Origin of the sequence: Bacteroides sp. MSSM.1001136sp1_RTP21357st2_D2_RTP21359_211015, assembly GCF_040913205.1 — a bacterium.
GTDB lineage: Bacteria > Bacteroidota > Bacteroidia > Bacteroidales > Bacteroidaceae > Bacteroides > Bacteroides ovatus.
This window is the reverse complement of the sequence record NZ_JBDFVF010000044.1, coordinates 1-52,410: the sequence shown is the minus strand read 5'-3', so window position 1 is coordinate 52,410 and position 52,410 is coordinate 1. Positions and strand designations below refer to the sequence as shown.

General features: G+C 41.2%; 41 protein-coding genes. 15 read left to right on the top strand and 26 right to left on the bottom strand.

Annotated elements, in window-relative coordinates; all coding sequences use genetic code 11:
* The first annotated feature begins 78 nt into the window (after window positions 1-78).
* A complete protein-coding gene (gene bioC, locus AB5217_RS22190; RefSeq protein WP_008999987.1) occupies window positions 79-921 on the top strand; it encodes a malonyl-ACP O-methyltransferase BioC in 843 nt (280 codons plus the stop codon).
* The gene (gene bioD, locus AB5217_RS22185; protein ID WP_004297136.1) at window positions 918-1,571 is read left to right on the top strand and encodes a dethiobiotin synthase; all 654 of its coding nucleotides are present in this window, start codon (window positions 918-920) and stop codon (window positions 1,569-1,571) included. The genes bioC and bioD overlap by 4 nt, the downstream gene beginning before the upstream one ends.
* A 106-nt stretch (window positions 1,572-1,677) precedes the next feature.
* Here bioD and AB5217_RS22180 read toward each other — a convergent pair whose 3' ends face one another.
* The 4 genes from AB5217_RS22180 to AB5217_RS22165 all read right to left on the bottom strand — a co-directional run bounded on the left by AB5217_RS22180 (window position 1,678) and on the right by AB5217_RS22165 (window position 7,812).
* Window positions 1,678-4,035 (bottom strand): PAS domain-containing protein, encoded by a 2,358-nt coding sequence (locus AB5217_RS22180; RefSeq protein WP_008999986.1) that lies wholly within the window; start codon window positions 4,033-4,035, stop codon window positions 1,678-1,680.
* Window positions 4,036-4,123: 88 nt separating this feature from the next.
* A complete protein-coding gene (locus AB5217_RS22175) occupies window positions 4,124-4,648 on the bottom strand; it encodes a biotin/lipoyl-containing protein (RefSeq protein WP_004297139.1) in 525 nt (174 codons plus the stop codon).
* 29 nt (window positions 4,649-4,677) lie between these two features.
* Window positions 4,678-6,189, bottom strand: a complete 1,512-nt coding sequence (accC, locus tag AB5217_RS22170) for an acetyl-CoA carboxylase biotin carboxylase subunit (protein ID WP_004304129.1) — start codon at window positions 6,187-6,189, stop codon at window positions 4,678-4,680.
* Window positions 6,190-6,267: 78 nt separating this feature from the next.
* Window positions 6,268-7,812 carry an acyl-CoA carboxylase subunit beta gene (locus tag AB5217_RS22165; protein ID WP_004304130.1) on the bottom strand — a complete coding sequence of 515 codons (1,545 nt, stop codon included), beginning with the start codon at window positions 7,810-7,812 and terminating at the stop codon, window positions 6,268-6,270.
* A 248-nt stretch (window positions 7,813-8,060) separates the two neighbouring features.
* Here AB5217_RS22165 and AB5217_RS22160 point away from each other — a divergent pair, with 248 nt between their 5' ends.
* The 3 genes from AB5217_RS22160 to AB5217_RS22150 all read left to right on the top strand — a co-directional run bounded on the left by AB5217_RS22160 (window position 8,061) and on the right by AB5217_RS22150 (window position 11,716).
* A complete protein-coding gene (locus AB5217_RS22160) occupies window positions 8,061-8,648 on the top strand; it encodes a DUF3575 domain-containing protein (RefSeq protein WP_032847187.1) in 588 nt (195 codons plus the stop codon).
* Between the two features lie 24 nt (window positions 8,649-8,672).
* Window positions 8,673-10,124: a DUF3868 domain-containing protein gene (locus AB5217_RS22155; protein ID WP_032847193.1), complete on the top strand. Its 1,452-nt coding sequence runs from the start codon at window positions 8,673-8,675 to the stop codon at window positions 10,122-10,124.
* 92 nt (window positions 10,125-10,216) lie between these two features.
* On the top strand, window positions 10,217-11,716 hold the full coding sequence (locus AB5217_RS22150) for an L-lactate permease (RefSeq protein ID WP_004326634.1): 1,500 nt from the start codon (window positions 10,217-10,219) through the stop codon (window positions 11,714-11,716).
* Between the two features lie 970 nt (window positions 11,717-12,686).
* Here AB5217_RS22150 and AB5217_RS22145 read toward each other — a convergent pair.
* From AB5217_RS22145 to AB5217_RS22125, 5 genes are all read right to left on the bottom strand, one after another.
* The gene (locus AB5217_RS22145; RefSeq protein ID WP_004326633.1) at window positions 12,687-13,136 is read right to left on the bottom strand and encodes a WG repeat-containing protein; all 450 of its coding nucleotides are present in this window, start codon (window positions 13,134-13,136) and stop codon (window positions 12,687-12,689) included.
* A complete protein-coding gene (locus AB5217_RS22140) occupies window positions 13,136-13,381 on the bottom strand; it encodes a hypothetical protein (RefSeq protein ID WP_004300538.1) in 246 nt (81 codons plus the stop codon). Before AB5217_RS22140 ends, AB5217_RS22145 begins: the two co-directional genes overlap by 1 nt.
* A 145-nt stretch (window positions 13,382-13,526) precedes the next feature.
* Complete coding sequence (locus AB5217_RS22135) at window positions 13,527-14,636, bottom strand: AAA family ATPase (protein WP_032845319.1); 1,110 nt, start codon at window positions 14,634-14,636, stop codon at window positions 13,527-13,529.
* 2 nt (window positions 14,637-14,638) lie between these two features.
* On the bottom strand, window positions 14,639-15,346 hold the full coding sequence (locus AB5217_RS22130) for an RNA ligase family protein (protein ID WP_004304139.1): 708 nt from the start codon (window positions 15,344-15,346) through the stop codon (window positions 14,639-14,641).
* Between the two features lie 43 nt (window positions 15,347-15,389).
* The gene (locus AB5217_RS22125; RefSeq protein ID WP_032854264.1) at window positions 15,390-16,787 is read right to left on the bottom strand and encodes an RtcB family protein; all 1,398 of its coding nucleotides are present in this window, start codon (window positions 16,785-16,787) and stop codon (window positions 15,390-15,392) included.
* A gap of 512 nt (window positions 16,788-17,299) precedes the next feature.
* Here AB5217_RS22125 and trxA point away from each other — a divergent pair.
* The 3 genes from trxA to AB5217_RS22110 all read left to right on the top strand — a co-directional run bounded on the left by trxA (window position 17,300) and on the right by AB5217_RS22110 (window position 20,501).
* Entirely contained in the window at window positions 17,300-17,797 is a 498-nt protein-coding gene (trxA, locus tag AB5217_RS22120; RefSeq protein WP_004326629.1) for a thioredoxin, read from the top strand.
* A 216-nt stretch (window positions 17,798-18,013) separates the two neighbouring features.
* Window positions 18,014-19,231, top strand: a complete 1,218-nt coding sequence (locus AB5217_RS22115) for a radical SAM/SPASM domain-containing protein (protein WP_032845321.1) — start codon at window positions 18,014-18,016, stop codon at window positions 19,229-19,231.
* 19 nt (window positions 19,232-19,250) lie between these two features.
* A complete protein-coding gene (locus AB5217_RS22110) occupies window positions 19,251-20,501 on the top strand; it encodes a glycosyltransferase (protein ID WP_032845322.1) in 1,251 nt (416 codons plus the stop codon).
* A gap of 108 nt (window positions 20,502-20,609) precedes the next feature.
* Here AB5217_RS22110 and AB5217_RS22105 read toward each other — a convergent pair whose 3' ends face one another.
* From AB5217_RS22105 to AB5217_RS22030, 16 genes are all read right to left on the bottom strand, one after another.
* Window positions 20,610-21,749, bottom strand: coding sequence for a metallophosphoesterase (locus AB5217_RS22105; protein WP_032845323.1), 1,140 nt, complete (start codon window positions 21,747-21,749; stop codon window positions 20,610-20,612).
* Between the two features lie 20 nt (window positions 21,750-21,769).
* Window positions 21,770-22,936 carry a metallophosphoesterase gene (locus AB5217_RS22100; protein WP_032845324.1) on the bottom strand — a complete coding sequence of 389 codons (1,167 nt, stop codon included), beginning with the start codon at window positions 22,934-22,936 and terminating at the stop codon, window positions 21,770-21,772.
* Between the two features lie 24 nt (window positions 22,937-22,960).
* Window positions 22,961-24,418: a RagB/SusD family nutrient uptake outer membrane protein gene (locus AB5217_RS22095; RefSeq protein ID WP_032845325.1), complete on the bottom strand. Its 1,458-nt coding sequence runs from the start codon at window positions 24,416-24,418 to the stop codon at window positions 22,961-22,963.
* A 26-nt stretch (window positions 24,419-24,444) separates the two neighbouring features.
* The gene (locus tag AB5217_RS22090; RefSeq protein WP_032845326.1) at window positions 24,445-27,822 is read right to left on the bottom strand and encodes a TonB-dependent receptor; all 3,378 of its coding nucleotides are present in this window, start codon (window positions 27,820-27,822) and stop codon (window positions 24,445-24,447) included.
* A gap of 10 nt (window positions 27,823-27,832) precedes the next feature.
* Window positions 27,833-29,002, bottom strand: coding sequence for a FecR family protein (locus AB5217_RS22085; protein WP_032854266.1), 1,170 nt, complete (start codon window positions 29,000-29,002; stop codon window positions 27,833-27,835).
* Between the two features lie 84 nt (window positions 29,003-29,086).
* Complete coding sequence (locus tag AB5217_RS22080) at window positions 29,087-29,635, bottom strand: RNA polymerase sigma-70 factor (protein WP_004304159.1); 549 nt, start codon at window positions 29,633-29,635, stop codon at window positions 29,087-29,089.
* A 64-nt stretch (window positions 29,636-29,699) separates the two neighbouring features.
* Window positions 29,700-30,416, bottom strand: coding sequence for a LytR/AlgR family response regulator transcription factor (locus tag AB5217_RS22075; RefSeq protein WP_032845328.1), 717 nt, complete (start codon window positions 30,414-30,416; stop codon window positions 29,700-29,702).
* The gene (locus AB5217_RS22070; RefSeq protein WP_032845329.1) at window positions 30,413-31,492 is read right to left on the bottom strand and encodes a sensor histidine kinase; all 1,080 of its coding nucleotides are present in this window, start codon (window positions 31,490-31,492) and stop codon (window positions 30,413-30,415) included. Before AB5217_RS22070 ends, AB5217_RS22075 begins: the two co-directional genes overlap by 4 nt.
* On the bottom strand, window positions 31,489-32,565 hold the full coding sequence (locus AB5217_RS22065) for a sensor histidine kinase (RefSeq protein ID WP_004311232.1): 1,077 nt from the start codon (window positions 32,563-32,565) through the stop codon (window positions 31,489-31,491). Before AB5217_RS22065 ends, AB5217_RS22070 begins: the two co-directional genes overlap by 4 nt.
* Window positions 32,566-32,646: 81 nt before the next feature.
* Window positions 32,647-35,124, bottom strand: a complete 2,478-nt coding sequence (locus tag AB5217_RS22060) for a TonB-dependent receptor (RefSeq protein ID WP_042994176.1) — start codon at window positions 35,122-35,124, stop codon at window positions 32,647-32,649.
* A gap of 233 nt (window positions 35,125-35,357) precedes the next feature.
* Window positions 35,358-35,948: a sugar O-acetyltransferase gene (locus AB5217_RS22055; RefSeq protein WP_004300595.1), complete on the bottom strand. Its 591-nt coding sequence runs from the start codon at window positions 35,946-35,948 to the stop codon at window positions 35,358-35,360.
* Between the two features lie 20 nt (window positions 35,949-35,968).
* Entirely contained in the window at window positions 35,969-36,514 is a 546-nt protein-coding gene (locus tag AB5217_RS22050; RefSeq protein ID WP_004300596.1) for a DUF2500 family protein, read from the bottom strand.
* Between the two features lie 191 nt (window positions 36,515-36,705).
* A complete protein-coding gene (locus AB5217_RS22045; protein WP_032845399.1) occupies window positions 36,706-38,787 on the bottom strand; it encodes a beta-glucosidase in 2,082 nt (693 codons plus the stop codon).
* Window positions 38,788-38,849: 62 nt separating this feature from the next.
* Window positions 38,850-40,421 (bottom strand): PKD domain-containing protein, encoded by a 1,572-nt coding sequence (locus tag AB5217_RS22040; protein WP_004326615.1) that lies wholly within the window; start codon window positions 40,419-40,421, stop codon window positions 38,850-38,852.
* Window positions 40,422-40,719: 298 nt separating this feature from the next.
* Complete coding sequence (locus tag AB5217_RS22035; RefSeq protein WP_229115795.1) at window positions 40,720-41,844, bottom strand: sialidase family protein; 1,125 nt, start codon at window positions 41,842-41,844, stop codon at window positions 40,720-40,722.
* 22 nt (window positions 41,845-41,866) lie between these two features.
* On the bottom strand, window positions 41,867-43,006 hold the full coding sequence (locus AB5217_RS22030) for a RagB/SusD family nutrient uptake outer membrane protein (protein ID WP_368112639.1): 1,140 nt from the start codon (window positions 43,004-43,006) through the stop codon (window positions 41,867-41,869).
* A 408-nt stretch (window positions 43,007-43,414) separates the two neighbouring features.
* On the opposite strand from AB5217_RS22030, the gene tnpA reads away from it, so the two are divergent.
* From tnpA to AB5217_RS21995, 7 genes are all read left to right on the top strand, one after another.
* The gene (gene tnpA / locus AB5217_RS22025; protein ID WP_004292844.1) at window positions 43,415-44,350 is read left to right on the top strand and encodes a transposon Tn4555 protein TnpA; all 936 of its coding nucleotides are present in this window, start codon (window positions 43,415-43,417) and stop codon (window positions 44,348-44,350) included.
* Between the two features lie 141 nt (window positions 44,351-44,491).
* Window positions 44,492-45,610 (top strand): tyrosine-type recombinase/integrase, encoded by a 1,119-nt coding sequence (locus AB5217_RS22020; protein WP_004338318.1) that lies wholly within the window; start codon window positions 44,492-44,494, stop codon window positions 45,608-45,610.
* A gap of 247 nt (window positions 45,611-45,857) precedes the next feature.
* Entirely contained in the window at window positions 45,858-46,715 is an 858-nt protein-coding gene (gene tnpC, locus AB5217_RS22015; RefSeq protein ID WP_004339687.1) for a transposon Tn4555 protein TnpC, read from the top strand.
* 199 nt (window positions 46,716-46,914) lie between these two features.
* On the top strand, window positions 46,915-47,289 hold the full coding sequence (locus AB5217_RS22010; RefSeq protein WP_004338328.1) for an excisionase family DNA-binding protein: 375 nt from the start codon (window positions 46,915-46,917) through the stop codon (window positions 47,287-47,289).
* 5 nt (window positions 47,290-47,294) lie between these two features.
* On the top strand, window positions 47,295-48,392 hold the full coding sequence (locus tag AB5217_RS22005) for an AAA family ATPase (RefSeq protein ID WP_004348225.1): 1,098 nt from the start codon (window positions 47,295-47,297) through the stop codon (window positions 48,390-48,392).
* A gap of 3 nt (window positions 48,393-48,395) precedes the next feature.
* Window positions 48,396-49,511 (top strand): DUF6371 domain-containing protein, encoded by a 1,116-nt coding sequence (locus AB5217_RS22000; RefSeq protein WP_004292742.1) that lies wholly within the window; start codon window positions 48,396-48,398, stop codon window positions 49,509-49,511.
* A 282-nt stretch (window positions 49,512-49,793) separates the two neighbouring features.
* Complete coding sequence (locus AB5217_RS21995) at window positions 49,794-51,197, top strand: hypothetical protein (protein ID WP_004292734.1); 1,404 nt, start codon at window positions 49,794-49,796, stop codon at window positions 51,195-51,197.
* Window positions 51,198-51,289: 92 nt separating this feature from the next.
* Here AB5217_RS21995 and AB5217_RS21990 read toward each other — a convergent pair whose 3' ends face one another.
* A complete protein-coding gene (locus AB5217_RS21990; RefSeq protein ID WP_004348227.1) occupies window positions 51,290-52,255 on the bottom strand; it encodes an extended-spectrum class A beta-lactamase CfxA3 in 966 nt (321 codons plus the stop codon).
* Between the last annotated feature and the right edge of the window lie 155 nt (window positions 52,256-52,410).

Genomic DNA, 52,410 nt, shown 5'->3' with positions numbered 1-52,410 from the left:
AGCCGGAGAACTGATGCATCCATCATTTTAAAATAAAGTGATTATCAAGTATATCAGCCTATTAAACAAATATTGATTATGAATAAACGACTAATCGCAGAACGTTTTTCAAAAGCTATCACTACCTATCCAAAGGAAGCAAACGTGCAACGGCAAATAGCAGGTAAAATGATTCGTTTGCTTACAGAACACATACCTTCTCCCTGCTCGAAAGTAATTGAATTTGGCTGCGGAACCGGTATTTACTCCCGTATGCTACTCCAAGCCCTCCGTCCGGAAGAGTTATTACTTAATGACCTTTGCCCCGATATGAAATATTGCTGTGAGGACTTATTAATGAAGAAGCAGGTTTCTTTTCTTCCGGGAGATGCCGAAACAGTCTCTTTCCCCACCGAAAGTACATTGATAACTTCCTGCTCCGCCTTGCAATGGTTCGAATCACCGGAAAACTTTTTCGAAAGGTGTAATACCCTACTCAATAATCAGGGTTATTTTGCTTTTAGCACTTTTGGAAAAGAAAACATGAAAGAAATACGCGAACTTACCGGCAACGGACTTCCTTATCGTTCACGGGAAGAGCTCGAAGTAGCTTTGTCACCCCATTTTGACATACTGTATTCAGAAGAAGAGCTTATCCCGCTTTCGTTCGAAGACCCGATAAAAGTACTATATCACTTGAAGCAAACCGGAGTCAATGGCTTATCAACGCAATCCTCTCCTACCGGAAAACAAGAGAACGATTTGTGTTCATCAGACAACAATTCAAAAAATAATTTTAAGAACAATCTCCCCCAACAACAATGGACTCGTCGTGACTTGCAACTCTTCTGTGAACGTTACACGCAGGAATTTACTCAGGGCGCTTCTGTGTCCTTAACATATCATCCCATTTATATCATCGCAAAAAAGAAAAAAGTATGAAACAGAATGTATATTTCGTAAGCGGTATCGACACTGATGCCGGAAAAAGCTATGCCACCGGCTTTCTAGCTCGTGAATGGAACAAGAATGGCCATCGCACCATCACCCAGAAATTTATTCAAACGGGAAATGTAGGTCATTCCGAAGATATTGACCTACATCGGCAAATCATGGGAATCCCTTTCACCAAAGAAGACCAAGAGGGACTAACCATGCCGGAGATTTTCTCTTATCCCGCCTCTCCGCATCTTGCTTCCCAGCTAGATAACCGTCCCATCGACTTTGATAAAATAAAACGTGCGACCGAAGAATTGAGTGAACGGTATGACTCTGTTTTACTCGAAGGAGCAGGCGGCCTTATGGTTCCCCTCACTACTGAACTTTTAACCATTGACTACATCGTCCAAGAAAAATATCCGCTTATCTTTGTTACTTCGGGCAAACTGGGGAGTATCAATCATACCCTGCTTAGTCTCGAAGCAATACAAAAACGCGGCATTGTACTAGATACCGTATTATATAATTTATATCCTACCGTAGAAGACAAGACAATTCAGAATGATACAATGGAATTTATCCGAACCTGGCTGAAAAAGTATTTTCCGGAAACGAAGTTTATACTGGTTCCGGAAATAAAAAAGAATCTATAGAAAAACAATCACCGACTACTTTCACTCGACAACAATCGTACTCTTTTGTGGATTATGGCTATCATAAGTAACTTTCACCGGATACATATAGCCATAATCCCTTTTTTTAAACAGTAGTCGAATATTTATCTAAAGCCTTTCTCAATGTTCTTTCCGAAATCGGTTTGGTCACAAAGTCATTACAACCCATCTCCAATGCCAATTCTTTATCCGCCTCAAAAGCATAAGCCGTCAAAGCAATGATCGGAATTTCTTTAGAATAAGAGCGGATAATATGGGTTGCTTCCAGTCCATCCATACGCGGCATTTTTACATCCATCAGGATTAAGTCCGGTTGGTACTGCTTATACATTTCGATAGCTTCCACTCCGTCTTTAGCCCAAAGCAATGTATATTCCCTGCCAATCAGATTCTTCAGCAAGATAAAATTGCTCTCCACATCTTCTGCTACCAGAATCTTCTTAATCTGTTGTACACGATTGACTGTATTTCCTTTAGATACCACTTTCGACTCTTTAAAGAATTTACCATGCTCTCCGGTTTCTTCATAAGGGATCGTGAAATAGAATGTGGAGCCTTTACCCAGTTCGGAAGTCACCCCTATTTCTCCACCGATTTTTTCGATAATCATCCGACAGATAGACAGACCTAATCCTGTCCCTTGGGCAAAAGAGTTCAGTTTGACAAAACGCTCGAAGATATGATCTACCTTTTCCGGTTCTATCCCTATTCCTGTATCCTTTACATACACACGAATATCTTTATCCATTCGTCCAAAACCTAAACGGATCTCTCCTTCATAGGTAAACTTACTTGCATTAGTCAGGAAATTCGTTATCACCTGCATGATACGGTTCTGATCTCCCTCCATGAGCAAATCCTCCTCCTCATTATCAAAAACAAGAGTTACCCCTTCTTTCACACGTTCTTTATGAACAGTATAAATTGTTCGGCAAACCTCTCCCAGATTCATTGGACGTTTGATATATTCCAGTGTTCCGGCTTCTATCTTCGATAAATCCAGAATATCATTAATCAATTGCAACAAGATATCCGAATTCTGATTGATAATACCCGAATAGAGCTTTTTCTCTTCAGCAGTTTCGGCAGAAGGCAATAATTGGGAGAATCCTACAATGGCATTCAGCGGGGTCCGGATCTCATGACTCATGTTAGCAAGGAAAGCACTTTTCAATCTGTCGGATTGCTCCGCTTTAATCCTTGCCTTGATTAGTTCCTGCTCAATATTCTGAAGATTAGTAATATCCCACGAAATGCCAATCAGCAACGGTTTACGTCCCTCCATCGGTACGAGTGCTTTCAAAGTTTGCACGATACGTGCTTCTCCATTAGCGGACAGATAAGTTTCCTGCATATCAATACGCTTATGAGTCTGGAGTAATTCCAAATCATCCTTACGGAATTTCTCCGCGTCTCCGTGCACCGGAAATATCTCATAATCCGTATGCCCGATAGCTTTAGATGCCGGAATACCCGAATGATCGGCAAATGCCTTATTCCAATATAAATATCTAAGATCATCTTCTGGATCTTTCACAAACAAATAGACCGGAATATTATTTAAAATGCCATCTAATAACAGATTCAGTTCACGGAGTTCATCCCGTTTCTTGATAACATCGGTAATGTCCTGCGTAAAAAACCAGGTGAGTTCCTGATTATTTTCACGAATCAGGAAAGTAGATACCTGATGTACTCTCTCCTTCGTATGCCCGTAAGGTATATAAGCCGCCCGATAAGCCAGACTTCCTTCATGATCGCGTATCACCTGGAGCTTTTGTTCCCATGCCTCCTTGTTGGTCATAGAGACACGCAAATCATATATTTTTTGTGTACCCAACTCCTGCGTTACACCGTATTCTTCTATAAATTGCTTATTTGCATAAACCAGCGTTCCATCTTCCGCCACAGCAAGAATACTGTCACTCACCTTATCAAGCACACTTTTAAAAACTTCCAATTGTCTTTGGGTAGCCACTCGTTCCGTTATATCACGACACATGATCAGCACATATTCCTCATCCAACGGAAAGATACGGTTCTCGTAATAATGGCGTTCACCATTAAAATCCAGTTCATGGTGTGCAGTTGAAACAGTTCCGGTGGTGATAGCATGACGCATATTGGAGTGAATATTCTGATATGCTTCCGGTGGAACCATATCCTGCATACGCATCCCTCTAAAATCCTTGTTTGATATTCCTACATGGTTGGTTTCCTCATTGGAAACAACTTCAATACCTACCTCACTCTGATTGAAGACAGTCAGCATATCAGGAAGAGAGTCTAGTATTCTAACAGCATATTTTTCTTTAAAACTAACAGGACGATCGTTATATTTCTCATCCCTAAGGGTAGAAAGTTCTTTTCTAAGCTGCTCGTTTTCTTTTTTAAGTGCTTCTAACTGTTCTAATAATGCTTCTTTGCTTTGTTCGATGCTCATAATGTAACGGTGTAAATACGTACTTATCTGCCAAAAGTAAATATTTTTTTGAATAAAAGCACGTATTTACCCCGTTTTTTTCAAAGAATTACTCAATTACCATAATCCGGTCGTTCAATCCCACCTTCATGCCATCTTCCACGAATACTTCTTTCACAACTCCATCCGTCACCGAACGTATCTCATTCTCCATTTTCATCGCCACCAATACACAAAGCGGATCACCCCGCTTCACGAGATCTCCTTTCTTTACATACGTCTTCAGAATAACTCCCGGCATCGGTGCCTGTACCACCTGACGCCCTACGGATTCAGCAGCAGTGCGGGCATTATGTATCTTCTCCATTTCTCCCTGCAATTCAATCTGATAAAGCTCCCCTTTATTCATAATCGTATATGAATTATTGGAAGAAGGAGAAATCTGCACTCCATGCGAGTGGTGATCGATGATGATCGAATGGATAGAGTCGCCACCCATGTTATAATCGACCTCATATATCTTACCATTGACTGCAATCTTCTTGATTGGCCCGTCCTCCAGAATTTCTACCTTATATTCACTGTCCGGCATATCCTGGAGCTTGGCGTAATATGTAGCTAATGTTGTACCCATAATCTGTTCCGTTATTTATTAGTCTCAAATCAATAATTATTAGCAGTCATCTGCAATTTACCATAATACTTCCAGAGTGATTCTCCTACTACCGGGAGTGTTGTTGCACGGGAAGCCGCTTCTTTCTCGCGCTCGTAATGTCGCACTGCGGCAGCAATGACAGCCACTGTCGGATCTGTATTCTGACGACGTTTCAGGTCTTCCTTATCGAAGCGTGTATCAATAAACGTCGTGTCATATTCACCTTTCAGGAAAGCCGCATTCTTCAATACACGTTGATGGAAAGGAATCGTCGTTTTGATTCCCAGAATCTTATACTCGCGCAGAGCACGTGCCATATTAGAAATGGCCGAAGCACGGGTACGTCCCCAACAACAAAGCTTTGCAATCATCGGGTCATAATGCAAAGAGACTTCAAATCCCGCATAAGCGGCACTGTCAAGACGCAGGTTACGTCCCTCGGGAGCTTCACGGACAGTAATCACACCGGGAGAAGGCATGAAGTTATTCTCCGGATCTTCGGCGTAAATACGACATTCGATCGCTGCTCCGCTAAACTCAATATCATCCTGTTTGTAAGGTAATGGATTTCCGGCAGCAACAGTTATCATATCCCGTACCAAGTCAACGCCTGTGCACTCCTCCGTCACAGGATGCTCTACCTGCAAACGGGTATTCATCTCGAGAAAATAGAAGTTCTGGTCCTTATCCATCATAAACTCCAATGTCCCGGCACTGTAATAACCTATTTTTTTACAGGCTTCCACAGCTACCTTCAACATCTTCTTTCTCGTCTCCTCTTTCACAAAAGGAGAAGGACTTTCTTCTATCACCTTTTGGTTACGACGCTGAATGGAACATTCACGTTCATACAGATGAACGACATTTCCATACTTATCTCCCATGATCTGAACTTCGATATGATGCGGATTCTCAATATATTTTTCAATATAAACCGCATCATTGCCAAAGGATGTCCCTGCTTCGGATTGCGACAAACGGAGAGCAGTTTCCACCTCTTCTTCCGTACGTACCAGACGCATACCTTTTCCTCCACCTCCCGCAAGTGCTTTCAGCATAATGGGATAGCCAACTTCATTAGCTACCTTCTTCACTTCATCAATGCCCTGTACGGGTGTTTCGGTTCCGGGCACAATAGGCAATCCTGCTTCCCGCATAATCTTACGGGCCTCCGTCTTGATTCCCATTTTGGAAATAATATCCGCACTCGGTCCGATAAAAATCACTCCCTCTTCTTCGCAACGGCGGGCAAAATCCGCATTCTCCGACAGGAAACCATATCCCGGATGAATAGCGGCTCCGGTCTTTTTGGCAATGGACAATATCAATTCCGGCTTTAGGTAGGAGGTATCTTCGGGCGATTCGGAGATGCAATAGGCTTCTTCCGCATAACGCACGTGCAAAGCTCCGCGGTCTACATGGGTATAAACAGCCACTGTCGAGATATTCATCACCCGACAAGTCCGAAAGATGCGCATCGCTATCTCACCCCGGTTGGCTACTAATATTTTTTTTATCATAATCTTTTTCTTTTTAGAAGTCAAAACTTAAAAGAGCAATTTAATAATTTTAGGCACGGATTTAATCCATAAACAGGCTTACAGCGGTAGATTAGAATGTTTCTTTGGAGGATTCGACTGCCGTTTGTTGGCAAGCATCTCGAAACTTCGAATCAACCGCAAACGGGTTACTGCCGGATCGATCACTTCATCCACATATCCCAGTTCCGCCGCCCGGTAAGGATTGGCAAACTTTCCGCGATAATCATCCTGAAGTTCTTTCCGTTTCTCTTCGGGTTTCTCGGCTTTATCTATTTCCTTACGGAAAAGGATATTCACAGCTCCATCCGGTCCCATCACCGCGATTTCGGCGGTAGGGAAAGCAAGATTTACATCTCCACGGATATGCTTGGAACTCATCACATCGTAAGCACCACCGTATGCTTTGCGGGTAATAACCGTCACTTTCGGCACCGTAGCCTCACAATAAGCATAAAGTAATTTTGCCCCGTTACGGATAATTCCGCCATATTCCTGATCGATTCCCGGAAGGAATCCCGGAACATCTACCAGTGTCAGTAAAGGGATATTGAAAGCATCACAGAAGCGGACAAAACGAGCGGCTTTGATAGACGCATTGATATCCAGTGTACCAGCAAGCACCAATGGCTGATTAGCCACCACTCCCACCGTTTTTCCATTCAGGCGGATATATCCCGTCACAATATTCGCAGCATATTCTGCCTGAAGCTCGAAGAAACTATTATCATCAGCCACCGCTTCTATCATCTCTTTTATATTATACGGCTGATTCGGATTGGACGGAATCAAATCTGCCAGTTCCGGAGTCAGGCGAGTCGGCGAATCGCTGGTCGCTACAAACGGAGGCTCTTCCATATTATTCCCCGGCAGATAGGAGATCAATTCACGAATATAATTGATGCACTCAATATCGTTTTCCGCAGAAAGATGGGCTACACCGGACTTTGTCATGTGCACGCCTACTCCACCGAGTTCTTCTTTTGTCACTTCTTCCTGTGTCACGCTTCTCACCACATCCGGTCCTGTAATAAACATATAACCGGAGTTTTTCACCATCAAAATAAAATCGGTCAATGCAGGAGAATAAACAGCACCACCGGCACAAGGTCCCATGATTGCGCTAATCTGTGGAATCACTCCGGATGCCATAGAATTGCGCAGGAATATCTCGGCATATCCGGCCAAAGAACGTACTCCTTCCTGAATTCGTGCACCTCCCGAGTCATTCAATCCGATGATGGGTGCTCCCATCTGCATGGCCATGTCCATCACTTTACAAATTTTCTTAGCGTGCGTTTCCGAAAGAGCTCCTCCAAATACGGTGAAATCCTGTGCGAATACATAAACCAGGCGCTTGCCAATCATACCATATCCCGTCACCACCCCGTCTCCAGCGAATTTCTGCTTTTCCATACCGAAATCGGTACACCGATGGGTTACCAACTTATCCAGTTCGATAAACGAACCTTTCTCCAATAATAAATCGATGCGTTCACGGGCGGTCAGCTTGCCCACAGAATGTTGTTTTTCAATGCGAGCGTCTCCGCCGCCTTTTTCTGCTTTCCTGTTCAGTTCTTCCAGGTTGCTAATAAGCTCTTTCATAGGCTGTAATTATTAAAGTTGTATGTGTGTGTAAAAATAAACAGTAATAAATGAAATCATTGTCATATTGATTACACAAAGGTACTTTTATATAATGAACGCATCATGCGTGGAAATTGTTAGCATTTATGCCTTAAAACATCTTTATCCATTTATTTAGGGAGCTTTTTTTGCAGGTTGCGACAACAAACTTCCCCGCTTTTCTGTTTATCGCTTATCATTTTTAATAAAACCTATACCCTAACAAAATGAGAACAATTAAAATCTTATTAGCAGCCGGTTTCCTGCTCGTGTTCGGTACAAGTATTCATGCACAGGTACAACGGAATGAAACCTATCTACCCAAATTTGCCATCAAGACCAATGCTCTCTATTGGGCCACTTCTACGCCCAATTTAGGAATCGAAGTGGGATTGGCAAAGAAACTGACTCTCGACATATCCGGTAACTACAATCCGTGGAAGTTTGGTGACGACCGTCAAATCAAACATTGGCTCGTTCAGCCGGAATTACGCTATTGGCTCTGCGAACGTTTCAACGGAAGTTTCTTCGGTTTGCACGGACATTACGGAGAAATGAATGTCAGCAATCTGAATATATTCGGAATGGGACATGACCGTTACGACGGCAATCTGTACGGAGCCGGTATTTCCTACGGATATCAATGGATCATAAGCAAACGATGGAGTATGGAAGCTACCATCGGAGTGGGATACACCCGTCTGGAATATGATAAGTATGCTCGTGGTGACGGAGGTGAAAAGTTGGGACATAACACCCGCAATTATTTTGGTCCGACCAAAATCGGTCTTAGTTTCATTTATGTCATCAAATAATCGAACTCTCTAAAACTTACAATGATGAAAAGAAAACTTATTTATCTATTTATAGCTTTTGCAGCCGCCATCCTACCGGCTCATGCACAAAAATTCCTGAACGATGCGCTCACTCTCTCGAACGTATCTTTATGGCAACAAGGTAACTCTCTTTATGTCGGCATGACCTTCGACATGAAGAATCTGACAATAGGTTCCGCCCGAAGTTTAAGCCTTATTCCCCTGCTGACGGACGGACAGCATAATGTACCCTTGCAAGAAATCATCGTCAATGGTAAAAGACGCGAAAAAGCATATATCCGTAGTCTGGCAATCACTAAGCAAGAACCTACCGCCATTATCGTTCCTTATAATAAAAGGGAAACTTTTAATTATACGCAGGTGATTCCTTACAAACCCTGGATGGCTAATGCCAGTTTACAACTTGTAGAGAATCTATGCGGATGCGGCAATTATCAGGAAATGAATGCACAGGAACTGATTACCAATGATGTATCTACCGAAGCCAAACGTTTAAGTGCCATGTCTCCTATCATTGCCTATATTCAGCCAACCGTAGAAGTGGTCAAAAACCGTAGCGAACAATATGAAGCTCATCTGGATTTTCCGGTCAACAAATCGGTGATCCTTACCGACTTCATGAACAATCATGCTGAATTGGTGAATATCCATGCCATGTTTGACAAAATACAGAATGACCGGAACCTGACTGTAAAAGGTATCAGTATCGAAGGTTTCGCCTCTCCGGAAGGACCTCTTGCCTTCAATGAACAGCTTTCCAAAAAACGTGCGGAAGCTTTGAAGGATTATCTGGTTAAGAACGAAAAAGTGTCTTCCAAACTATATAAAGTGACTTTTGGTGGTGAGAACTGGGATGGATTGGTAAAAGCACTCCAATCTTCTTCGATGAAGGAGAAGGAAACATTCCTGAACATCATCAAAAATACGACTGATGATGCCAAACGTAAACAGGAAATCATGCGCGTAGGTGGTGGAGCCCCTTACCGTACCATGTTGAAAGAGATTTATCCGGGACTGCGTAAAGTGAATTGCAAAATTGACTACACCGTTGTTAACTTTGATGTTGAACAAGGACGCATCATTATACGTGAAAATCCGAAGTATCTTAGTCTGAACGAAATGTATCAGGTAGCTAACAGTTATCCGAAAGGCAGCAAAGATTTTGTTAATGTATTTGATATCGCTGTACGCATGTATCCTACTGACGCCGTAGCCAACCTGAACGCAGGAGCCGTCGCATTATCACAAAAAGATTTGAATGCAGCAGTGAAGTTTATGGAGAAAGCCGATCACAATACCGCCGAATTCATAAACAATACCGGAGTCTACAATTTCCTTAACGGAGACATTAAGCGTGCCATGGCCGCATTCGAGCAGGCAGCAAAGCTAGGTAACGAAGCTGCCCTTGCCAACTTAAAACAATTACAACAAATTTTAAGTGTGAAGATGAAATAAACAGAAAAATCTATTTATTCAACCGACCAAAGTGGGGCGTTCGTTTGTTATATCAATAATAAACGACGTTCCACTTTTTAAATCTGATAATTATGACCTTGATCCTTGCTGTTATTCCAGTGTTACTGTTGATTATACTGATGGCATTTTTTAAAATGTCAGGTGATAAAAGTAGTATCATTTCTCTGATTGTGACGATGCTGATTGCTCTTTTCGGCTTCGCTTTCTCGGTAGACAATCTGTTTTACTCCTTTTTATATGGAGCATTAAAAGCTGTCTCTCCTATCTTAATCATTATTTTGATGGCTATTTTCAGTTATAATGTATTGCTGAAAACTGAAAAGATGGAGATTATCAAACAGCAATTCGCTTCTATTTCTACCGATAAAAGTATTCAGGTGTTATTACTGACTTGGGGATTCGGAGGTCTATTGGAAGCTATGGCCGGCTTCGGAACAGCAGTAGCTATTCCAGCGGCAATTCTTATCAGTCTGGGATTCAAGCCTATCTTTTCGGCAACGGTGAGTCTGATTGCCAATAGTGTAGCCACTGCTTTCGGAGCAATCGGAACTCCGGTATTAGTATTGGCCAAAGAAACGAATTTGGACGTATTGCATCTTAGTACGAATGTCGTATTGCAATTATCCGTTTTAATGTTCCTGATTCCGCTGGTTCTACTTTTCCTTACTGACTCCAAACTTAAATCGCTCCCGAAAAATATATTCCTGGCTTTATTGGTAGGCGGAGTCTCTTTAGCCAGCCAATATGTGGCAGCAAAATATATGGGTGCTGAATCTCCGGCCATAATCGGCAGTATTCTTTCTATTATCGTAATCGTTATTTATGGAAAACTTACTGCATCCAAAGAAGAGAAAACACGAAAAAGTCATCTGAAAACGAAAGATATATTAAATGCATGGAGCATTTATTTACTGATTCTGTTTCTGATTATTCTGACCAGTCCGCTCTTTCCGGGATTGCGTCATACTTTAGAGAACAATTGGATTACGAGAATCAGTCTGCCTATCAATGCGTCCACCGTCAATTATACTATTTCCTGGCTGACTCATGCCGGAGTATTGCTTTTCATCGGTACTTTTATCGGTGGATTGATTCAGGGGGCTAAAGTAAAAGATCTGTTCATCGTTCTTTGGAATACCGTGAAGCAGTTGAAGAAAACATTCATTACGGTTATCTGCCTCGTGGGGTTATCTACTATTATGGATAGTTCCGGAATGATCGCTGTGATTGCCACAGCACTGGCTACGGCTACCGGAAGTTTGTATCCGTTATTTGCTCCGGTTATCGGTTGTTTGGGAACATTTATCACCGGAAGCGATACATCTTCCAACATCCTTTTCGGAAAGTTGCAAGCAAGTGTGGCAGGACAGATTCATGTTAGTCCGGATTGGCTGTCTGCTGCAAATACAGTAGGTGCTACAGGGGGTAAGATTATCTCTCCACAAAGTATTGCCATTGCTACTTCTGCCGGAAACCAACAGGGAAAAGAAGGTGAAATACTGAAAGCAGCTATTCCTTATGCTTTAATATATGTGGCGATTACAGGAATTATTGTTTATATTTTCAGTTAATTACCCTAAAATTGAAGAAGATAATAATACTGTTAACAAAGCGTGATAATACTTCCGCTTAACCATTAGATATTAAAACATTTAGCTCGTTTTTGCACGGAAATGAATGAAACAGTGCGAAAATGAGTGAAACTGTATGGATTCGGTCATACATAGTGGAAAAAACATCTATCATTCCTATACTGTATCTATTTTAGTGTAGCATTAGGTGAGATAATCCATTTAAAGACATACGAATGCACACTTTATAGGGTGATAACCTGTATTTGACAGCTTAATTATCTATGAGGAGCGGCAGTATTTCTATAGTTCACAAGTGTGTGCCGTACAGCCCACGCATGTAAACCATACAGCCTACATATGCGGGCTATGCAGCACACACTTGTGGGCTATAAATTTATCGCTGTTTAAGTGGGATTTTTGAGCTGCGATATTCGGATTTATATGGCTTCATTGTGACAAAAACAAGCCGTCTTATGCTTATAGGATATTTATACGGCTATTTTGTAGATGATAGGTAACCCGTTTTTACTGGTAAAAGTATGATAGATACATTTTTTTAAAGCTATCTAGCATAGATATTACAGTGATAATTAAAACATTACTAAAATGAATGATAGTATGATAGATAGTTTTTTCATTATGTAATGTTTAGTTCAAACTCCTATACTATGAATTAGTTCAAATCCATACAGTATTGTGAATACTACTAAAAAACACATGGCAGTTTAAGCAGATGTACTTAGTTAACTATATACATCTTGAGAATGTAAAATATTTGCAGAAACGACTTAATGCAGGATCCGATGAAGAAAATAGCAGTAAAGCACTGATATAAACCGGTTCTTCTTGGTAGAAAACGTACGAAAAGTGCCAGAAATAAGCAATCACCTTTACTACAGCATTAGCGTAGTGAGGGTGATTTCAACTTATTCTCTCTCACATCTTTCCTTGAAACTGTTAAATATAACTACAAATAATTTTTAAATATCTTATCTATTATACTTTTCTGAAGCATCACTTCCATAATAGGTGTTTCTCTATCATATTTATAATATCTCTTATCTTTACGCACATAAATATATCTAATATACTCATAACCTGTAGCACACCATTCCTCAATATCAAATCTAATATCATCATATTCGAAAAGAAGCACTAATCTATTATTTATATCAACAGCTCCATATTTACTATCCTTAGTTACTATTACAACATCTTTAGTTACATAATCCAAACTATCATATTCTGTAGGAAGTAATACTTTACCGATATAATCAATAATTCCCACTTTTTTATCTTTCACAACATAATGCGCGGAAGGCCCATATTCCCACCATGAAGAAATCGAATCATACTCGCAGGGAATTAGCTGCTCACCATCCTTCATCACCACTCCCACCTTATCCTGCCTCTTCACTACAAGGCTTTTTCAGCCAAGACCAAATTAAAGTCATCATCAGCTGAAATTTCCTGTAATTTTCCAAAGCCGAAAATAGTATCTCCTTTATTATCCAGCCAAGCATAACCACGTTCACCACACAAAATAACGCCCCATTTCCCTTCCTGAATATATATGATATCGTTCTCTTCTTGTGCATATCCTATAGAAGATACTAATAAAGAGAATAAAAGTAAAATATAAGTTTTAACTATGTGTTCCATGATATCAGAATTACAACCATCATAATATTCTCAAATATAACAGATATAATTCTGATACACAATAATTCTTCTAACAAATAACAATTCTATTTCTCATCATCAAATGAGTGGCTCTAGAATCACCTTTATCAACTTTTCACGTTGCTTATACCACATGATATACGACTTCATGCGCTTCCGCCAGTTGAGGAACCTCCAGTTTATCCAACATTTTATCTAAAACAGATTCAGGAAGTGCATATTCCCTGCTTTTATTTTGTTGACGCCAAATGTGGTATGGTTGTTCCAGATAGACTATCTTTACTTTTGCACCATAATCAACAAACAAACCAATCAATTGAGCACGCATCTGACGAGTTATGTTAGTAGCATTCCAAACAAAGTCCTGACCTTTGCGGAGATACGTTCTGGCTTCCTCTTTCGCTGTTTGCACTACCCATCCATTCGCAGACTTATCCGTAGGACTCAATTTGTGTTTTCGACGAATGACGTCCAAACTCACCACCGGAACATCTATGCCAGCAGATTGAATATAATAATCCTTCCCCATTCCCGGAAGTCCTGACAACATCGTCACTTCACATTTAAACTGTTCGTGAGGGACATAATCAATATAACTGTCTTCAGTATGGAAGTAATGAAAACGTGCATAATCAGTGGCAAATCCTCTTGGTTTCTTCCAACAATCCTGTTCACGGCAGAAAATCTCAAACAATTCCAGTGCTTCCAGCAGTTCATTCTTATCTTCACAAATGCGTCCTCTGATATCAGCGTCGGCCAACATCTTTAGTAATAAAGTATCTACCCGTAAAGAAGCTTCACAGAGTTTCTTCACAGAGTCAGGCTTCTCCATCAGCCAAACAGGTAATCCATGATACCGGACTAAAGATGCAATCTGTTCCCGGATATGGAATGGAGCAGGACAATCCCGGTATAAAATAGTGCGGACAGTGTACTCTCCTTTTCTGGCATGTCCTTTAGCAGATACCCGCCCCTCTCCTTCATCCACGGAAGTTGAACGTTTTTCAACATCATGCAACAAGGCAGATGTCCAAATGATTTCTTTCTCCAAAGTAGAAAGAGAATGATAAGCGGAAGACTGCTGCAATGCCTCCAACACCATACGGGTATGTTCGGCTACACTTCCCTCGGCATGATAACGAATATCCTGCTGAACAGTATTCATTTCGCGCACCCACTCGAACAGTTGTTCGAGTGAGCACCACGATTTATCTTCTATCAATTTCCAATTCATCTTTATTCCTCCTTTTCATTATTAAATTCCCAAACAAGCGGGGCACGCTTCCAGTTACGTGTCCAATGCTCGTCTGTTTTAACATGTCCTTTCCGCACATACTTAAATACATTATGTGCAAATTCGCTTACCGGATATTCTCCGACATTGCGGCTGACTACTCCCTCACGGGTACAAACCTCTTTCGTCCACGGATCACAAGAGCCGAAGATAGCCGGTTCTTGTGACATACGGATGATTTCCTGTTTTAATAGTTCCGGTGTCAAACCGGAAACAGACTCTATCTTCAACTCCGGAACAGTAGGAAAGTCGAATAAAGCTGCATAAAACTTTACTTCTTCCCACGACAGCCACTGATCCATACAGCGGACTGCAAAAACATAAAAATGCGTTTCTAATCGCTGATATTCTATGGAATGTACGGCATATAGATTCTCTCCAAAGATTTCTATATCACCCAAATCATTCTTTATCAATTCCCAACGCTCACGCAGTTGCCTCGTCCAAGGTGAAGTAGTAGGAGCAGCATGCGAACGGGCAAAAACACCCCACTGACTTAAACAATTATTCTCTCCATCCAGCTTCTCGGTATGCACCAATGTCCGAATCCGTTGGATGTCCTCCCAATACGTATGGTTAATCCGGTCGTCACTAGTCGTTCCGGGAGAGAACGGATAGTGATAAGTGCGACCATATTTCTCTGATATCATTTCTTTCTTTTTTTTTAATTAAATACTAATTTCTTTCATCACATCACTCCTTATTCATTCGAACGATGCGAGGCATAAATTTACCCTGCACTTCCACCAGCGTTTCCTGTGTATACATCACTCTGTCAATATCCTTATATGCCAGTGGCATTTCTTCCACGCTCCCACCAATCAAAGTCACTCCCGCCTGCGACAGTAGTTTCTTCAAAGCCGATTGCGTAAAACTATCTTTTGCCTTCTGGCGGGACATCGCCCTGCCGGCTCCATGAGAAGCCGAATTTAAAGCAGCTTCCATCCCTTTGCCACAAACCAGATAACCTGCAGTAGCCATGCTACCGGGAATCAATCCCGCTTGTCCTTTCTGTGCCGGAGTAGCTCCTTTGCGATGCACGATTGCCATACGCCCCGGTGCTATTTCCTCTCTCCAAGCGAAGTTATGATGGTTGTTGACATTAGCGAGCGGCTTCAACCCTAATGCTTTCGCCAAATTCAAATGAATTCGCTCATGACAGGCACGGGCATAATCACCTGCCAGATCCATACTCATCCAATACTCCTGCCCCGCTTCAGTGTTTAAATCCAGCCAGGCAAAATGCTGTGCTTCACGGGGAAGCCTGCACACTTCACGTGCCAACAGGCTGTAATGTTTGGCAATGGCAGCTCCCAATCCTCGTGAACCGGAATGTGACAACAATGCCAGATAATTTCCTTCTGGAAGATTCAACACGTTATTTTCTTGCAGAGCGATCTCGCCGAACTCCACAAAATGATTGCCACCACCGGAACTCCCCAGTTGACGTACTGCCTTTCCATGCAAATCTCTCAACAAAGGCGTCAAACGGAATTCTTCCCTATCCAACACCTCATGTTCTTGCTCAAAACCCAATCCGCCATCCATACCGAAATGAGTGAAATCTTTCAAGGCTTCTTTCATCTGATAGGTATATCGTTTCAGGAAGTCGGCGCTGGCATCAAATACCGTCAGGCTCATCCGACAACCGATATCAACACCTACGGCATACGGAATCACTACATTATCCGTAGCAAGCACTCCACCGATAGGTAACCCGTATCCGGCATGAGCGTCAGGCATCAATGCTCCGGCCACCGTTACAGGTAAGCGCATAGCCAGGTTCATCTGTTGTTTGGCAAGCGTTTCGATAAATTTACCTCCATAGGTTTTATACATCAACGGCTCATCCAATAAATCATAAGCTATAAACTCTTTCGCTATGATAGTAGGCGAAAGGCGTTCGGCCAGCTTATTCCAAATTTCATTATTTTTGTAAAATTCGGGATGCTCGAGTATATCGCTCAATGTCATTTCAATCTGTTCTTTAGTGTCGTATTTGCAATGTTTGCTCACAATGTCCACTACCAGACTACGGGCAACATTATCCCGGTATCCCAGTTTGCTTAAATCTTTTAATCGTATTCCCATACTCTTTTTTCGTTCGCATACAGCATTCCCTGTCGGCCTCACCGGCAGACAACAATGCAATACACGTGATACCAATGCTTTGGATATGGATATGAAATACCTCACCACCGCATTGAAGTGATTAATTTAAAATATAAAAAGTGATTGCAGGACTAATCAACGATTACCGCTTGTTAGTAGAATTGCGGTCAATATAAGAACCATAGGTTCAGTGTAAAAACAGTAAGTTGCAAAGCCTCATCCTCCCGACGAGACAACTTAGTCCTAATTTGAAAATATTATAACTCCAACATAATTAATACCCTTTCCATCTGTTTTTAAAGGGTGAATACTCATTTTATCGCGGCAAAAGTAGTGCTTATTTTTATTTTCTCCAAAGAATAATAGACAAATTTTAGCGTTCGGTAACTATCCGAGGGAAGTTTTGCCAAGAGTTTCTGTCAAATTGCTATTTTTTACTCCCTTTATATCCCCTATCTTTGCAACAGAGAAAACAAAAAGAAAGATAGTATATGAAACTAATGAAAGGTTTATTGAGTGCTTTTGCCGTTGTATTGGCAACCACAGCTTGTGCAGGCAACAGCGGAGAAAATAAAAAGAGTAATGAATCAACAAAGGAGGACAATAAAATGGAAGTAGTAGCATTAAATAAAGCCGATTTTTTAAAGAAAGTATATAATTATGAAGCCAGTCCGAACGATTGGAAATTTGAGGGCAGCCGTCCTGCTATCGTAGATTTCTATGCTACCTGGTGCGGTCCATGTAAGGTGATGCACCCGATTCTGGAAGAACTGAGCAAAGAATATAGCGGTAAAGTAGATATCTACCAGATTGATGTGGACAAAGAACAAGATCTAGCAGCGGCATTCGGTATCCGCAGCATCCCTACCTTATTGATGATTCCGATGAAAGAGGAACCTAGAATCATGCAGGGAGCTATGCCCAAAGACCAGCTTAAAAAAGCAATTGATGAATTTCTTCTGAAACAAAATAACGAAGCAAAGCAATAGACTTCGACTTTTTTCTCGTCATGGTGACTACCCTCTATTCGTCTTTTGAAGATGGATAGAGGGCTAGTTCTTTATAATAGGTTGCCTTATGGTATTCATTTACAGTGAAAAGGTAAGAATTTTACTTTTCACCGCTGGACTTCGAATTGAAGATTTATGTACTTTTGTCTCATATAGATATGTATTAGCCAATAATTAAAGCAATATTCTAATAATATGAAGACCAAGCGTACAAGAAGTTCTTTTCGTTCTATGAATTCGGAAAGAAGGTTAGAGTCCATCTTTTTATTTGTTACCGGAAAGTGTAATGCCAAATGTGCCATGTGCTTTTATGCCAATGATATGGCTAAGAAAGAAAAGGATTTGACTTTCGAAGAAATCAGGAAAATATCAGAGACGGCCGGAGAAATCAACAAGTTGTGGGTATCTGGAGGCGAGCCGACGCTCCGGGAAGATCTTCCTGAAATTCTTGAAATGTTTTACCGCAATAACCAAATCAAAGATGTCAATATGCCGACAAACGGACTGAAACCGGATCGTGTCATCGAATGGGTGAAACGGTTCCGCATCAACTGTCCGGATTGTAATATCAATGTCAGCATCTCACTGGATGGATTCGGAGATACACATGATACACAACGAGGGGTACCGGGCAATTTTTATAAAGCGGCAGATACCATACGGAAAGTAAGCGAACATTTTAAAGACGATGGAAAAGTATTGCTCAATGTAGCCACGGTTATCACTAAATATAATATAGACCAGATTAATGATTTCATGACGTGGATGTATGGACGTTTCCATTTATCTACTCATACGATTGAAGCAGCCCGTGGCGTCACCCGCGAAGACGGAGTCAAAGCATTGGACGAATCCACCCTCCGACGGATTCAGGATGAAGCAGCCCCTATATATAGAGCTTATGCCAAACGAATGGTGAGTAGCACTTCCGGTTTGCGCAAACCTATCACAAAGTTCTTCTATATAGGTATTATCCGAGCTTTATATGATATCCGGGCAAGTAATATCGACCAGCCAACTCCCTGGGGTATGGACTGTACGGCAGGAGAAACGACATTGGTTATTGATTATGACGGTCGATTCCGTTCCTGTGAATTGCGTGAACCGCTTGGCAACGTGAAAGATTACGATTGCGACGTACAGCAAATCATGCAAAGTGAAGCTATGAAGCAAGAAATAGAAGCGATCGGACATGGATATAAAGCAAACTGCTGGTGTACACATGGTTGCTTTATCACTTCTTCCTTAACTTTCAATCCTCGCAAAATGATTAAGAAAGTATATAAAGGTTATCGTGAAGTGAACAAGCTCGACAAACCCATTGATTTCGGCGAGGACAATATGTCTAAAATGGAAGAGCATTACCACCTCGACCGGGAAAAATTACGTCTGCTCGGCATTATCCGGAATTAATCACTATAAGCGTTCCGCCATGAAAATACTTTTGGTTACCAGAGGATCACAAGGAGATATCTATCCTTATCTGACCATTGCCTCCGCGCTGATAAAACGAGGGCATCAAGTCACATTGAATCTTCCACAAATATTTGAAAAAGAAGCAAAAGCATATCAGCTGGATTATGTCTTACAGGATTTTGATGATATACAAGGAATGGTATCGAAAGCAGGAGAGAAATCGGAAGGAGCCAAACCTTATCTAAAGTGGATGCGCGATGTGATTGACGTACAGTTCAAGCAACTGATTCCTCTACTGAAAGAGCATGACATACTGATAGCCACCAACTCCGAATTTGCAGCAGCCAGTGTTGCTGATTATTGTCAGAAACCATTTATCCGGACTGCCTTTGCCCCTTTTATACCCGGCAGGCATATCCCCCCTCCTATCTTCCCTTATCCAAAGCCTCATCCAATTTTCACTCCCCGGTTTATCTGGAAGCTGCTCAATATCGGTAACAACTATATGACGCAGAAAACCATTAATAAGAACCGGGAACAGTTAGGACTGAAGCCTTTAAAGAACTGCGGTTATTATTCCACGGAAAGAGCCTTTAATTATATGCTGTACAGCCGTTATCTCGGTAATACAGATCCCGATTGGAAGTATAAATGGGATATTGGAGGATACTGTTTCAATGACGCACTACACTATGATACGGATGCCTATCAGCAACTTCTGGATTTCATTCAGCAAGAACAAAGACCTGTTATCTTCTTTACATTAGGGAGTTGCAGCGCAAAAGAAAGCGATGCTTTTTGTAATCGGTTAATCCATATCTGCCGACAACTGAATTTCCGGTTGATTATCGGCTCCGGCTGGTCGGGTACAGGAAAGTCCTTAGCAAACGATAAGGATATCTTCCTATTGACACACACCATTCCGCACAGTCTGATATTTCCTCACTGTGATGCTGTCATGCATCATGGAGGAAGCGGAACAACACACAGTGTAGCCCGTGCAGGTAAACCACAAGTTGTCATGCCGCTAATCATCGACCAGCCCTATTGGGCTTATCGTGCTCAACAGTTGGGAATAGGACCGAAATGCATCAAAATCAATAAAGTTTCCGACCGGGAATTAAAAGAAAAAGTGAATGATTTGGTAACTAATCCCATGTATAAAACAAAAGCAATAGAATTAGCCAAACAAATCCGCAATGAAAAGTCTGTGGATAATTTCTGTGATTTTATAGAATCTGTGGTGATGAAAAACAAAAACATATAAATGAATACATTTATATAGAATACCAAAAGCCACAAGAACAATAAAGGTTTGCAAGTAAATTACTTTCATTGTACCTCTATCGTTCTTGTGGCTTTAGCTTTGAAATTATTATAGTTTTCTCTGAACACCGTCGTCACCAACGACGTAATAAACTCCATTGTCTATCAATACAGCCCGTCCACGCTTTTTCTTCCGATTCTCCTTATTGTCAACATTGACAGCGATGACTTTACCATTATAAAAGGTTGAAATATCCTTGAAGATAGTGTGCCCCACAAGGATATGTTTTACCATATAACGATCCAACATCATTTGTAAAGAGTCCTGTACCAACGGTTTATACTTGGGATCTTCTCTCATCAGGCCGCGATACCAGATCGGACCGTCATTACCATACAGAAAATCAGTCAGTGGAGAAAGCGCCTTACGCTCTTTTTTGCTCATGAAAAGTGCCCGGCTCATTTCCTCGTTCACAGTGGGGATATTCAAGTCCTTATCATAGAATAATTTTCCTAATCCGGCATGTACATATAAATCGGTTCCAATGATTTGCATTGTATTACGTGTTGCAAGCCAACGGCCTAATTCGGTATTTGTGCCGAATAATGAAGGATATTCCACTCCCAGTTTTTCTGCCAGCAATTTATATTTATCTTTTGTATAGCGAAGATCGTTGGACAACACCAGAGCCTCATGGTTTCCCAAAAGGAAAGAGACATGACCTCCCGCTTTAGCCGCTTCGTCTTCTAATTTATAGAACAGCCAGAAGATCTGCAGTACATCCTTGCCACGGTCGAAAACATCTCCGATAATCACCAAATGATTGCTACCGAAATTCCATTGATAGTTATCATTAATCACTCCATTTCCTTGTAACAGACTAATCACACAATCCAGCCGCCCATGAGGATCGGATATCACAAAAACTTTTTCCGGACGGGTATATTGCCACTCCGGTCTTTTCAATGGATGGAGTTTTACATCAAACGGATATCGTCCCTCATGGTCCGTCACACGGAAACTGAAATCTTTAGGTAATGTCGCATAAGTCTTGTCTGTAATCCGTCCTTTCTTATTGACATTAATAACCCGCGTACTACCGTCTGCCTGATAGAGTATATAAGGTCCGTCACCAGATAATTTTTCTTTTTTCTTATCTCCTGAATGATAAGTTCCGGCCTGAATGCCGGAACTTATTAAAACGAGAACAAGAGTAGAAAGAAATAATCTCAAAAAACGAGTGCTCATATTCTTTTCTTTCTTGAAGTTTATTTTTTAATCGTTACTAATTCTCCTTCGTCATTGATGGCTTTAATATCATCTCCTTCAATAACCACGGCACGAGTTTCTTTTTCAAAAGCTTTGGGATGGTTAACACAAATATCATATACCTTTTTATTATAGGTATACTTCACACGACTATTTTCCGTATGACCGATAATAATACGTTTGACATCATATTGAGCCAGAAGTTTATCTACATCCGCTTCCTTTATCGGACTGTACTCACTGCCAGTCTTAACCATTCCACGATACCACAACGGACCGTTATAACTATCACTATAAAGGAAATCGGCAATATCCGGATATTGTTTTTTCCGTTCCTCTTTTGAAAGGTAAATGCTCTTGCTCACCAGTTCATTGATTTCGGGAATTGTCTCTTCGCGTTCCATAAACACCTTACTCAATCCTGCATGAACATAAAGGTTTTCACCTACAATCTGAATGGTGTTTTTAGAACGCAGCCAGTTACCCATCACATTCGTCAGTCCCCACATTTTTCCATAGGTCATGTTCATCGCTCTTTGCGAAAGAGTGTTGTACTTGGCATACGTATATTTCAGATTATCACGCATTATCATTTCTTCGTGATCCCCCAAGATGGTTGTCACTCTGCCGCCAACAGTTTTCGCCTCAAATTCCAATTTGTATATGAGCCATAAAATAGGAAGTACGTCTGCTCCACGATCGAAAATATCACCATCAATCACCAAATGGTTACTGCCATATATCCATTCATATTTATCATTAATCACTTCCCCTGTTTTCAGAATAGCGGCAAACAAGTCGAAACGCCCGTGAAGGTCGGATACGGCAAATGTTTTAGCATACTCGGTACGGTTTTCCCATGCCGGACGTTCAAAATTCTCAATCTTATTAATGGGTACCTGAAAAAGGAGCTGATTATCATCCGAATACACATCCAGTTTCAATCCGGCCGGTAATCCGGATTCTTCACGAATGTTCAATGCATTATCTTTAGTCACTTCCAGAATTTTAAGTCTACCGTTTTCATAGAAAAGGTAAGGACCATCATTACGGAAATGAGTGATTTCAGCTATATCCGGTCCCACGGGAGTCAGATCTTCCCCGCACGAATAAAAGGCCGTGATGAACAAACCCAAAAGGAAATAGATGCTATATATCTTTTTCATAATTTCTATACGTTAATGCGTTAATTAATGCAATTCATATTCCGGATTCTGAACCATATTTTCATTGTACTCCATTTCGTGGTTAGGAACAGGAAGAACGATTTTATAATAACTCCAATCAAACTCTACTGCTTCATTGGGAACTTCGCTCAAATAATCTTCACGTATCACTTTCTTGTTATTTCTAAGTAAATCAAAGAAACGTTGTCCCTCTCCCCAGAATTCAATGCGACGCTGTTCAAGCACCAGATCCAGATTTATACCTTCATCCGCCACAGCATCCAGATCCTTACCCGTACGTGCATAAATAGGTTTCAGATACTTGCGCGTATTAGGTATATCATTCCTCTTAATCGCAGCTTCAGCCGCATTCAGATAGAGTTCCGACAGACGGAAAACCGGGATATTGGCATCTTCATACGATTTAGAACCTTGTGCCGGATATTTCAAGCAATAAGGTTTACTGCTACTTGCCGTAGACACCATCTGACTACGAACATCATCGGAATTGTCTTTCATGTAGTCTTTCCAATACTTTTCGGTAGCTATCAGATTATATTTGGTGCTAAGATAACCGATGGATGATTTTCCCGGACTATCAGTTGTCAGATTCACAATTTCGAACAACAGTTCACTATTGAACGGAGTAGCCCATATCTTGGCATATTCATCATTGGTCCACAACTTATAGCCTTGTTTTTCCGCACCTTTGATAGCTTCGGCAGCCACATCGTATGCCTCTTTGTCATTCCCCATATAGAGATAAACCCGGCTTAATAATGTCATTGCCCCCCATTTATTGATTTTACCCTCTTTCTTTACCGGACGAAGCAGCTTCACCGCATCTGTCAGGTCGTCTGTGATGGCCTTATAACATTGGGCGGTCGTATTGCGGGAAGGTTTGATATTCTTATCTTCTACCACTTTATCAATAATGGGCACAGCCAGTGATGCCCCGTTATCTTTCAGATAAGGATACCCGTAAATACGTGTCATATCGAACAGCAACAAGGCACGTATTGCCAAAGCCTCTCCTTTCAAGTCATTATAATATTCCTGCTCTGTCAGCTTCTCCAGTTTCGGAGTTGTAATTTCCCGATCGGGAACAAGCTTTATCTTTTCAATATCCCGGAATAAAATGTTCAGGTTCTTACCAATACCGTAGTACATCCCCCAGAAACCACTAGGTCCATTCGTCTTATTGTACTTGAATGTATAGAAACTGACATTGGTGCTGGAAGACTTATAAGATTTCATGTCATCTCCCCTCAAATCACCATAACAGAACATATCTGCTCCATAATAACTGGATGACTGCATACTGCTGTATGCACCGTTCAGCACAAATTCAAAATCTCTTAATTCGGTCAATGAACCATCGGTTTCTATAGCTGTGGAAGATTGCAAATCTAACCAGTCATTTCCACAACTACTCAATAAGGTTGCAAAGACACCTAAAGCTATATATTTTATCTTTTTCATACTTATTCATTTATAGATTAATGCACTTAGAATTTCACTTCCAAACCGAATGTATAGGTTCTCATCGGAGGAGTATCCCAACTAGGTGATGAACCCGATTCGGGGTCAATATAATCGTATGCCGCCCAAGTTAACAGGTTATTGCCCGATGCATACAGACGTATATTGTCGATACCCACTTTCCGGGTCCATGTCTTCGGCAGTGTAAAGCCGAAAGTCAGATTCTTCAGACGAACATAATCTCCACTGTATAAACGACGTGTGGTAGCATAATCGGTCATGGAAATTGATCTACCGACTACAAAACGTTCAATACTCGTTTCATCACCCTCCTTCTGCCAGCGTTTCCGGTAATAAATAGGAATATTCAGCGTTCCATCGCCACCGTGTTCCAGTTTGCCTGCCGCGCCGTCATAGTTCCATGCCCCAAAAGAGAAATTCACGTTAAAATTCAGATCAAACCACTTATAAGAGATGCTGTTACCCAGTCCACCGGTGATAGTAGGATCGGCACATTGCAGTATCACTTTTTCCGCACTACGCGGATCTTTAGTAGTTTCTTTGTTCAGATTTCCATTTTCATCCGTCGTATTCTTATAGAACATCGGTTCACCGTCTGCCGGGTCGATGCCTGCAAATTCAATCATATAATAGGTAGAATAGGGCAAACCTACCTTATGAATAGATGTTCCGCTGGTTACTTGTTTCAAATCTCCGTCCAACTTCAGGATTTTATTGGCATTATGTCCCAGATTCAAACTAGTACTCCAACGAAAATCTTTTGTCTCGATATTAGTTGAACGAATTTCCAATTCATATCCCTTGTTTTGTAATTTACCTATGTTGGCAAGATAACTTGAGAAACCTGTTGCAAGAGATAATGGCCGGCTGTAAAGCAGATTTTTCGTTGTACGAACGTAATATTCAAATGTAACATTCAGTCTGTTGTCGAAGAATCCCAAGTCGATACCGGAGTTGAAGTTGTAGTTGGTTTCCCAAGTCAGTTCCTTGTTTTTCAGTTGCGACTGCGTGATACCCGGATTATCGTTATAATTACTAGTCAGACTGCTCAATCCCATATATCCATAATAAGAAGACGGCAGAGTTCCGTTCACACCGTAAGAAACTCTAAGTTTCAGGTCACTTAACCAGTTCTGAAGAGGTTTCATAAAACTCTCGCTACTCACTCTCCATGCACCGGACAATGACCAGAAATTTCCCCAACGATTCTCTCTTGCCAATCGCGAACTTCCGTCTGTTCTCCAACTCGCTCCCAGATAGTATTTGTTGTCATAATCATAGTTGGCACGTGTAATATAAGAGACAATACGCGTCGTACTGTTAGAACCTCCCATACTCTGATACACTACACCATTGTTGACTTCCGGTTTATCCCAGCGTGCAAAATTAGAGATAGTAGTTCCCAGTCCATCCGACTCCTTACTGTTGATTTCATAACCAGCCAAAAGGTCCAGATTATGTTTTTTCTTGATCTTTGTCTGATAAGTCAGAATATTAGACCATGTCATATTGGTAATATCATTATAATCTTTGCTGAAACGCCCGTTATCATCGTCACCGTCACTGGTACGCGGGTCTTTCCATGCACGAGACTTGTTCATCACAAAATCATAGCTGAATGTAGACGCAAACTTGATTCCTTTCCAAATATCGAATGATGCATATACGGTATTGAAAGAACGAGTCGCATATTCTCTCTTAAAATTATAAGAATTTGATAACATCGGGTTACGGTCATCCAATTTGATTAATGCACGGTTCCAGGTGCCGTCTTCATTCCATATAGGGTCAGACGGTGTGGCTCCATTACGCGTACCGTAAATTGGAGAAGTATACGATGTCCCTTCCGAATAAGTATCCTGATTCACTTTGGAGAACTGTATCTTTGCACCGATATTCATCCATTTAGCCATTTGATAGTCTACATTCAAACGTGCAGAAATACGTTCCAGACCGGAGTTTATCGTAACACCATCCTGCTTCATATAGCCGATGGACGTATAGTATTTAATCTTTTCCTGTCCGCCGGAAGCTGAAAACTCGTAATTCTGGTGGCTACCGTTACGGAACAGATAATCATCCCAATTCACAAAACCACACCAAGGGATCGGTGCATACTGGTCAATATTCGAATCGGCATAAGCCCATGCTTCATTCTCGGTCATCCCCTGATGAAGTCCCACCTCATCATCGGTCTTACCGCTATAAGTTAAAGCATAATTTCGAAGCCCCTCGTGGATCAGGTTACGACGTTCCTGTCCGCCCATCAATTCGCGGAAAGGCATGGCAAAATTAGAGAATCCCCAATCCGATTTCAATTTAAAGACCGGTTTACCTGCTTTTCCTTGTTTCGTAGTAATAATGACAACTCCATTCGCTGCACGTGAACCATAAAGTGAAGCAGCAGCGGCATCCTTGATAACAGTGATGCTTTCAATATCCGATGTATTCAAGGTAGACATTACATCCAAACCGGAATCACTACCAGATGCACCAATATTACCCGACAATACGGGAACACCATCCACTACATACAGCGGAGAATTGGAGGCATTAAACGAACCCATACCACGGATACGGATGGACGTTGACGAACCCGGTATACCCGAACCGGTATTTACGCTGACACCGGGAGCCGCCCCCTCCAACATCTGTTGGAAAGATACATTAGGCACATCTTTCACAGCATCTGTCTTTACGATACTGGCAGAACCTGCATAAGCCGATTTCTTGAAAGTACCATATCCCGTTACAATCACTTCGTCCAACAGGTTATTATCCACTTTCAGGATTATGCTCATCGGCTTGCCGGGAGTTGCAACTACCTCCTGTGACGTATAACCGATATAAGAAACCATCAGAGTCACTTTCTTGTCTGTAACTTCCAGATGGAAATTACCGTCCATATCAGTCATCATACCGTTAGTTGTACCTTTCACGATGACATTAGCTCCGATTATCGGCTCTCCACTATCTTCAATTACTTTCCCTGTAATCGTATATTTCTCACGTGCAACAGTTTCCGTCCTAACGGGTTCAGCCTTACGGATGGCAATTACTCCATCATGAACCGTATAAGTCAGTCCGCTATTTCGCAGGCATTTGTTAAGCACTTCAGAAATCAGTTCATTCTTCACATCCAGATTTTCCACTCTGACTTTCTTTGCATCATTTGTGCTGTAGATAAAGGTAAAGTCCGTTTGTTTCTGAATTTCCCAAAGAACTTCATTCAGTGTTACATTTCTGAATTTGGCTGTAACCGTGGTCTGTGCGAATACAGATGCGCGCATCAGCCCTGAAGTCGTAATACAGAGAAAAAGGAACATCATACAAAGACGTTTTCCATATTTCCCAAATCTGGCAACATTACGTAGTTTTTCCATAAAACAGGGATTAATGATTAGTGAATATTTTGATAGTTTTTCCTTCTACTGTGACAGTTACTCTACCCGTTTGCTCCAACAATTTCACCAATGGGGTAATCTCATTATAGCGGTTAACATAGCAACCGAAGCGTAACTCTTTCGTCGCCTCATTCTCATAGACTACATCCATATCATACCATCTGGCAAGAGTTTTCATGATGTCGTCCAATCGCTGGTCCTTGAAATTGATCTTTCCATGTATCCATGAAGTATAAAATGCAGTATCTACATTGCGTACATTGATCTGGTTGCTGCCCGGAGTAATACAAGCCTGTTCCGATGGTTTCAGAATCCGGTTGCTTCCATTTTCAGTCTGTACTTTTACCGAACCGCTGACAAGTGTAGTTTGATATTCTTCGTTTGCGTAAGCTGATATATTAAAAGTAGTTCCTAATACTTCTATTTTCATCCCTTTGGTTTGTACAATAAAAGGCTGTCCGGTTTTGCTTACTTCGAAATAGGCCTCTCCCTCCAATTCTACCAGACGGCAATCCTGTGCAAACTGAACAGGGAAACGGATGGAACTCATAGAATTCAACTGTACTTTACTTCCATCGCTCAACGTCAGCTGATATTCACCACCACGAGGAACGTTTACCTTATTATATGCAAGTTTTTCGGATGTCCGGGCGGGAGCCTGCTGATAATTCAATGCTGTAGAATCCACCTGAATGACTGTACCATCTTTTTCTTTCAATTCCACGCCGGAGGTAGACTTCAAATCAATTGCTTCTCCATTATCCAGAATAAGAACGGCTTTCTTACCACCCGGAACAATTTGTTCCGCTACTTGAGATAACGGCTGGGGTTCATTACCGCTCTTATATATTGCCACAGTAGCAACAACCACCGGAAAAATGAAAATAGCAGCATATTTACATATATTCAGTATCCGATGTCTGAACCGATGGCGTTGGATTTTTCTTTGCACTCCCTCCCATCCGTCCTCTGTATGGAAAGTTTGCCGCTTCTGCATATTCTGCTTTATGTTCTCTTCCTTGCAGATTTCCCGAAAAAGGCGTTCGTTTTCGGACGATTCATTTCTCCACCGAGTCAGTTCCGCCTGTTCTTCTTCCTCGATTTCATCAGATAAGTATCTGGCAATGAGTCTTGCAATATAGAAATGTTGGTTTATCATAATTCACATGTTTTAATCGTTGTTTATACTAAAACAGGTGAATTGAAAATCAGGGTGTATTAAAATGATTTTTTTTAAAAGAAACTATAAAAAGTAAAAAACCAGGTAGTAATAGTCTTTCAAATATACGCGTAATTTACGGTAGGCAATCTTTTTCTGGGAGTGTACCGTTTCACCGGAAATATTCAGTGTTTCAGCAATTTCCGGATTGCTTTTTCCCTCAAGTGCCAGTTGCATAATGCTTTTCATCTGCGGTGGCAGTTTTTCAATGGCATCCACCAATATCCGGTAACTTTCTTCTGCAATGACCTTGTCTTGAAAAAAAGAGTCTTTACTCATTTCCTGAACTTTCTGTGCATACTCGTTCATGACTTTGGTATGTTCCAGTTCATTCAAAGATTTATTGCGTACCGACGTGTAGAGGAATGATTTAATCTGATGCACATACATGAAATCATCGCGCAACTGCCACAACTTCACAAAACACTCCTGAACAATATCAGCCGCTAATGCATCATTTTCGACATACTGATTAGCAAACATACATAGAGATATGTAATATTTGTCGAATATAGAACGAAACTGCGTCTCATCAGTTAACTTAATACTAATATAGTCTGTTGTGCCAATCACGTATTCTTTATTTTGGTTACAAATATACCATTTGAAAATTATGTAACCAAACAAAAATGAAAAATCACAATCTTTGTTTCATTACAAAACCTTCAAAGAAGTCGTCCCGGTAACTATTACCGATAGCAATTTCATACGATTTTATAAATATATCATTATTGTCAAATGACTCGATGTGATCGGTATTGACGATATAGGATTTATTCACCCGCAAAAAAATAGATTTTGGTAATAAATCGAATATGGCTTTCAGGCTCATGCGAGTAATGATACGCTGGTCGTTCAGTTGAAGAATGACGTAATCTTTCAATCCCTCAATAAAGAGAATATCGGAGAAATTCACCTTGAAATACCGGCGCTCTGCCTTTACGAAGAAATATTCAGCGGCAACAATCGTTTCGATAGCTTCTTTTTCTTCTTTCAATAATAGAGAATGATAGGATAACGCTTTATCCACCGCCTTTTGAAAACGTTCCGCTTCGACAGGCTTAATCAGATAGTCGATTGCATCTACTTCATAGCTATCCAACGCGTATTCTGTATAGGCTGTGGTGAAAATAACCAGTGTCTTTTTGGAAATTGTACGGGCAAACTCTATTCCTGTAATCTCAGGCATCTGAATATCCAGAAAAACCAGATCGACTCCCTGTTGCTCCATAAAGTCGGAAGCAGTTGCAGCACTGTTAAAACTGCCTATCAACTGGAGGTTATCGGATTCTTCTATCAATAACTTCATGGCCTCACGTGCCAAGGGTTCATCATCTACAATGATACAATTCATAATGTTATACTTAAAATTACAGAATAGAGATTTTCATCTTCTCTTTGTTCCAACTTATAATGTTCAGGATACAGTAATCCTAACCTACGCTGGATATTGGCAAGTCCGATTCCACCGACTTTACCCTGCCGGACTGCAACAGCCGGTTTAGAATTCTCACACCGGAAATCCAGTCGGTGAGCATCCACCTTAAAAAAGACATGGATATACGAAGAATGCTCACTATCAAAACTATGTTTCACCGCATTTTCCACAAAAGGAATGAATAACAAAGGCTGAATCCAAATGGAATCCACTTCTCCCTCCTGCCTCAACGTAAACTGGAAATTGTCACGGCGTATCTTTTCCAAATTCAGATAGTCATTCAGGAAACGGATATCCGAAGCCAATGAAACTCTTTCACGCGAACTGTCGTTAATCTGATACCGTAGCAAATCTTCCAGTTTAAAAAGTACTTTGGAAGCTTCTTCCGGATTTCTCTTTATCAGGACATTGGCATTATTCAGCATATTGAAAAGAAAATGCGGGTTAATCTGATTCTTCAGAAATGTCAGTTCGGATTGCAAAGTAGTGGACTCGAGTTCGTCAATACGCAGGTTATAACGCAACCAATGGGTAAACAAGGATATGGCTGCCGAACCTGCGGTAACAAAACCGATGGTCAGTATCCCCGAAAAAGTATTAATGAAAGTAGCGAATCTGCCAGGATCTTTTCCGGGCAGAATTACTTCAAAGAGTAATCCCTGGGTGACTGAAAGGAAGACGATGACTACCAAATTCGTCAGGACAGCCGCCAGGACATAGTGCCCCAAACGGTTCTTCAACAGAAAACAGGGTACTAATATATACAGGTTCATATAGATTACCGTATTAATGGAAACAAAATATGCCAGGAATCCACCAAAACGCCGCCAAAAAGAAACTGACTGCAAAGGTTCGTACCAAAAGACATTAATAGTCATCAAAAGAACTATTATTTGCAGTAACAGATGTCTACATGTCCGGTAATGAGGACTTAGCAGAAAAGCTGTAACGCTTTTATCTTCCATTCTTCTATGTTCTGTATTCAGGTTCATACTTCACCTCCTTTCAATTCCAACCAGATGCTTTCTGTCGTCAGGAATAGTCTGTAACGATTGCCATATAATAAGTTCAGTCTTTGGCGGATTCTTTCAAGTCCTTTATCTTCCAAAAGATTCACTTGTAGGCAAAGACAAGTGAATATAATTGTGTTCTCTTCTACTTTCAAATGGATTTTGAGAGAAACAGGGATTGATGTTCGCTGTTCGTTGATTGATTTTACAATATATTGCACAAATGGAATGAAAAGCAAGGGTGGAACCAGTGTTCTATTTACTTCTCCATCCGCAAGCAGTTCATAATTGAATTGTGCCTGAGAATTCTGTTCCAAGGTCAGGTAATTATTCAGGAAATTAATTTCACTACTAAGCAATACCTTTGTTCTGCTGCAATCATATAGCTGATAGCGAAGTAGTTGACTTAATTTCATCAGCATCTTCGAAGCTTTTTCCGGTTCGCTCAATGTCAGTTCCCCCGAATGATGCAATGTTTTGAAAAGAAGTTCGGGGCTGACTTGTTCTTTTAGCTGTTCCACTTCCGAAAGAACGTGAACCTTTTCCATTTGTGAGACACGTTGATGATCTATCATCCATTCTTTCAGGAGAACGGTCATTGTTCCTCCTATCATGCAGAGTGTGGACAACATGAAAGAAGATATATAATCCATCACTATAGGTATGGAGAAATAGGAGGCACGTTCGTAAAATTCCGGCCAGCAGGAATAAGATACATATTCCGTTGCCATTTGTATTGCCAGGGCAAGCATCATTGCTACTGAAAGTAAGGATATGTAGGTTAGATAGCGTCTTTTCAGCAAAAACTTTGGAAAGAGCCAGAAAAGATTCAGATAAATAACTCCTATATAAGTCAGTAGATATAAGAAAGTGAATGTATAAATCCATCCTCCCAATATATCCCGATAATCGAGGAATATAATAAAAACCTGATTGAATGATATGGTAGCCAACACCATAATAAGCACCAGATAACGCGCCCATCGAAGTTCCGGACTAACGAGGAATCGATATAATAAAGTAGATTTATTGTCTGTTGTTATTGTTTCAGCCATCGTGTATTTAATCAGGGAAGATGTTTTATCTCCGGGGACGAAGATAAAACATTTTTCCGGTTGGACTTCTATATCGGTTATTTAAAATTCAAGTTTATAACTCACATTTGTCAATGTTGTAGAACCGTCACTAACATCAATTTTTCCAGTTTTCACATTATATTCATGTCCATAGTGTTCTTTCGCACCGGTAAAATTAAGTCCTTTCACTGCAAACTCATGAGAGACTTTCTTCTTGTTGATGCGGTAACTCACGGTATAGTTGCCGATAAGCATGGGAGAATACTGTTTAGAAAATGCTTTCGTTTCGTCATACTGTACCTCTTTATCAGGATGATTCATCGTTGCTTCCCTGTCAATCGGAGAATACCGGTCACCTCCTTGTAAGGTCAATTTCAGATTGATGCTAAGAATATTCTGTCTGTTACGTCCCAGCATCCATTCCTTTCCAATCAGTCCGTTGATGACATAATTCCGATTAAACTTCGTATTGTACCACACACCGTCTCCGCCCCGGTAGCGGGAATCGAAAAGAGAACCGGAAATCATGTAATAGAGTCCTTTTTCCAGGAAACGTTCTAAAGTGATGTCAATACCGATGTTGCGTCCTCTTCCTTTATTAACCAATGCGTCTTCCACATAGAAATCAGAACGGTTGAGTACGGAATAAGAGCTGTCAGCCATCACAGGCACATCATGGAGAAATTGGATATAAGGTTCTATTTTCAGATTCATGCGATCGGATATTTTGTATCCAAAAGATAACATGACGTGCTTCGCTTTGGTGAAATCGAGTTCCTTGTTGACGGATTTGTCTCCTGTACTTTTCGTTTTCACAAAATAGACGTCCATTTTCTCCATGCGACTGTACATACCATAAGCCAGTGCAAAAGTTGCTTTCGGAGTAGCTTGCCATTTCAAACCAATACGGGGTTCAACAGACCATTTATTATTCAGAGTCAGAAATTGCCCGTAAATACCGGCATTGAGCGTCCAGCGTTCCGTCAATCCTACAGAAGAACTATTGTAGGCAGATATCAGACTCGTATTACCTTTTCCTTGAGATACGGTTTCCAGTGATTCGGCTTCATAAGGAGCAATGGCAAGATTCATTTGATAGAACATGGCATTATACGTAAATCCTGTCTTATTAGTAAAACGGTTACTGAATTTACGGTTAAAAGTCGAAGTTAGTATTAAGTTAGTATGTTTTGAGTTAAGATCCATGTAGGGGGTGGATTCCAAAGAGTGGTTAAACATGGTTGCTCCACCGTCCAATTGCGAATAAGTACCGGCAATAGTGGTTTTCAGTGATGCGTCATTGTTGAAGAAATAACGGTGGCTGATACCTCCGGCAGCCATATACTGTTTGTCTTTTGATTCGCTACGGTCGCTCATATATTCCCATTTATCCGTATTCTTTTCAAAATCACTGCCGAATTTATCAATCAGGCTGGTTCCCCAGACAGAGAATGTTCCTGCTTTCTGTGTCGGGAAATTCAGTTTGAAGTTCAAGTCCTGATAGTCCATCTTTCCGCCCTCCAAGTTCAGAAGTCCTGTTGTGGAATACCGATAATTGAAAATATAGGATGCTTTGTGCTTCTTGCTTAACGGTCCTTCGGAAGCTACATCAATTCCCATGATGCCCACTTGAAGCGTATTCTCATTCTTCTGGTTATTTCCATTACGCAATTTCATATCAAACACACCAGATACCGCATTTCCATATTCTGCCGGAAAAGCTCCGGTAAAGAAATCGGAATTACCCAATACCTGCGAACTAAGAGATGAAAGTATCCCTCCACCCAATGTGGCAATATCCGCAAAGTGATTCGGGTTCGGAATTTCAACGTCTTCCAATCGCCACTGCAACAGATGGGGAGCATTGCCATGAATGGATATTCCATTGGAAGATACACTGGGGGCCACTCCGGCAAAGGAAGATACCAAACGGGCAGGGTCGTCAAAACCTCCGGCATAGCGGCTCGCTTCTTCCACACTCAACATACGGGCTCCAGTAGTAGCCATCTTATTCATCGCTTCCTCTTTATTGGTCCTGGCACGAATCACTACTTCATTGAGTTCGTTTACACTTTCTTTCAAAGGAATTTCCAAATAAACCTCTTTGGCGGAAGTTACCAGTATCTCTCTGAAAATACCCGGTTCATATCCCATAAAGGCTGCCTCTACCGTATGCCGTCCAACAGGAACCTGTGGTATGCTGAAACGACCGAGACTGTCTGTTATCGTACCAGTTCCCTCTTTTTCGGATAATCTCACCGTTGCATACGGTATCGGGTGTTTTGAATCCCCGTCAATAACCATTCCCCGGATTGTCTGTACCGGCGGGCCTTTTCTCTGCGGTGTCTGACTAAAAGCCACTGCGGATACCAACAAAGCAACCAACAAAAGTATCCACCCGCCATAACGATGTGTTTTTCGGGTTAACTCTTCACCAAGAACTCTTTCAAAGGTTTTGAGTACTGTGCTGCATTCATCTGCGGAGATACCCGACTGAATAGATATTTTTTCTAATAATCTAGTTTTATTCATCTTCATGATTTTATTCTGTTTTTATTTCGTCACGAAGATAGAGTATAGAAGATTGCCGATTTTTGAAATGAGACGAATACATCCCGTTTGTAGACAAAACACAAAATTGATAAGACGAAAAATCGTCCGAACTATGGAATTTCACTTAAAGAAGAACCTCTTTTTAAAAGACACATCACTTTCAGAACGATTTATATCCTCTAAAAGTGATGTGACTTTTTTTAATAGCACACGCCAACCTACCCTAAAAAGTCGGTCTTATCTTTATCCGTGATCTCCCGAATTACTTTACATGGCACTCCTGCAGCGATTACATTTTCCGGCACATCCTTAGTCACTACACTTCCTGCTCCGATTACCGAATTTCTCCCAATGGTAACACCACCCATAATATGAACGCCTGCACCAATCCAGACATTATCCTCTATTACAATCGGATGTGCATAGCAACCTCCCATAATGCGTTCCCGGGCATCAAGTGCATGATTTGCTGTGTACAATCCTACACGTGGCCCCAACAATACATTATCCCCTATTGTAATAAGATTCCCATCCAACATGATGCAATCAAAATTAGCAAAGAAGTTGTTTCCTATAGTGATATTAAATCCAAACTCACACCGGAAATTGGGTTCGAAGTGAACATTCTCCCCAATGCCTTTCAACAAATTGCGTAATAATGCTTCACGAACCTCTTTGGGTTTTCCATAAGTAGAGTTATAATCATTAGTCAGAAAAACGACTTGTTCTCTTCTCTGAACCAGTTCTGTAGACAAATCATTATACATAGTCCCCGACAGCATTCTTTCATACAATTCTCTATTTTCCATATCTATATCATAATGATTGATTAAAGTCCTTTTGTAATCACCGGTAATCCGAAAAAGCCTTTTTGTAAAGTCAGTATCTTCGATGCACCTGCCTTGGCCTTATTATAAGTGGAAAGTGACACATGCAGCTCTTCCACAGCTCCATTCTCAAAAGCTACCTGCAAATAGTATTCCTTACGTATGCCATCCGAAACATAACGATGCCTGCCTACTCTACGGGTCTTCTTATGTGTTTCCACATATTTTTTCTGTACCATCACTGTTTCTTCGTGTGTGGAAGCAGGATCGGCAAACCAATAATTACCGCCAAGAAACAAGACATAACTGATGGCACCGATGCAAGCCAGATGACACAAACAATTAATTACTTTACCATCCATGGTTGTCAGCCATATCCATTTCTTATAGAATGGGATAGTAACAAGAGCAATCAAAAGCGCCATTCCAAGAGGTATCCACCAGGCAGTCAGTGTATCTTCGTAGATAACATATCCAATGCCACACGAAGCAATAAATATCAGAAGCATCAAAAAGCGAAGTATCCTAATAAATAGAGTTTTCATCATATTTCTTTCATTTATACGCAAATATAAAAATAAGCTACTGAAAACACTGATTATTAAGAAAAATACTTGATTCAACCTACTAATTCATGATTAATCAAAAGCCTTTTGCCGATATATCAAGACCTTTTGATTTTCCATCATAACTGAAATTCATGCTTATTGTATCTCCTAATAAAATGACAGCTATACAATCATTCTTTTGTGAAAGAAAGAATATGACTAATATGTCTGGAGGATGTTCCTAATAAAATAGAATATTGACCGGAATTCACTTTCCAATCATGCGTTTCATCATCCCAGAAAGCCAAATCCTCTGGCGTTATTTCAAATTCTACAGTTTGATTCTCTCCTGAATTTAAAAATATCTTCTTAAACCTTTTCAGTTCTTTCTCGGGACGCAACACAGATGGTTGATTTTCTTTGAGATATAGCTGTATCACTTCAGCTCCTTTCTGACTTCCTGTATTTGTAATAGTCACCGAACATCTTATCATTTGGTCATTCATTTTTTTAGATGACAAACGTGGTTTAGTCAATGTAAAAGTTGTATAAGAAAGCCCATACCCAAAAGGATAAAGTGGTTCTATATTTTTTGTATCATACCATCTATATCCCACTAATACACTTTCTCCATAATTCACATCATACACATTGATAAGATGCTCATTTTTAAGTTCATTATAGAGTGACGCCCCTTTAGGTAAGTATCCCCATGCTGGTGAGTCCTCAAATGTTTTTTCTATAGTCATTGGTAACTTACCAGAAGGAGTTACCTTACCTGTGATAATATCTGTAAGTGCTTCAAAACCCGATTGTCCTCCATACCACCCGTAAATCAAACCCGCCAATCGATCATTCCATGCAGACATATCAATAGCTGATCCCGTATTGAGGATAGCAATAGTATTAGGATTATTTTTAGTGACATATCGCATTAATGATTCATCTTCTTTTGGCAAAGCAAATGGACGTTCTATTGCTTCTTTATCTCGCGTACCCATACTTAGCAAAACGATGTCAGCCTCTTTTATATCAGCTACAGTAGGCTTTTCTATATAATACACTGTTCTGCCAAAAGCTCTCTGTAATGCTTCAATCAGACTTACATTATTGTAGCCGATTACTTCTGCAGCTCCATAGCCACGAGGTATTTCATATATAAACTTACCTGTCAATAATATTTTTCTATTCTTTGTTGGATCAAGTGGCAAAATATTATCTCTGTTTTTAAGTAAAACAATTCCTTCTTCTGCCACTTGTCGTGCAATTTTTTCATGCTCCTGATACTTATCAAGCAAAGACAAGTCATATTTGGACCTATCATAAAATCCCATTGCAATACAAGTAGCCAAAATAGGACGCACCATATCATCTAAATCTTTTTCTGTGATTTTTTTCTGATGGTATAAACCCAACACAGATTCTCCAAAATTATATGAACCAGGCATCTCCAAATTCTGTCCTGATTTAATAACTTTCTCCAAATTCCACACCGAATTCCAATCACTCATTACCAACCATTTAAATCCCAATTTTTCTCTAAGAATATTCTTAATAACATATGAACTTTGCCCAGTCCACTCTCCATCAATTTGGTTATACGAGGTCATTACAGACATAGCACCTGCATCTATTCCTGCCTTAAAACCAGGTAAATAGATTTCATTCATAGCTCGTTCGCTAATGATAGAATTACTCCGTTTACGATAAAATTCGGTGTTGTTCCCATAGAAATGCTTCAAACAAGCCGCTGTGCCTGTACTTTGAAGTCCCGTTACATATTGACTTACCATTTGAGATACTAAATAAGGATCTTCTCCAAAATATTCAAAGTTTCTTGCACATTGAGATTGTCGATAAATATTTAATCCAGGACCCAACAAAACTTCGATACCTCCGGCTCTACATTCCTCACCAATAGCTTTTGCATATTGGTAAGATAGATCTGGAGAAAATGTAGAGGCTAACAATATAGGAGAAGGAAAAGCTGTTGAGCGTTCCAATTGTTTCACCACATTAGGATCAGGCAAATTATTTCGGATATTTACTCCTTGTGTTGCATCCGACAAGTAAATGGGAAGTATCCCTTTCTCTTCGAATCCTTTAATAAAGAATTTATTATATCCTCTGACCATAAGTGCCTTCTCTTCTATCGTCAATCGTTCCAATAAGTCATTCGCCTTTTTATATGCCGCAGTTGCGTCCATTATTTGTTGAGCATATATCCCAATGCAACTAATAAACATAAAAACAAGTGAGATAATTTTTTTCATATTATGAAAACTCTTTAATGTAGAACTCCTCTTTATAATAGAGAAGTTCTACCTATTAATATTTAATTATTATATAATTCTTTTATTTCACTTTCTGATAATATTCTTTCGTACAAAATAAAATCATCCAGATAACCATTTAAAAAGTTTTCAGGGGCAAATGCTCCATTAGTAAAGCGATAATTACAACCAATGTAATATGGCCAATTATCAACTACTTTGTCAATAACCCCTTTCTTTTCAATAACTTTTTCTCCGTCTATATAAAGATAACTATCCCTTTTGCCATCAACTTTTTGATAAACACAAACATAATGATGCCATTCACCATCATCCATCCGTTTTCCTTCATATTCAGCCCAGTTTCCAGCCTTACCTTTATATTCTACGCAGAACACAACAGTTTTACCACTAGTATCAAGTCTGAACCAACTTTGTCTTGGGACAGGATCAGTATATGTAGCACCAGGACCAACACCTTGATGGAATATAGCATTCTTTCCAGTCATATTTGAAGTCTTCACCCAGAATGCAACAGTAAACTCACTCTCCGTATAGTGGCTCTTTAACCCTTCTTCAGGAATAGACAATATTGAATAATTTTCTTTATCTCCCTGGAAATGAGCAGCGAATCTACATTCAGCACTTTCGCCAGAAAAACGTGCCGGAGCATTATAGACATTTGCCCCAGTTCCTCCTATAAGTTCTTCAGGGTTCAATTGATTGGGACCTATATCTTTATTATCACCATCGAATGGTAAATATAACACTAGTTTTTCTGCAGAAATGACATATACGTATCCTTCTTTCTCTTTTACGGAACTGTTCACCGAGTTTTTGGCCGTTAACGTCACTTTATATTTTCCAGGATTTACATACTGCACCACAGGATTCTGATCTGTTGAAACAGAAGGATTACCTCCTTCAAAAGTCCATTTCCAGTCTTCCACCATTCCCAATGTTTTATCTAAAAAGTGAATATATCCTCCGGCATATGTATTCCGGCATTGTGCTCCAAAATCTGCGGCAATCGCATTCTTATCAATAACAGTGATATAATCCACCATTACTTTATCAGAAGATGCTTTCGGATTTTTTGCCACTAATTTAACCGTATAAATTCCCGGAGAGAACATCATTTGTGGATTTTGTTCTGTTGAAGTAATAATTTCTCCACCTTCTTTAGGAGTAAAACTCCACAACCATTCATTAGGATAGCCTTTAGATAAATCTTTGAAAGATATAATATCTTCATTTGTTGCAGTAGTCTTATCTGCAGAGAAGTTGGCTGTTATCTGAGATGGGTAGTTGACAGTAATATATTGTTCTTTCACAATTTCATTAACATTGCTTCCTCGTCCAACAGACAAAATGACAGAATAAACTCCAGGTTTATTGTACACAACACTAGGACTGAATAAGACCGAAGTCTCCGGTTCTCCTCCATCAAAATGCCAGTTCCACTTAGTCGGTTCACCGGTAGAAGCATCTTTGAAAGTGACACTTTCACCCATTGTGACTTCCTGAACATTCGATTCAAATGCTGCCTGTAATGATTGCAAATCATCTTCAGAACAAGCAGACAATACTATCATAACGACACACTGTAATAAATATAAAACTTTTCTTTTCATATCAGTGATATATTAAATTCATTGTATTTTATTAATTCTAATTCTCTCAAAACTAATCTTTTCGTATAGCTTTGAGCTGCCATTTTCATATAAAATTCCTATTTCATTATCAGAGAACATTACGATATCAGAATAGGCGAAGCCCCACTATATACGACATATCCTGCCGACCATGTTTTACCATTATCCGCACTTTTCTTTATACTCATATTTATGCGTGTTAAACTTATATCTGTATTCTCCTGCACATCAGAACAGGAAAATAAAAACAGTCTGAACAATATGTATTGACACCAATTCATTGTATCGATTTTATACTGACAACTTTAAAAGCCAATCCATCTGTATATCTTTTTTCTCCACCTTCATATATAAGAGCAATCTGTGAATCAGAGAGTTCAACCAAATCCGAATAACCAGAGTTTCCTTCATACACAATATATTGCCCTTTCCAACTTTTTCCACCATCAGAGCTTTTCTTAATAGTCATATTAATACGTTCTGTAGCAGAAGCTGCATTTGAGAGAAAAACAGATTGTCCTATTGATAGTATACTACCCTGACATTTACAATCTATTTGATCGTTGCTAGCTTGAGGATTAGACCACGTTATACCACCATCCTGACTAATACTATTTTTTCGGTAGAATCCTTCATCCGCTCTCATATTCAACATTAAAGTTCCCTCTCCTATTTCAGCAACAGAACATTCGCCAACACCACTAACCGGAGTTGGTTCACCTGGTTTCCATGTCTTTCCGTAATCATCAGAATAAATAATATGCGAATAACTTTTTACTTTTCCATTTTCCCTAGTAGTAAAATAGTTTGGAGCAATTAAACGTCCCCTATTGGTCCCTTTCTGAATTTGAATACCATGACAAGGTCCAGTAGCGTACCAATCCCATTTTTCTTTTTTCACAGCAGAAGTTATCTCAACAGGAGATGCCCAAGTGACACCGTCATCATCCGAATAGGTATAATACGGACGCCGAGTGTTTTCTCCGGTTCCATTGGTTATTGTTCCCCACTTATCTGTTTGATAATTCCATGTCATTAACAAATGTATTCTACCTTTATCATCAACAATCGGAACAGGATTTCCACAAGTATTCTGCCCATCATCCCATATCATTATTTGTTTACTCCATGTTTTTCCATTATCAGACGAACGCTTAACAACAAGATCTATATCTCCACTGTCTCCATTACTTCTAGCTTTTCTAGCCTCTGCAAATGCCAATAAGGTATTACTCTGCGTCTTAACAATAGCAGGTATTCTATAGACTTCATATCCGTCTACTCCCTGACTATAGACATAATCGAATTGGGATGCTGGAACTTCCTCTTCAGGTGAAGGTGGAACCGGAGTATCTTGTGAATCATCATCTTTTTGACAAGCCTGTGTGAATAGGCTCGTCATAAGAAATATACATGTCAGAATCTTATAAGTTTTCATATCCTTGGGTTTGTTTCAGATTAGGATTAATATTCATATCACTTAGTGGAATTGCGAGATATAATGGAATAATAATATTATCAATAGCTTTCTTTTTCAAGTTCGGAACTTCCTGATAGACATCTATTGTTCCACCAAAATGGAATCTGAGAAGATCAGGCCATCTTTTCCTTTCAAGATATAATTCTCTTGCACGCTCATTCAGAATCTCCTTTTCCACTACTTTTTTATCCGTACTTCCATTATAAATACCTATCTTAGCACGATCCCTGACTTTATTTAACTCAATGATAGCCTGCGGTGTCTGATTCAATGCTGCATAAGCTTCGGCCTTGAACAAATACATCTCTGCAAGTCGATAAATGATAATATCCGAATCATAGGTACGATCACCTTCTGTTTTTGTCCCCTTCATCTTATTATCGAAAATACCGATCTCATTTCCTCCCGCATCCTTAGCTATTATAAAAGACTCTTTTGTTCTAATATCAGTGGGATTAGCATTAAAAAGATCTATTAAAAAAGAGCTTGGTGCATAAGTACTGCGAGCCCCACCTTTTGCATAAGGTATTTCATCTTTATTTACTGCCTTTTCCACAAATACATCTCTTGGCTTCAAACTTTGACTATATTGGGCTTCCTTTTCATAAATCTCAAAGTGAATAGTCCATATCACTTCTTTTCCATATTTAGTACCATAAATATCGGCAAAATTGTCTTCAAAAGAAAGACCTTTACTTGCTAAATCAGCATAAGTGATAACATCTTTCAAATCCTGCTCAGAACCATTCAAGACTTTCGCTTTCCATAACAAAATATCGGCTTTCAGTGCATAACATGCCGGTTTTGAGGCTCTTCCTTTTCCATTCGTATAACTTTCTTCCGGGAAGAGATTGATTGCTGCATTCACATCACTTAGAGCCCGTTCTAAAACTTGCTCTGCCGGCTCCCTTGCTAATTTAGGCTTATTGGAACTTTCTGTCGGTTCCAGTTCTATAGGAGCATCTCCCCATATACGAGCTACACAGAAATACATATATCCCCTTATGCAATATGCTTCTGCCAACAGCCTGTTTTTATCAGATTCCACTCCAAAACTTATTCCAGGAGTATACTTTAATAACATATTACAATGCTGAATTACCGAATAATAACTTGACCAACCATATCCGTTTTGTGTATTTATAACCATAGAACAACCAAAACTAATCAGAAATATCCGAGTGTAAATCTTTAATTACCAGCATATTCTAAAATTTAACACTTTTCGGTTGCCATTTGTCGCTTCCCAAATTTCCACATATTTTTGAGACGTATTTCTGACGTGGAGAATTTGCGGGGCTTGTTTTTTGTCACACCGTGCAGACAGTTGACAAGGGTTTACAACCGTTTACGACAAGCGACAATAACCGCCCCGATATGCGGAAACAGTCACACTGTGTAGAAAAGCGACAATGGTTGACTTCCGTTCACATCCGTTTACCATTTCAGAGATATAGGATTGAAGAAATGAACCATTAAACGATAAAACGGTATGAAAGCAACCAGAAAATGCAGTTTTTGCGGCAAGTCCTTTGTAACCCGAAGCGGTATGCAAAGATATTGCAGTGAGGCTTGTCAGGCAGAAGCCAAACGAGCCAGAGTGATGCAGAAGAACAACCTCTTCAAAGTCGCCCAACCCTTGATGGAGATACAGCATCAGGAGTATCTCACCTTTTCCAAAGCAGCCATCCTCATGGGCTGTTCCCGACAGTACATTTACAAACTTGTAGCCATCGGCAAGCTGAAAGCCTCACGCATCAGCAACCGCATGGCATTCATCCGCAGAGCCGACATCGAGCAGATGTTGGAGGGCAATCCCTATCACCGCATCCTGCCCGGCAACACCTCCACACCAAGGAAATCATCTTCATCTTCCTTACCTGCCAAAAGAGAAAAAAGGGAAAAGGAAAGCGAAGAAGTGTTGGACTTCTATTCGGGCGAGGAGGTGATGTCCCTTTTTAAGGTAAAGCAGTCATGGCTTTACACTTCCGCCAAGCGTAACCATATCCCCATCTGCCGTATCGCAGGAAAGAACTATTACAGCAAGAAGCATATTGACGAGTTTTTCGGTGTGGCAGTTGATATTAGCGAAATTACCGACTGGCTACTGACCGAGGAGGTGGAGGAACTGTTCGGCATGAAGCCGACCGCACTCCGTGCCTACACCTATCGCCATAAGATACCCACTAAAAGAGAGTACGGGCGTACCTATTACTCCAAATCACATTTGAACGAACTCCGCAGAACTGACCTTGTGAACGATGAACGCTACTATACCGTTGAGCAGGTGCAGCAAATCTATGGTCTTTCGTCAGCCAACATCTGCCATATCGTCAAGGTGAAGCACATCGAAAAGATAAAGGTGGGTGTGAAAAACCTGCTTTTGCGCTCAGATGTGGAGCGTGTCATGGCTGAAAGGAACAAATAACCGTGAAAAATCGGGATTATCGAAAATTATTTCAAAATGATGTATCGTGGAGGTATTCACGGATATTTCACGTTGTTCCTTTGCCATCGGAAACATGGATACAACTCCAAAATGTATACAACCAATTAAAACATAATTATTATGAGTAAATGCAAAACAGTTACCTTGCGTAAGCGCAAGATTAAGAACGGGACACAGTATTCACTATGCCTTGACTACTATCCCGGCTACCGTGACAATGTCACCATGAGAGTGATTACACGTGAAGCCTTAGGAATTTACATCTTCGCCAAACCTGCAAACCAGCAGGAACGGGACTTCAACGCACGCATGATGAAGAAAGCGGTCATCCTGCGCAACCAGCGCTACGAAGCCATTTTCAATGAAAACAACGGCTTTTTTGACAAGACCAAGATGAAGGGCGATTTCCTTGCCTATTTCAAAGGACTGGCTGACCGCAAGAATATCAAGTGGCAGCACGTATACAAGCATTTCCAGCGGTTCGTGAACGGCAAATGCACCTTTGAGGAGGTGGATGTGGATTTGTGCCGCAAGTTCATGGAATACCTGCTTGATGCACCCCAATCCATCCACACCAACCAAAAGCTGCACATCAACTCCGCAGCAGGCTATTGGTCAACTTTCCGTGCCGTGCTGCACACCGCTTACCGTGACAGGAAGATAAAGGAGAACCCAAACGGCTTCTTAGACCGCATCGAGTGCATTCCCACCATCAGGGAGCATTTGAGCCAAGAGGAACTGATACGGCTTGCCGAAACACCCTGTGAGGAGGAGGTCTTGAAAAAAGCTTTTCTTTTCGCCTGTCTTACGGGACTGAGAAAGAGCGACATCAGACAGCTCACGTGGCAGCAGATACAACCATACACCAACGGCAGGATGTTCGTTACCACCCGTATGCAGAAAACCAAAGAAATAGTGCATAACCCCATCAGTGATGAAGCCTATGGACTGCTGGGAGAACGGGGCGAGGGACTTATCTTTGAGGATTTCAAGGACAAGATGCTGCAAGGACCACTCCAACGGTGGCTCACGGCAGCAGGGATAACCAAGAAAATCACCTTTCACTGTACCCGCCACAGCTTCGGAAGCCTGCACGTGGAAATGGGAACGGACATGGCTGTCATCCAAGCCTATCTCGGACATAAGAACATTACCACCACACAAATCTATTCCAAGATAGCAGCGCAGCAGATGTGTCAGGTGGTGGACAAGATAACCTTGAAGCGCAAGGAGGCATAAATGTCTCACATTGACAGGTATTCAGAGGGGCGGTTATGGCTACAAGGCTATAATCGCCCCTCTATGTTTTTGGCTTGATGCCACCATTTATAAGCCCCTCAGAGTATGAAACAGAGTATGATATGATGACATTTCGTGAAATACATTGAAAAAGACCGTTCTAACCGCAAATAACGGGCAGTAATTGGGAAAAATAGCATTAACTTTGCACAAAATAATACAGGAACATTCAATCTCTCAACGAAATATGGAATCATCAATCAAGGACAAATACATCATCTTGGGCTTTGTCGGCTTCGCCATCGTCCTAATATCTTCCATTGCCACGCTGGTAATAGCGGACAGCTTCAACCAAGACAACTTTGTCAGGTGGATAGTATTCGTATGCTGTAACCTGTTGGGATGGTTGCTCTATCTCTCCTTTCAGACACTTATCTTTGATACATACGAAATCTACAAAATCAAGTTCGGCAAGAAAGAAACGATTGCCGAAGCCATAGAGGTGCAGGAAGAACTGTCACAAAATACACTTGAAGAAGCCACATCTGTGCCTGGACCTACATCAGTCCCTGAGCCTGTACCCGAATCATCCCCGACAAAAGAAGAGACACTTATCCAAACACAACCGATAGAGCTTACTATCGCCCCGGATCTTCACGAAAAGAACCGTGCCAATTACGCAAGCAGAGAGCAACGGGAAAAGGAAGAGCGCATCCGCATGGTCATGGAGTATTGCCATTATTACCTGCCTCGCATTGCCGACCAAGAAACCGTGAACCACATCTGTACTGAGGTGGACAAATGGATGAATCTTAACACTTATACCCCGAAGCCCATACAAAGACCGTTTACCAAAGACATCAACAACATTCCACTCCGTCACTTCGTATGGAATATCTCTGAGCGTTTCCTGTACAAGAGATACTACAATGGGGATAACCGTGCCAAGTTCATCAAAGCCCTTTTCCCGAAATCGTTTGCTGATACAGACTTATCAACCATCAAGAATTTCAAGGTAGAGCCGTTAAAGACGGAAATTCCCATTGATGAACCCGAAAACGGCAAACTTGATTTCCACTATCCCGAGGATTATGTGCGGAATTAGGATAATCACGACACCAACGACAACCATCCGGTAACTCATAACCGCCTGTTTTACATCGTTTCCCGAGTAATTTTACCCGTCATTTATGGCTGGGCTTAATTATTCGGGAATTATTTTGCAATGACGTGTCGTGGAGATATTCACGGATATATCATTTCAGTCCTTTGCGCCAAGTCTTACAAAAGAGACGAGTACGCGAATGGAAAAATCAATTCTTACCTTCAACGACCTCCCCGAGGTTGTCGCTCAGCTTCGAGACGAAGTGATGAGCCTGAAAAGCCTGCTCGCCGAGCAGCGCAGTGTGAACAATGCCAAAACGGTGGACACCCACGTGCCCATGTCTGTGGACGAGGCAGCAGAGTATTTAGGTATCCCTAAGGGTACGCTCTACATGAAACTGTCAGAAGGGACAATCCCTGCCACCAAGCCCGGCAAACGCTATTGCCTTTACCGTGACGAACTGGACAAGTGGCTGGAAACCGCCCGAAAGAATCCCATACCGTTGTCAGACGAGGAACTGAACAAGTCCTTATCCTCTTCCCACCGTCGCAAGCCCAACCCACGTAACTGGTGAATGATATGGAAGAGGATAAGAACTATATCAACCTGATACGTGGCGACCTCACAAAAGCATCCCAAGCGCATAACGGTATGCCCGACAGTGTAGGCATGATGAATATCAAGACGGCAAACCAAACCATTCTTGAAGCATCGTTATTGCCTACGCCCCGTGCGCTGTGGGACAGCTTTTGGTACGAGGGGGAACTCTCCTGCTTGTTTGCCGATTCCAACGTGGGCAAGTCCATCCTTGCCGTGCAGATAGCCGACCGCATCGCCCGAACCGACAATGTGCTGTATCTGGACTTTGAACTGTCCGAAAAGCAGTTCCAGCTCCGCTATACCAACGAGCATGGAGAGCTCTACACCTTTCCCGACAAACTCTATCGGGTGTCTATTGACTGCAACCAGCTTTTGGATGCCAACTTTGAGGAAGCTATCATAGGCGGCATTGAACAGATGGCTGTGCAGACCGACTGCAAGATTTTCATCATTGACAATCTTACCTACCTGTGTTGCGCCATGGAGAAAGGCGATGCCGCAGGACGGCTGATGATTCAGCTGAACAATCTCAAAAAGAGATATGCGCTCTCTATCCTTGTCCTAGCACATACGCCCAAACGCTCTTTGGATTGTCCCATCACATCCAACGACCTTGCCGGAAGCAAACGGCTCTACAATTTCTTTGACAGCGTGTTCACCATTGGAAAAAGTGCCCAAGACGGAGGGCTTCGCTATGTGAAGCAGCTTAAAGTGCGCTATGGCACGTTCTCTCATGATGCGGATAATGTAATCGTTTACGAGATTGACAAGGTGGATGCTTTCTTGCAGTTCGTGTTCAGGGGCTATTCCACGGAAAAGGAACACTTGAAAAAATTGGGCGACAATGAATCAAGCCAAAGGGATTGCCAAATTCTGCAACTCTCCCAATCGGGCAAGTCCGTCAGGGAGATAGCCTCACAGGTGAATTGTGGCAAGTCCACCGTAAACCGTATCATCCAGCGCAGCAAAGAGAGTAAAAACGCAGGTGTCCCAAGTGTCCCACTGTCCCAACCCTTAGAGTGTGGGACAATGGGACAGGATGGGACAGCCGACAATCAACCATCAAAAACGGACTAAGCTATGGGCAATTATTCATTACAGAAGTATAAAGGAACGGCAACACGGCATACCTGCCCCAAATGCGGAGACAGGCATTCTTTCGTCTATTACGTGGACGAAAATAATGTGCCGTTGCATCCATCGGTCGGCAGATGTAACCACGAAAGCGGTTGTGGGTATCACTACACTCCGAAAGAGTATTTTCAAGAGCATCCTGAACACAGAACTACCAATGATTTCTCTTTTGACAGGCAAAGAGCAGAGCAGAAGAAAGTGAAGCAGCAAAGTAAGCCGACAGCCATCGGCTATATTCCCCCTCACTATGTGGAGAAGTCGCAAAGCGAGCGTAGCAATTTCTTCCGTTTCCTCTTCACACTCCTTACTTCCTACTATGGCGACAAGGCGAAAGAGGTGTTGAAGCGGTTGTTGGAGGAATACCGTTTGGGGGCTACCCGTGACGGCTCTGTTATCTTTTGGCAGATAGACAGGACGGGCAAGGTACGCACGGGAAAGGTGATGCAGTACAATCCCGAAGACGGACACCGTATCAAGGGAGGACAGACATCGGCAGTGAACTGGATACACAGCATATTGAAAAAGCAGCGTGTGTTGGCAGAGGATTGGCAACTATCCCAATGCCTTTTCGGGGAACACTTGTTGAAAACGCATCCCGACAAGGTGGTGGTCTTGGTGGAATCCGAGAAGAGTGCCGTTATCGGTTCTGCTATCTTCCCCGATTATGTATGGCTGGCTACGGGTGGTAAGAGTCAGATGAGAGAAGAGAAACTCCGTGTACTGTCAGGGCGAACCGTGCTTCTCTTTCCCGATGCCGATGCTTATGCCGAGTGGAAACAGCGAGCCGAGAGCATGTACTTTTGTAAGGTGGTGGTTTCGGACATCATCGAAAGGAATGCCACCCCGAAACAAAAAGAAGCCCATATCGACATAGCCGATTGGATTATCTTTCAGATACGGGAGGGCAAGGTGATGAGTACAGCCAACCACTTGGTCGAGGCTGAGAGAATCCTCCAGCGGATGATAGAGAAGAATCCCGTCCTGCAAAAACTGATAGACGATTTAGACCTTGTGCTGGTCGGTGCATCTCCAATCGGCAACGATGATGAAAAACCTCCCTGACGGAGGAGAGCGGAAGCCGTAGGCTGGAGTTTGCAGACAATGGCTTGCCATTGATATAGCCCACTATAACTACACGCTCCGCTTACGTAGTTGTGGGCTCTCCCGAGGGGATTAGGGTTTTACCCTAATGACCCACTCAGGGCGTTTCTCCCCTGAGAACCCAGAGCAAAGAGTGACCCTCTCTTTGCAATCTCCGCTTATGGGTTGCACCCCTAAGAACCCCATGCGTTTACGGACAGCGGAAAAGCAAACAATAAAGTACAAACCAAAAAACAAGTATCTATGGCAACAAAATCAAGCATACATATCAAGCCCTGCAACATCGCATCGAGCGAGGCTCACAACAGGAGGACTGCCGAATACATGCGCCACATCGGAGAGTCCAGAATCTATGTCGTTCCTGAACTATCCACCGATAACGAACAGTGGATAAATCCCGACTTCGGCAGTCCGGATTTGCGGATGCATTATGACAATATCAGACAGATGGTAAAGGAAAAGACCGGACGTGCCATGCAGGAAAAGGAGCGTGAACGCAAAGGCAAGAACGGTAAAATAGTCAAGATTGCGGGATGCTCCCCCATACGTGAAGGAGTGCTGCTTGTCAGGTCGGACACCACACTGGCAGACGTGCGTAAATTCGGTGAGGAGTGTCAAAGACGCTGGGGAATCACACCGCTGCAAATCTTCCTGCACAAGGATGAAGGGCATTGGCTGAACGGTCAGCCGGAAGCGGAAGACAGGGAAAGCTTCAAAGTCGGGGACAGATGGTTCAAGCCGAACTATCATGCCCATATCGTTTTCGACTGGATGAACCACGAAACAGGAAAGAGCCGAAAGCTCAATGACGATGACATGATGCAGATGCAGACCCTTGCATCCGACATCCTGCTGATGGAACGCGGGCAGTCAAAGGCTGTCACTGGTAAGGAGCATCTGGAACGGAACGACTTTATCATTGAGAAGCAGAAAGCTGAACTGCAACGCATGGATGCAGCCAAACGGCACAAAGAAGAACAGATAAATCTTGCCGAGCAGGAACTGAAACAGGTGAAATCAGAAATACGCACTGACAAGTTAAAGAAGACAGCCACCACGGCAGCGACAGCCATAACTAGTGGAGTTGCTTCTCTTTTCGGGAGTGGAAAACTGAAAGAACTGGAACGTGCCAACGAAAAACTGCAAGACGAAGTTTCAAAACGGAACACCAATATTGAAAAATTGCAGAGCCAAGTACAGCAGATGCAGAAACAGCATGATACGCAAATCCACAATCTCAGAGAAATGCACAGGCAGGAACTTGACATGAAAGAAAAAGAACTGTCACGGCTCGCCAGAATCATAGACAAGGCTTTCAGGTGGTTTCCGATGTTCAGGGAAATGCTGCGCATGGAAAAGTTTTGTGCCATGCTGGGATTCTCTAAAGAAATGACTGAAAGTCTTATAGTCAAAAAAGAAGCCCTGAAATGTAGCGGTAAAATCTATTCCGAGCAACACAGGCGGAACTTTGATATAAAGGATGATATTTTAAGGGTGGAAAATGACCCTGACGATGAAAGCAGGCTGAACCTGACAATAAACAGGAAGCCGATTGCCGACTGGTTCAGGGAGCAATGGCACAGGCTTAGATATGGAGCAAGAGTGCCGCAACAGGAAGAAAGAAAAAGTAGAGGATTCAAATTATAATAGAAGCAATTTGATTAGTAATCTAAAAGCACTCCGATAACGATTAGAGTGCTTTTAGATTGTTTATCATTAATTATCAAAGCAAGTGCAGTTTAAGATTTTACTGAAGTTTGCATTAATAAAGAATATACTACAGCTGATATATGCGCAACATATTGTGACGCTTGTGATTCATTTCCCTTGAAATCCTTAACAAATACCGCTAAGGTATAACTGATATTATTAGGCAGACATATATAGGCAACATCATTGTGAGCTGCAAGAACACCATTTTCATTAACATCACCTGAACCTGTCTTATGCGCTATAACAACCCCTTCTTTATCAAGAAGTGGAGCTGCTATCCTATCTACACCTGTTTTGCATTCTTTTAACGTATTCTTAATGAAACTTTGTTTCTCATCATCGATAAGACCTTCAGTAAACAAACGATTCATCAACATTGCAGCACCAAGAGGAGATGTATAGTTAGAGTAAGCCTTGTTATGGTCAGCCGACATTTCCTCTTCCGTATAAGCTATCTGAAAACTTGAACGAGGAATGAGTGTGGCTATAAAACTATCTGTTTGAGCGACATTAACCATATCCTTAAACATAAGGTTGCTTGCATTGTTGTCACTCTGAGTAAGAGTATAACGCAGCAAATCTCTCACTGTCAATGATATGACTGGCCCTGAATAATCTTTCAGCATAGGACTCCAAGTCTTTGGGTCAAGTTTATCCCTATTTATATTTACTAAGGTATCAAGTGAAATTCCTTTATTGTCAAAGTCATTACAAAGAGCTAATGCCTGATGAACCTTAAACACACTCATCATAGGATAAACACTCTTATTATTGACCTTAACCGTATCTCTGTTATTAACAATAACCGCCACACCAATTTCGCCAGGACAAGCTGAGACAATTTGAGAAATGCTATCAGTCAAAACATTTGTTAAAGGAGGATTTGCGCTATCTTTTGTCGCTGATTTATGGAACAATGAAAATACCAAGATGAAAATGCAAACTAAAGCTATACTCAAAACTACGATTTGTTTTTTTCTGTTTTTTTCCATGTTTATATTATTTATATTTGTTTGACGAGAATATCTTTATTTGCCGACAAAGGTACATAACTTTACGGAAAAATATGTCAATACTTCGGTAAATTTTTACCGAAAAATTAAAAGTTAAACAATAAAACCGGCAAAAGTCGGTTCGGAAACACTAA

Excerpts from the sequence above, each read along its gene's own strand:
- bioC (WP_008999987.1), top strand. The coding sequence starts at position 79 with ATGAATAAACGACTAATCGCAGAACGTTTTTCAAAAGCTATCACTACC.
- bioD (WP_004297136.1), top strand. The coding sequence starts at position 918 with ATGAAACAGAATGTATATTTCGTAAGCGGTATCGACACTGATGCCGGA.
- AB5217_RS22180 (WP_008999986.1), bottom strand. The coding sequence starts at position 4,035 with ATGAGCATCGAACAAAGCAAAGAAGCATTATTAGAACAGTTAGAAGCA.
- AB5217_RS22175 (WP_004297139.1), bottom strand. The coding sequence starts at position 4,648 with ATGGGTACAACATTAGCTACATATTACGCCAAGCTCCAGGATATGCCG.
- accC (WP_004304129.1), bottom strand. The coding sequence starts at position 6,189 with ATGATAAAAAAAATATTAGTAGCCAACCGGGGTGAGATAGCGATGCGC.
- AB5217_RS22165 (WP_004304130.1), bottom strand. The coding sequence starts at position 7,812 with ATGAAAGAGCTTATTAGCAACCTGGAAGAACTGAACAGGAAAGCAGAA.
- AB5217_RS22160 (WP_032847187.1), top strand. The coding sequence starts at position 8,061 with ATGAGAACAATTAAAATCTTATTAGCAGCCGGTTTCCTGCTCGTGTTC.
- AB5217_RS22155 (WP_032847193.1), top strand. The coding sequence starts at position 8,673 with ATGAAAAGAAAACTTATTTATCTATTTATAGCTTTTGCAGCCGCCATC.
- AB5217_RS22150 (WP_004326634.1), top strand. The coding sequence starts at position 10,217 with ATGACCTTGATCCTTGCTGTTATTCCAGTGTTACTGTTGATTATACTG.
- AB5217_RS22140 (WP_004300538.1), bottom strand. The coding sequence starts at position 13,381 with ATGGAACACATAGTTAAAACTTATATTTTACTTTTATTCTCTTTATTA.
- AB5217_RS22135 (WP_032845319.1), bottom strand. The coding sequence starts at position 14,636 with ATGAATTGGAAATTGATAGAAGATAAATCGTGGTGCTCACTCGAACAA.
- AB5217_RS22130 (WP_004304139.1), bottom strand. The coding sequence starts at position 15,346 with ATGATATCAGAGAAATATGGTCGCACTTATCACTATCCGTTCTCTCCC.
- AB5217_RS22125 (WP_032854264.1), bottom strand. The coding sequence starts at position 16,787 with ATGGGAATACGATTAAAAGATTTAAGCAAACTGGGATACCGGGATAAT.
- trxA (WP_004326629.1), top strand. The coding sequence starts at position 17,300 with ATGAAACTAATGAAAGGTTTATTGAGTGCTTTTGCCGTTGTATTGGCA.
- AB5217_RS22115 (WP_032845321.1), top strand. The coding sequence starts at position 18,014 with ATGAAGACCAAGCGTACAAGAAGTTCTTTTCGTTCTATGAATTCGGAA.
- AB5217_RS22110 (WP_032845322.1), top strand. The coding sequence starts at position 19,251 with ATGAAAATACTTTTGGTTACCAGAGGATCACAAGGAGATATCTATCCT.
- AB5217_RS22105 (WP_032845323.1), bottom strand. The coding sequence starts at position 21,749 with ATGAGCACTCGTTTTTTGAGATTATTTCTTTCTACTCTTGTTCTCGTT.
- AB5217_RS22100 (WP_032845324.1), bottom strand. The coding sequence starts at position 22,936 with ATGAAAAAGATATATAGCATCTATTTCCTTTTGGGTTTGTTCATCACG.
- AB5217_RS22095 (WP_032845325.1), bottom strand. The coding sequence starts at position 24,418 with ATGAAAAAGATAAAATATATAGCTTTAGGTGTCTTTGCAACCTTATTG.
- AB5217_RS22090 (WP_032845326.1), bottom strand. The coding sequence starts at position 27,822 with ATGGAAAAACTACGTAATGTTGCCAGATTTGGGAAATATGGAAAACGT.
- AB5217_RS22085 (WP_032854266.1), bottom strand. The coding sequence starts at position 29,002 with ATGATAAACCAACATTTCTATATTGCAAGACTCATTGCCAGATACTTA.
- AB5217_RS22075 (WP_032845328.1), bottom strand. The coding sequence starts at position 30,416 with ATGAATTGTATCATTGTAGATGATGAACCCTTGGCACGTGAGGCCATG.
- AB5217_RS22070 (WP_032845329.1), bottom strand. The coding sequence starts at position 31,492 with ATGAACCTGAATACAGAACATAGAAGAATGGAAGATAAAAGCGTTACA.
- AB5217_RS22065 (WP_004311232.1), bottom strand. The coding sequence starts at position 32,565 with ATGGCTGAAACAATAACAACAGACAATAAATCTACTTTATTATATCGA.
- AB5217_RS22060 (WP_042994176.1), bottom strand. The coding sequence starts at position 35,124 with ATGAAGATGAATAAAACTAGATTATTAGAAAAAATATCTATTCAGTCG.
- AB5217_RS22055 (WP_004300595.1), bottom strand. The coding sequence starts at position 35,948 with ATGGAAAATAGAGAATTGTATGAAAGAATGCTGTCGGGGACTATGTAT.
- AB5217_RS22050 (WP_004300596.1), bottom strand. The coding sequence starts at position 36,514 with ATGATGAAAACTCTATTTATTAGGATACTTCGCTTTTTGATGCTTCTG.
- AB5217_RS22045 (WP_032845399.1), bottom strand. The coding sequence starts at position 38,787 with ATGAAAAAAATTATCTCACTTGTTTTTATGTTTATTAGTTGCATTGGG.
- AB5217_RS22040 (WP_004326615.1), bottom strand. The coding sequence starts at position 40,421 with ATGAAAAGAAAAGTTTTATATTTATTACAGTGTGTCGTTATGATAGTA.
- AB5217_RS22035 (WP_229115795.1), bottom strand. The coding sequence starts at position 41,844 with ATGACGAGCCTATTCACACAGGCTTGTCAAAAAGATGATGATTCACAA.
- AB5217_RS22030 (WP_368112639.1), bottom strand. The coding sequence starts at position 43,006 with ATGTTATTAAAGTATACTCCTGGAATAAGTTTTGGAGTGGAATCTGAT.
- tnpA (WP_004292844.1), top strand. The coding sequence starts at position 43,415 with ATGAAAGCAACCAGAAAATGCAGTTTTTGCGGCAAGTCCTTTGTAACC.
- AB5217_RS22020 (WP_004338318.1), top strand. The coding sequence starts at position 44,492 with ATGAGTAAATGCAAAACAGTTACCTTGCGTAAGCGCAAGATTAAGAAC.
- tnpC (WP_004339687.1), top strand. The coding sequence starts at position 45,858 with ATGGAATCATCAATCAAGGACAAATACATCATCTTGGGCTTTGTCGGC.
- AB5217_RS22010 (WP_004338328.1), top strand. The coding sequence starts at position 46,915 with ATGGAAAAATCAATTCTTACCTTCAACGACCTCCCCGAGGTTGTCGCT.
- AB5217_RS22005 (WP_004348225.1), top strand. The coding sequence starts at position 47,295 with ATGGAAGAGGATAAGAACTATATCAACCTGATACGTGGCGACCTCACA.
- AB5217_RS22000 (WP_004292742.1), top strand. The coding sequence starts at position 48,396 with ATGGGCAATTATTCATTACAGAAGTATAAAGGAACGGCAACACGGCAT.
- AB5217_RS21995 (WP_004292734.1), top strand. The coding sequence starts at position 49,794 with ATGGCAACAAAATCAAGCATACATATCAAGCCCTGCAACATCGCATCG.
- AB5217_RS21990 (WP_004348227.1), bottom strand. The coding sequence starts at position 52,255 with ATGGAAAAAAACAGAAAAAAACAAATCGTAGTTTTGAGTATAGCTTTA.